Origin of the sequence: Rahnella sp. CFA14(1/10), from assembly GCF_004195095.1 — a bacterium.
Taxonomy (GTDB): Bacteria; Pseudomonadota; Gammaproteobacteria; order Enterobacterales; family Enterobacteriaceae; genus Rahnella; species Rahnella perminowiae.
Map to the genome: position 1 here is coordinate 1 of NZ_SEWS01000014.1, position 57671 is coordinate 57671.

Annotated in this window: 52 protein-coding genes and 1 riboswitch (1 of these 53 running past the window's edge); of the genes, 27 read left to right on the forward strand and 25 right to left on the reverse strand. The window is 51.6% G+C overall.

All coding sequences use genetic code 11. The features are described 5' to 3' along the window. Positions 1-358: 358 nt before the first annotated feature. Positions 359-1240: a glutamate racemase gene (gene murI, locus EVX52_RS22655; RefSeq protein WP_129955347.1), complete on the reverse strand. Its 882-nt coding sequence runs from the start codon at positions 1238-1240 to the stop codon at positions 359-361. Beyond that, positions 1185-3062 (reverse strand): TonB-dependent vitamin B12 receptor BtuB, encoded by a 1878-nt coding sequence (btuB, locus tag EVX52_RS22660; RefSeq protein ID WP_129992178.1) that lies wholly within the window; start codon positions 3060-3062, stop codon positions 1185-1187. The genes murI and btuB overlap by 56 nt, the downstream gene beginning before the upstream one ends. 70 nt (positions 3063-3132) lie before the next feature. Then, positions 3133-3406, reverse strand: a riboswitch (cobalamin riboswitch). Between the two features lie 141 nt (positions 3407-3547). Here btuB and trmA point away from each other — a divergent pair. Continuing rightward, a complete protein-coding gene (gene trmA, locus EVX52_RS22665) occupies positions 3548-4648 on the forward strand; it encodes a tRNA (uridine(54)-C5)-methyltransferase TrmA (protein ID WP_129992179.1) in 1101 nt (366 codons plus the stop codon). Between the two features lie 65 nt (positions 4649-4713). On the opposite strand, the gene EVX52_RS22670 is transcribed toward trmA, so the two are convergent. From EVX52_RS22670 to fabR, 4 genes are all read right to left on the reverse strand, one after another. Continuing rightward, the gene (locus tag EVX52_RS22670) at positions 4714-5853 is read right to left on the reverse strand and encodes a glycoside hydrolase family 105 protein (protein WP_129955342.1); all 1140 of its coding nucleotides are present in this window, start codon (positions 5851-5853) and stop codon (positions 4714-4716) included. Between the two features lie 24 nt (positions 5854-5877). Beyond that, positions 5878-7464 (reverse strand): MFS transporter, encoded by a 1587-nt coding sequence (locus EVX52_RS22675; RefSeq protein WP_129955340.1) that lies wholly within the window; start codon positions 7462-7464, stop codon positions 5878-5880. 274 nt (positions 7465-7738) lie between these two features. Then, positions 7739-8098 (reverse strand): YijD family membrane protein, encoded by a 360-nt coding sequence (locus EVX52_RS22680; RefSeq protein ID WP_129955338.1) that lies wholly within the window; start codon positions 8096-8098, stop codon positions 7739-7741. Between the two features lie 20 nt (positions 8099-8118). Continuing rightward, positions 8119-8754 carry an HTH-type transcriptional repressor FabR gene (fabR, locus tag EVX52_RS22685; protein ID WP_165383770.1) on the reverse strand — a complete coding sequence of 212 codons (636 nt, stop codon included), beginning with the start codon at positions 8752-8754 and terminating at the stop codon, positions 8119-8121. 212 nt (positions 8755-8966) lie between these two features. On the opposite strand from fabR, the gene sthA reads away from it, so the two are divergent. Continuing rightward, positions 8967-10367 carry a Si-specific NAD(P)(+) transhydrogenase gene (gene sthA / locus EVX52_RS22690; protein WP_015699169.1) on the forward strand — a complete coding sequence of 467 codons (1401 nt, stop codon included), beginning with the start codon at positions 8967-8969 and terminating at the stop codon, positions 10365-10367. Here the strand turns inward: sthA and oxyR are convergent. Next, complete coding sequence (gene oxyR / locus EVX52_RS22695) at positions 10350-11273, reverse strand: DNA-binding transcriptional regulator OxyR (RefSeq protein WP_129955334.1); 924 nt, start codon at positions 11271-11273, stop codon at positions 10350-10352. The two genes, sthA and oxyR, sit on opposite strands and share 18 nt — an antisense overlap. A 160-nt stretch (positions 11274-11433) precedes the next feature. Here oxyR and EVX52_RS22700 point away from each other — a divergent pair, with 160 nt between their 5' ends. Next, a complete protein-coding gene (locus EVX52_RS22700) occupies positions 11434-12195 on the forward strand; it encodes a glutathione peroxidase (protein ID WP_129955332.1) in 762 nt (253 codons plus the stop codon). Positions 12196-12308: 113 nt separating this feature from the next. Here EVX52_RS22700 and argH read toward each other — a convergent pair whose 3' ends face one another. The 3 genes from argH to argC all read right to left on the reverse strand — a co-directional run bounded on the left by argH (position 12309) and on the right by argC (position 15696). Next, complete coding sequence (gene argH, locus EVX52_RS22705; protein WP_129955330.1) at positions 12309-13682, reverse strand: argininosuccinate lyase; 1374 nt, start codon at positions 13680-13682, stop codon at positions 12309-12311. A 104-nt stretch (positions 13683-13786) separates the two neighbouring features. Next, positions 13787-14560 carry an acetylglutamate kinase gene (gene argB, locus EVX52_RS22710; RefSeq protein ID WP_129955328.1) on the reverse strand — a complete coding sequence of 258 codons (774 nt, stop codon included), beginning with the start codon at positions 14558-14560 and terminating at the stop codon, positions 13787-13789. Between the two features lie 131 nt (positions 14561-14691). Then, positions 14692-15696, reverse strand: coding sequence for an N-acetyl-gamma-glutamyl-phosphate reductase (argC, locus tag EVX52_RS22715; protein ID WP_129955326.1), 1005 nt, complete (start codon positions 15694-15696; stop codon positions 14692-14694). Positions 15697-15834: 138 nt separating this feature from the next. Between argC and argE the strand changes: the two genes are divergently transcribed. Together argE and ppc are read left to right on the forward strand one after the other, a co-directional pair. Beyond that, positions 15835-16986: an acetylornithine deacetylase gene (gene argE, locus EVX52_RS22720; RefSeq protein WP_129992180.1), complete on the forward strand. Its 1152-nt coding sequence runs from the start codon at positions 15835-15837 to the stop codon at positions 16984-16986. Between the two features lie 305 nt (positions 16987-17291). Then, complete coding sequence (gene ppc / locus EVX52_RS22725; RefSeq protein WP_129955323.1) at positions 17292-19937, forward strand: phosphoenolpyruvate carboxylase; 2646 nt, start codon at positions 17292-17294, stop codon at positions 19935-19937. 71 nt (positions 19938-20008) lie between these two features. Here the strand turns inward: ppc and metF are convergent, their stop codons facing one another. The 3 genes from metF to metB all read right to left on the reverse strand — a co-directional run bounded on the left by metF (position 20009) and on the right by metB (position 24795). Beyond that, complete coding sequence (metF, locus tag EVX52_RS22730; RefSeq protein ID WP_129955321.1) at positions 20009-20917, reverse strand: methylenetetrahydrofolate reductase; 909 nt, start codon at positions 20915-20917, stop codon at positions 20009-20011. A 279-nt stretch (positions 20918-21196) separates the two neighbouring features. Continuing rightward, positions 21197-23632: a bifunctional aspartate kinase/homoserine dehydrogenase II gene (locus tag EVX52_RS22735; RefSeq protein ID WP_129992181.1), complete on the reverse strand. Its 2436-nt coding sequence runs from the start codon at positions 23630-23632 to the stop codon at positions 21197-21199. 2 nt (positions 23633-23634) lie between these two features. Next, positions 23635-24795 (reverse strand): cystathionine gamma-synthase, encoded by a 1161-nt coding sequence (gene metB, locus EVX52_RS22740; RefSeq protein WP_129955318.1) that lies wholly within the window; start codon positions 24793-24795, stop codon positions 23635-23637. Positions 24796-25124: 329 nt separating this feature from the next. Here metB and metJ point away from each other — a divergent pair, with 329 nt between their 5' ends. Next, positions 25125-25442: a met regulon transcriptional regulator MetJ gene (gene metJ, locus EVX52_RS22745; RefSeq protein ID WP_004392248.1), complete on the forward strand. Its 318-nt coding sequence runs from the start codon at positions 25125-25127 to the stop codon at positions 25440-25442. Between the two features lie 152 nt (positions 25443-25594). Here the strand turns inward: metJ and rpmE are convergent, their stop codons facing one another. Continuing rightward, the gene (gene rpmE / locus EVX52_RS22750; RefSeq protein WP_129955316.1) at positions 25595-25807 is read right to left on the reverse strand and encodes a 50S ribosomal protein L31; all 213 of its coding nucleotides are present in this window, start codon (positions 25805-25807) and stop codon (positions 25595-25597) included. Between the two features lie 201 nt (positions 25808-26008). Here rpmE and priA point away from each other — a divergent pair, with 201 nt between their 5' ends. From priA to rraA, 7 genes are all read left to right on the forward strand, one after another. Further along, positions 26009-28204 (forward strand): primosomal protein N', encoded by a 2196-nt coding sequence (gene priA / locus EVX52_RS22755; RefSeq protein ID WP_129955314.1) that lies wholly within the window; start codon positions 26009-26011, stop codon positions 28202-28204. Between the two features lie 203 nt (positions 28205-28407). Beyond that, the gene (cytR, locus tag EVX52_RS22760; protein ID WP_129955312.1) at positions 28408-29436 is read left to right on the forward strand and encodes a DNA-binding transcriptional regulator CytR; all 1029 of its coding nucleotides are present in this window, start codon (positions 28408-28410) and stop codon (positions 29434-29436) included. A gap of 99 nt (positions 29437-29535) precedes the next feature. Further along, complete coding sequence (gene ftsN, locus EVX52_RS22765; protein ID WP_129955310.1) at positions 29536-30471, forward strand: cell division protein FtsN; 936 nt, start codon at positions 29536-29538, stop codon at positions 30469-30471. Positions 30472-30586: 115 nt separating this feature from the next. Next, on the forward strand, positions 30587-31117 hold the full coding sequence (gene hslV / locus EVX52_RS22770) for an ATP-dependent protease subunit HslV (RefSeq protein ID WP_015699184.1): 531 nt from the start codon (positions 30587-30589) through the stop codon (positions 31115-31117). A gap of 11 nt (positions 31118-31128) precedes the next feature. Then, positions 31129-32463, forward strand: a complete 1335-nt coding sequence (gene hslU / locus EVX52_RS22775; protein WP_129992182.1) for an HslU--HslV peptidase ATPase subunit — start codon at positions 31129-31131, stop codon at positions 32461-32463. A 97-nt stretch (positions 32464-32560) separates the two neighbouring features. After that, the gene (locus EVX52_RS22780; RefSeq protein ID WP_129992183.1) at positions 32561-33487 is read left to right on the forward strand and encodes a 1,4-dihydroxy-2-naphthoate polyprenyltransferase; all 927 of its coding nucleotides are present in this window, start codon (positions 32561-32563) and stop codon (positions 33485-33487) included. A gap of 120 nt (positions 33488-33607) precedes the next feature. Further along, the gene (gene rraA, locus EVX52_RS22785; RefSeq protein WP_129955306.1) at positions 33608-34093 is read left to right on the forward strand and encodes a ribonuclease E activity regulator RraA; all 486 of its coding nucleotides are present in this window, start codon (positions 33608-33610) and stop codon (positions 34091-34093) included. A 64-nt stretch (positions 34094-34157) separates the two neighbouring features. On the opposite strand, the gene zapB is transcribed toward rraA, so the two are convergent. After that, complete coding sequence (zapB, locus tag EVX52_RS22790) at positions 34158-34397, reverse strand: septal ring assembly protein ZapB (protein ID WP_129955305.1); 240 nt, start codon at positions 34395-34397, stop codon at positions 34158-34160. A gap of 577 nt (positions 34398-34974) precedes the next feature. Here zapB and EVX52_RS22795 point away from each other — a divergent pair. The 3 genes from EVX52_RS22795 (at position 34975) to glpX (ending at position 38548) form a co-directional block, all read left to right on the forward strand. After that, positions 34975-35823 carry an MIP/aquaporin family protein gene (locus EVX52_RS22795; protein WP_129955304.1) on the forward strand — a complete coding sequence of 283 codons (849 nt, stop codon included), beginning with the start codon at positions 34975-34977 and terminating at the stop codon, positions 35821-35823. Positions 35824-35868: 45 nt separating this feature from the next. Then, positions 35869-37392, forward strand: coding sequence for a glycerol kinase GlpK (gene glpK, locus EVX52_RS22800; protein ID WP_129955303.1), 1524 nt, complete (start codon positions 35869-35871; stop codon positions 37390-37392). Positions 37393-37537: 145 nt separating this feature from the next. After that, positions 37538-38548: a class II fructose-bisphosphatase gene (gene glpX / locus EVX52_RS22805; RefSeq protein WP_129955302.1), complete on the forward strand. Its 1011-nt coding sequence runs from the start codon at positions 37538-37540 to the stop codon at positions 38546-38548. Positions 38549-38602: 54 nt separating this feature from the next. Here the strand turns inward: glpX and emrD are convergent, their stop codons facing one another. Continuing rightward, positions 38603-39796, reverse strand: a complete 1194-nt coding sequence (gene emrD / locus EVX52_RS22810; protein WP_129955301.1) for a multidrug efflux MFS transporter EmrD — start codon at positions 39794-39796, stop codon at positions 38603-38605. A gap of 309 nt (positions 39797-40105) precedes the next feature. Here emrD and fpr point away from each other — a divergent pair, with 309 nt between their 5' ends. Beyond that, positions 40106-40852 carry a ferredoxin--NADP(+) reductase gene (fpr, locus tag EVX52_RS22815; protein WP_129955300.1) on the forward strand — a complete coding sequence of 249 codons (747 nt, stop codon included), beginning with the start codon at positions 40106-40108 and terminating at the stop codon, positions 40850-40852. Positions 40853-40866: 14 nt separating this feature from the next. Here fpr and EVX52_RS22820 read toward each other — a convergent pair whose 3' ends face one another. Next, a complete protein-coding gene (locus EVX52_RS22820) occupies positions 40867-41289 on the reverse strand; it encodes a DUF805 domain-containing protein (protein ID WP_129955299.1) in 423 nt (140 codons plus the stop codon). A 158-nt stretch (positions 41290-41447) separates the two neighbouring features. Here EVX52_RS22820 and EVX52_RS22825 point away from each other — a divergent pair, with 158 nt between their 5' ends. Together EVX52_RS22825 and tpiA are read left to right on the forward strand one after the other, a co-directional pair. Continuing rightward, positions 41448-42056, forward strand: a complete 609-nt coding sequence (locus EVX52_RS22825; RefSeq protein ID WP_129955298.1) for a DUF1454 family protein — start codon at positions 41448-41450, stop codon at positions 42054-42056. Between the two features lie 127 nt (positions 42057-42183). Then, the gene (tpiA, locus tag EVX52_RS22830) at positions 42184-42951 is read left to right on the forward strand and encodes a triose-phosphate isomerase (RefSeq protein WP_129955297.1); all 768 of its coding nucleotides are present in this window, start codon (positions 42184-42186) and stop codon (positions 42949-42951) included. 66 nt (positions 42952-43017) lie between these two features. Here tpiA and EVX52_RS22835 read toward each other — a convergent pair whose 3' ends face one another. The 3 genes from EVX52_RS22835 to cpxP form a co-directional block, all read right to left on the reverse strand. Continuing rightward, on the reverse strand, positions 43018-44007 hold the full coding sequence (locus EVX52_RS22835; RefSeq protein WP_129955296.1) for a sulfate ABC transporter substrate-binding protein: 990 nt from the start codon (positions 44005-44007) through the stop codon (positions 43018-43020). A gap of 183 nt (positions 44008-44190) precedes the next feature. Beyond that, positions 44191-45177 carry a 6-phosphofructokinase gene (pfkA, locus tag EVX52_RS22840; protein WP_015699196.1) on the reverse strand — a complete coding sequence of 329 codons (987 nt, stop codon included), beginning with the start codon at positions 45175-45177 and terminating at the stop codon, positions 44191-44193. Between the two features lie 346 nt (positions 45178-45523). Next, entirely contained in the window at positions 45524-46033 is a 510-nt protein-coding gene (cpxP, locus tag EVX52_RS22845) for a cell-envelope stress modulator CpxP (protein ID WP_129955295.1), read from the reverse strand. A 152-nt stretch (positions 46034-46185) separates the two neighbouring features. On the opposite strand from cpxP, the gene cpxR reads away from it, so the two are divergent. The 3 genes from cpxR to trmL are packed head-to-tail and all read left to right on the forward strand — an operon-like array spanning position 46186 to position 48765. After that, complete coding sequence (gene cpxR, locus EVX52_RS22850; RefSeq protein WP_129955294.1) at positions 46186-46887, forward strand: envelope stress response regulator transcription factor CpxR; 702 nt, start codon at positions 46186-46188, stop codon at positions 46885-46887. Continuing rightward, positions 46884-48254: an envelope stress sensor histidine kinase CpxA gene (gene cpxA, locus EVX52_RS22855; protein WP_129955293.1), complete on the forward strand. Its 1371-nt coding sequence runs from the start codon at positions 46884-46886 to the stop codon at positions 48252-48254. Before cpxR ends, cpxA begins: the two co-directional genes overlap by 4 nt. 37 nt (positions 48255-48291) lie before the next feature. Beyond that, complete coding sequence (gene trmL, locus EVX52_RS22860) at positions 48292-48765, forward strand: tRNA (uridine(34)/cytosine(34)/5-carboxymethylaminomethyluridine(34)-2'-O)-methyltransferase TrmL (protein ID WP_129955292.1); 474 nt, start codon at positions 48292-48294, stop codon at positions 48763-48765. 52 nt (positions 48766-48817) lie between these two features. Here the strand turns inward: trmL and cysE are convergent, their stop codons facing one another. The 5 genes from cysE to EVX52_RS22885 all read right to left on the reverse strand — a co-directional run bounded on the left by cysE (position 48818) and on the right by EVX52_RS22885 (position 52017). Then, a complete protein-coding gene (gene cysE, locus EVX52_RS22865; RefSeq protein ID WP_120133124.1) occupies positions 48818-49639 on the reverse strand; it encodes a serine O-acetyltransferase in 822 nt (273 codons plus the stop codon). Between the two features lie 87 nt (positions 49640-49726). Next, positions 49727-50746 carry an NAD(P)H-dependent glycerol-3-phosphate dehydrogenase gene (gene gpsA / locus EVX52_RS22870; RefSeq protein WP_129955291.1) on the reverse strand — a complete coding sequence of 340 codons (1020 nt, stop codon included), beginning with the start codon at positions 50744-50746 and terminating at the stop codon, positions 49727-49729. Then, positions 50746-51216: a protein-export chaperone SecB gene (gene secB / locus EVX52_RS22875; protein WP_129955290.1), complete on the reverse strand. Its 471-nt coding sequence runs from the start codon at positions 51214-51216 to the stop codon at positions 50746-50748. The genes gpsA and secB overlap by 1 nt, the downstream gene beginning before the upstream one ends. 64 nt (positions 51217-51280) lie before the next feature. Next, on the reverse strand, positions 51281-51532 hold the full coding sequence (gene grxC / locus EVX52_RS22880; RefSeq protein ID WP_129992184.1) for a glutaredoxin 3: 252 nt from the start codon (positions 51530-51532) through the stop codon (positions 51281-51283). A 53-nt stretch (positions 51533-51585) separates the two neighbouring features. Further along, the gene (locus EVX52_RS22885) at positions 51586-52017 is read right to left on the reverse strand and encodes a rhodanese-like domain-containing protein (RefSeq protein ID WP_013577604.1); all 432 of its coding nucleotides are present in this window, start codon (positions 52015-52017) and stop codon (positions 51586-51588) included. Between the two features lie 303 nt (positions 52018-52320). Between EVX52_RS22885 and gpmM the strand changes: the two genes are divergently transcribed. From gpmM to EVX52_RS22910, 5 genes are all read left to right on the forward strand, one after another. After that, entirely contained in the window at positions 52321-53865 is a 1545-nt protein-coding gene (gpmM, locus tag EVX52_RS22890) for a 2,3-bisphosphoglycerate-independent phosphoglycerate mutase (RefSeq protein WP_129992185.1), read from the forward strand. A 172-nt stretch (positions 53866-54037) separates the two neighbouring features. Beyond that, positions 54038-55303, forward strand: coding sequence for a murein hydrolase activator EnvC (gene envC / locus EVX52_RS22895; RefSeq protein WP_370278366.1), 1266 nt, complete (start codon positions 54038-54040; stop codon positions 55301-55303). 2 nt (positions 55304-55305) lie between these two features. After that, positions 55306-56235 (forward strand): divergent polysaccharide deacetylase family protein, encoded by a 930-nt coding sequence (locus tag EVX52_RS22900; protein WP_129992186.1) that lies wholly within the window; start codon positions 55306-55308, stop codon positions 56233-56235. A gap of 181 nt (positions 56236-56416) precedes the next feature. Continuing rightward, positions 56417-57640 carry a glycosyltransferase gene (locus tag EVX52_RS22905; protein WP_129955286.1) on the forward strand — a complete coding sequence of 408 codons (1224 nt, stop codon included), beginning with the start codon at positions 56417-56419 and terminating at the stop codon, positions 57638-57640. Positions 57641-57642: 2 nt separating this feature from the next. Then, positions 57643-57671, forward strand: partial view of a hypothetical protein gene (locus EVX52_RS22910; RefSeq protein WP_129992187.1) — the 5' portion only. The gene runs 901 nt beyond the window's last position; 29 of the gene's 930 nt are visible here — the first part of the coding sequence; it begins with the start codon at positions 57643-57645; its stop codon lies off the right edge, out of view.

Genomic DNA, 57671 nt, shown 5'->3' on the forward strand with positions numbered 1-57671 from the left:
TTCGTAATAATTCAACTAAATGAATTACTGCTTGGTCACTCTAAGACTTGATATTTTTTGCCACCGAAGTGGCTGATATCGTCTTGTGAGTGCCCACACAGATTGTCTGATAAATTGTTAAAGAGCATGCCGCGGTTCGCAAGGAATCTTATGCGGCGCGGGAGGCGTATATTACGTTTTCCCGCTGAAGAGTCAAGAGATTATTCATTCGAACATTCTTCTTTTTCTCTTCCTAGCCAGGCGACTTGTCAGTCGTTGTTCCCGGTCAGTGGAGGCGCATTATAGGGAGTTCTCAGAAGCCCGCAACCCCTAAAATACAAATAATTTACTGACCGCTGAATCTTTCATCAAATGCCGTTTAAAGCGGCAATTCCTGGATACTTCTGAAGCCATATGCTTGTAAAACAGGCAGCAAACTTTGCGCTTCTGCAGTCATCGCCATGCAATAAGCGACACACTCTATTTCCACATCGGCTTTTTTTACCGGGACCGGCACATGAGAAGTCTCAATTAGCCAATGCGCGCGCCTCGCAATCGCAGAACCCGAGTCGATCATACGCGTGCCATCGGGCAAAACCTGTGACAGCTCCTGCGAAAGCAACGGGAAATGGGTGCAACCTAACACCACCGTGTCGGGCGGTTCACGTAAACGCAGCCACGGATGCAGGATTTTCTTTATTGCGACTAACGAAACCTCTTCGCCATGCAGCTTCGCTTCTGCCAGTTCCACCAGTTCCGCAGAACCCAGCATCAGAATCTGACAATCCGTCGCAAAGCGAGCAACCAGGTCATGAGTATAAGGACGCTGAACTGTCGCACGAGTCGCCAGCAATCCGACCACGCCATTACGGGTTAATTTAGCCGCAGGTTTGATGGCGGGGACAACCCCGACAACAGGGCAACTGAATTTAGCGCGTAATGCAGGAAGGGAAACGGTACTCGCGGTATTACAGGCGATGACAATAACAGAGAGGGGATGACGTTTTGCGACAGCGCTGACAATTTCAACCACACGCTCAACGATAAACGCTTCGGATTTCTCCCCGTAGGGGAACGCCACATTATCGAAGGCATATATATAGTGCAGGTCCGGCAACATTTGCCGGACCTCATCATAAACCGATAACCCGCCGACGCCGGAATCGAAAACCAGCACTGTCGGGCGATCAGGCACTTGGGTTGTATCAGAAGGTATAGCTTCCAGTAAGGTTGTACTCACGTCCTGGTGTTTCGTAGCCATAAACCGTCTCGTAATCTTTATCAAAGAGGTTGGCAATTCTACCACGAACCGTGAGATGTGACGTTACCGGATATGACACCGCAAGATCCCAAAGACTCACGCCTCCCAGACGTACATTTTCACTGGTGTTGTAATTCTTATCGTATCGTTCACCCAAATACTGATAATTGAGCGACCAGTCAAAATCAGCGACTGTCCAGTCGAGCTGATATTTCGCCTGCTGTTTAGCGCGGCGTAATAAAATCTCGTTGGTTTCAGCATTGCGGGGATCTAAATATTCCAGTGTGACCTGATGCCTCAACGGGCCAGTATCGAAAGATCCGGTCCATTCAACCCCCTTGATTGTTGCCTTATCGACATTGTAATAACCGGATTGCTGATTGTCGTAACTGATCATCTGATCGATGTCATTACGATAAGCGGACAAACGCCAGTTTAATGGCCCGGTCAGGCCTTCCAGCCCACCTTCCCATTCTTTACTTTCTTCAGGCTTAAGATCGGCATTACCGCCAAAACTGCCATATAGCTGCCCCAGATTGGGCGCTTTAAAGGCTGTCCCGTAAGACGCAATCAAACGATAGCCGTCAATAAACTCCCAGGCAGCACTACTTTGCCAGGTACCATGTGAACCAAACTGTGAGTTATCGTCATTACGCACTGCGCCTTCAAAAGTGAAATCGCTCACTTTTTGCTGAGCTGTCGCGTATACACCCGTGTTTCGTTGGGTGTAGCCATCGGTAATATAATTGGTGCCTGGCTGAGTGCTGAGTTTCTGCCAGTCAGCGCCAGCGCTGAGGGTCCCCTGCCCTACCTGGAAAGTATTCCCCCATTGCAGGTTGTATTGATCCGAATCGTCCAGCGTTGCAGAAGCGGAATACGGACCGTATTTCGGGTCATAATTATAGTCTTTAGTATTGCTGTAGCTTCCGCTGATTTGCGTCGAATAGATCCCTTGCTGGAAGCGCAACCCGGTATCGTAAGTCCGGCTGTATAACTGGCGCGTGTCAGGCAACGCATCACTGTGTGCCGGGTCTGCGTAACTGTATGTTCCGTCATAGGCCGTGCGGTTATCAAAACCGTATGCGCGGGCAAAACCGCTGAACTGATCATTGAACTGATGCTCAAGACCTGCCCAGAGTGTCTTACTCATGAAGCCATCACGATCGGGCTGACGCGGATCACCGTAAGTATCCGGCAGATTCGCCACCACATCGGTCCCTTTTGTATAGGTATAGTTCCCCGCCAGCGTCAGAACCGTATTCTCACCGAGTTTCTGCTGCGTTGAGCCATCATAAGTCTGATAGCCATTTGAGCCGATACCGGCTGTCAAAGTCGTGCCTAATTTATCGCGCGTGGTAATGATGTTAACCACGCCACCAATGGCATCGGAACCATAAACTGCGGAGCGTGGGCCACGAATAAACTCAATCCGCTGAACAAGAGAAATAGGGATCTGACTGATATCCACCGCGCCGGAAATACCCGCCTGGTTAAGACGCACGCCATCCATCAGCACTAATGTGTGACTGGCATTCGTTCCGCGAACGAATAATGAAGTCTGCTGGCCCATTCCGCCGTTCTGAGCAATATCCACGCCTGGTAAACGACGCAATACATCAGCTACGGATTTGGACTGCCATCTGTCAATATCTTCACGCGTGACGATATCCGTCGGCGCTAATACAGAAGAAACAGGTTGTGGAAAACGGTTGGCAGTAACGACCATGTCATCGCTGCTGTTTGTGGAAGTGTTGTCCTGCGCCCACCCTGAAAAAGCCGTGACGGATAATGCCGTCAGCAGCACATGCTTTTTAATTGTCATAAATCGAGCATCCAAACTTAATTGGCGGATGCCGCAGAGGATCACCGACGGTATTTCGCGACGACGATGATTAATGCGACGTAACATCGGCAGGTCTTCGGACTTAGGATTTGCAGGCTAATTAATTACATCGTAATCAATTAAAATATCCGCACCGGGCGATGACTTCCCATTTCCTCTTCCCTCTTGCCTTTATATAAAAAGGGAAAGAGAAAAAAGAAACAGTGTCTGCATAATAAAGAATGCTATCGCCGTGATTTCCCCATACCGCTGCGCGCCAGTTCCGGATTCACACCGGATTCCCTTTTAACTCAGTCAATGAGGCCGAAACGCAATCCTACGATCAACCCATTTGGAAATCCAGACATCCGTAATGTCGGATGAACTTTCCTGATATAAATACAACAAAGGTAGACATAGGGGAGACTTTCCCTACAATCCCCCGCAAAGTTTGCCCATTTACTTCCTGTTAGACGAGATAACCGATGACGCCTGAAAACCTGCCCATTGAACAATACGACGACCAGCTGGCGGAAAAGACCGCACGTCTCACGGCGATGATGTCGCCTTTTAATGCGCCGCAGCCTGACGTTTTCCGTTCTCCTGTCAGCCATTACCGTATGCGCGCCGAGTTCCGCGTCTGGCATGATGAAGGCGATTTGTACCACATCATGTTCAATCAGCAGACCAAAGCCCGCGTGCGTGTGGATCAGTTCCCGATCGCCAGCAAATTGATTAACCGTCTGATGCCAGTGCTTATCGCGGCCATCAGGCAGGATCCGGCATTGCGCCGCAAGATTTTTCAGATCGACTATTTATCGACCCGCAGCGGCAAAATCATCGCCTCGCTGCTTTACCACCGTAAGCTTGATGACGAATGGCAGCAGGCTGCAAGTACTCTGCGCGACCACCTGCGCGCCGAGGGATTTGATATCCATCTGATTGGCCGTGCCGCCAAAACCAAAATCATGCTCGACCAGGATTATGTCGACGAGGTCCTTCCGGTGGCTGGCCGCGATATGATTTATCGTCAGGTGGAAAACAGTTTCACCCAGCCAAACGCTGAGATGAATATTCAGATGCTGGAATGGGCGCTGAAGGCCACGGAAAACTCGACCGGCGATTTGCTTGAGCTTTACTGCGGTAATGGCAACTTCTCGCTGGCTCTGGCGCGTAACTTCCGCCGCGTGCTGGCAACAGAAATCGCCAAGCCTTCCGTGGCTGCGGCACAATTCAACATTGCAGCTAACCAGATTGATAATGTGCAAATTATCCGCATGGCGGCTGAAGATTTTACCCAGGCGCTCAATGGGGTGCGCGAATTCCGTCGTCTGCAGGAGGTGGATTTAAGCGGATATGAATGCAACACGATTTTTGTCGATCCGCCACGCAGCGGACTGGATGACGAAACCGTGAAAATGGTCGCGGGCTACGAACGTATTCTTTATATCTCCTGCAATCCGGAAACACTGTGTGCAAATCTGGAAACGCTGAGCAAAACGCACCGCGTCACGCGTCTGGCGTTGTTTGATCAGTTCCCGTACACCCACCATATGGAATCGGGTGTTCTGCTGGAAAAATTCTGACGGCGAATACAAAAAACGGGCACCTTCTGAGTGCCCGTTTTTATATCATTCCGTTATCCACAATATTATAAATAAACACGCATATATTCTGACAGACACAGGATAGCCATCGCCTGCCCGTAAGGCATTGAGGTCAGCGCGATTTCACGATAAAAATCGAGATCGTTACCCATCGCCGTACCGAATGACGTTTGCGTCAGTTCCCCTGCGGGATTGATGTGCTTAATTACGCCCTGAATGGCTTTTTCCGCTACCGGCGCATATGACGCGTCAATGTAGCGTTTACGCACGGCTTTCAGAATGCCGTAGGCGAAACCGGCAGTCGCTGAGCTTTCAAGATAAGACTGCGGGTCATCAAGCAGCGTATGCCACAAACCGCTATCGTCCTGACATTTTGCCAGCGCACTGACCTGACTTTCCAGCACCTGCAATAAATAGCGGCGGGTGGCGTTGTTTTCCGGCAAATCCACCAGTTCAAGAAATTCCGGGATAGCAATCGTCAGCCAGCTGTTACCCCGCGCCCAGCGGGCCTGAGCAAAGTTATGATGGCCGTCAAATGTCCAGCCGTGGAACCACAGACCAGTCTCGCGATCCATGAGATATTGCACGTGCATCAGGAACTGATACGTCGCTTCTTCGACAAACTCCGGGCGACCCAGCAATGTACCGATTTTCGCCAGCGGCAGCACGCTCATCATCAGCGTGTCGTCCCACATTTGCTGATGATTTTCGTTATTATAAACAATGTGCTGCATCGCACCTTTGTCTGTGCGCGGCATTTCGTACATTACCCATTCAGCCCAGCGCTCCAGATAAGGACGCCATGCCGCATTACCGGTTTCCTCGTAGCGATACGCCAGCGTCAGGAACGGGCTCATGGTATTAACGTTCTTGGTCGGTGTACCTTCCGCCAGACGCGCAGTAAACCAGTCATCTATCACCGCACGCATTTTTTCGTCGCCGGTCTGTTGATAATACTGATAAATTCCATAAAGCCCGATGCCGTGCGTCCATTCCCAGCCCGCCCAGCCTTTGGTATCAATCACGCGGCCATCGTCCAACCGCAGCAGGAACTCACCGGTTTTATCTTCGATATTCACCAGATTGTTGGTCACGTTGTGGATCAGCGATTTCAATTCCCCGCGAGAAATGAAATGTTCCGGCTGCCGCAGCAAAGCACTGTGTTTAACTTCAAAAACTTTCATGGGGTTCTCCTGTGAACTCAAAATTTATAAACGTCCCTGGACCGGCATTTCGGCAGTATTTTCACGGGTAAGCTTTTCAGGGGGCGGGTTATTGCGATGCAGATAACCGATGTTGTTATTACCCCACAGCGATTCATATTTCATCCCCGTCAGCATTTCGACCGTAGCGCGGTCTTCCGGCGTAATTTGCTCCGGCACGATACGGTTAGCATCACGCATTTTCTGCGTTTCGCGGGTCAGCACGCCGTGTGTTTTCTGGTTAAGACGGAAGAACAGAGAGATGGTGAAACCGATACTGAGCATCAGCAGGGAACCCACCACCAACACGCCAAGGATAGTATGACCGACTGCCGGAACCTGCTGGCTTTGTCCGGAAACAAACCCGGCCAGTTGTAAGATAATACCCACCAGCATCACCGCACCGGCCTGTGACGCCTTACGGGTCAGTGTCATCACGCCGGCGAAAATCCCTTCGCGGCGCTGGCCGGTGATAGTTTCATCAACGTCAGCGATATAGGTGTAAATGTTCCACGGCACGTAGTTGATCCCCCCACGGCCCAGACCGGCCAGCGCGGAAATTAACAACAATAATGACATCGAGTCATTCATGCCTGCGTAATAGAGTAAGCCGTAAGAGATAGCGGCCAGCCCGAACAGAGAAACAGCCAGACGATAAGAAGGCGCAGGGCCAAAGCGGATACACAGTGGGATCATGCCGATCACCGCCACAAATTGCAGGATGGCCATCATGCCCATAAGGTTGGAGGCCGTGGCAGCACTTTGCATCAGCACGAACACCACGTAATAGGTGAACACGGCGTTAAACACGTCCTGCGCGATATACCCGCCCAGATATAACCCCAGATGCTGACGGAAAATTTTGATGCGAAGCGTCGAGGATAATTCGACTTTCAGGCGTTTCAGGCTTTGCGCCAGGGTCAGTTGCTGACGTTCGCGCTCAATTTTCTTCGTGGCTTCAGATTTGAGCTCTTCCGGTCTTTCCCAGGTAAAGAAATACACCAGCGTCAGAACGAATGCGCAGATTACGGCAAAGACCAGGCTCGAATAGAAGAAGGAGATGGCGTTATCTTTACCAAAATGCTGCAACAGAATACCCGGCAGGAAGGCCGCCAGAATCGCTGACAACTGTGCCAAAGCAATACGGGCGCCGGAGAATTTAGTTTTCTGTTTGAAATCATCGGTCATTTCCGGCACCAATGTTTCATACGGCACCAGAATCATCGTGTAAACAATATCAAACAGCAGATAGGTCAGCAGATAATAGGCATATCCCATATCGCCCACCCACATGAAGCTGTAGCTGAACACGCAGGGAATGCCTAACAGGATGAAGAATTTGCGGCGACCAAATCGCTTACCGAGCCAGGTATTGCCGAAGTTATCGGTGAGATACCCCATCAGCGGACTCAGCACAGCATCAGCGACGCGTGCGGTGGCAAAAATAAATGTCGCTTCGATGGGCGAGAGCCCGCAGAACGTGGTGTAAAAATAGAGCAGCCACGCTGCGGTCAGGGCTGTCGTCCCCGCCCCCAGAAAATCGCCTGACCCGTAGGCGATGTAATTAAAGAATCCGATTTTACGTGTTTTCATTGCCGTGTTGCCTCTGTTAAATCACCTATAGGCGTAGGCGGAATGCGAACGAAAATATTTCGTCCGGCCATGATTCAAATTAACGGGGAGCAGGAATGAAAACCTTTTGGTTTTTGCCACTCAAGCGAACTTTATGGCAAAAAAATGAAGAAGTGGGCGATCAATCTCTAAATATTGAACATCGGTTTGATATTAATGAAATGACAGTTCATTAACTGGCGGGAAATAATAAAAGGCAATCCGCAGATTGCCTCGTTGGGTTATCAGAAAGGGACTACTGCGAGGAAGACTTACGTTTTTTAAGCTTCAGACCTATCCAGAAGATCAGCGCCACACAAATCACCGACGGCACGAAGTTCGAGCCCAGTTCAGGGTATTCCGCGCGCACAATGGTGCTGTACAGCAACAGCCCCAGCAGAAAGCAAGCCGCGGCTAAAACCGGTAACCCTTTCGGCATTTCACTGCGGTGGTAACGAACGTGCAGGCAATACACCGCTAACACCAGAGAAATGATCGGGAAGATCGAAAACGTTACGACAGAACTGAATAACGCATCGAAAGTGCCATTAATCGACAGCCCGGCAATCAAAGCCAAAACCAGAGTGCCATTATCCTGGTTCGGTTGTTCGGTCATTTTCTTTACCTCTGGTCATATTATTGAGGGGGAGTCACGGCCGTCCGTTCCTGCTGACGGCGATACCAGTAATATGCGCCTTTGGAAATCATCCGCAGCTGCAATACCAGCCGCTCTTCCAGCTGGCGGCGCTGTGCAATATCCACATCCAGCGCTTCCGCACCGGCGTTAAAAACGATGATAACCATCGCCTCAGCCTGCGCTTCGGTAAAACTGCGCGGCATATGATTTTCGAGTTGCAGATAATCGGCAAGTTCCGCAATAAAATGCTGAATTTCGCGGGCGACGGCGGCACGAAACGCCGATGACGTACCGGAGCGTTCACGCAACAACAGACGAAATGCGTTGGGATTGTTACCGATGAATTCCATAAATGTGGAGACTGAGGTGCGGATCACGCTGCCACCTTTCGCAATGCGCTGGCGTGCCTGGCGCATCAGCTGACGCAGCATCAGCCCGCTTTCATCAACCATTGTCAGGCCCAGTTCATCCACATCGCGAAAATGCCGGTAAAAGGAGGTTGGCGCGATGCCTGCCTCGCGGGAAACCTCACGCAGACTCAGACTCGCAAAGCTGCGCTCGGCACTGAGCTGGCTGAAAGCCGCCTCAATCAGTGAACGACGCGTGCGCTCTTTTTGTTGTGCTCTTACGCCCATAACCTTCATCCGGATAGTATTCTTCTTTTTGATTATTCGCCTGATATCGCTTCACTATATCAAAATTTTTAGTGGTCGGAGCCAAAGATACAACAGCATAAAGTGGGTCAGAATGTTGCTGCATTACCATTAAATGACAACTGCATGTGGGGTAAATAGGTGTAATATGTTACTTTCTCGTTGTGATTTTGTATAAAAATAGGTTTCGAACTATGCCACAGCACTCACATTTTGATGCCATCATCATTGGCTCAGGTCCTGGCGGAGAAGGCGCTGCCATGGGACTGGTTAAACAAGGCGCCCGGGTTGCTGTCATCGAACGCTATAACAATGTCGGTGGCGGATGTACTCACTGGGGAACCATCCCTTCCAAAGCATTGCGCCACGCCGTCAGCAGAATCATCGAATTTAACCAAAACCCGCTCTACAGCGATAACTCCCGCACAATGAGCTCCACTTTCCCGGACATCCTGCGTCACGCCGATTCAGTGATTAATCAGCAAACACGTATGCGCCAGGGTTTCTATGAGAGAAACCAATGCCAGCTGTTCTCGGGTGATGCCAGTTTTGTGGATGCCAATACCATCAGTATCCGCTACGCCGATAACACACACGAAGTGATTACCGCAGATAACATTGTGATTGCCTGCGGCTCGCGCCCGTACCGGCCTGCCAATGTCGATTTTGGTCATCCGCGCATTTACGACAGCGATTTGATCCTCGAACTGAGCCATGAACCACGCCACGTGATTATTTACGGCGCGGGGGTGATCGGCTGCGAATATGCGTCAATCTTCCGCGGTCTGAACGTCAAAGTAGACTTAATCAATACCCGTGACCGCCTGCTGTCTTTCCTCGATCAGGAAATGTCAGATGCGCTGTCCTATCACTTCTGGAATAACGGTGTGGTCATCCGCCACAACGAAGAGTTCGAGATGATCGAAGGCGTGGAAGACGGTGTGATCATGCACCTCAAATCCGGTAAAAAAGTGAAGGCTGATGCGCTGCTGTATGCCAACGGACGCACGGGTAACACCGATAAACTGGGTCTGGAGAATATTGGTCTGGAAGCTGACAGCCGCGGGCTGCTGAAAGTGAACAGCATGTATCAGACTGCGCTGTCACATATTTATGCGGTAGGTGACGTCATTGGCTATCCAAGTCTGGCATCAGCGGCTTATGATCAGGGCCGGATTGCCGCGCAGGCCATGATTCAGGGCGAAGCGAAAGTCCACCTTATCGAAAACATTCCGACCGGTATTTATACCATCCCTGAAATCAGTTCCGTGGGTAAAACCGAGCAGGAACTGACGGCGATGAAAGTGCCATACGAAGTGGGCCGCGCACAGTTTAAACATCTGGCACGCGCACAAATTGCGGGTATGAACGTGGGCAGCCTGAAGCTCCTGTTCCACCGGGATACCAAAGAAATTCTGGGGATTCACTGCTTTGGTGAACGTGCGGCCGAGATTATTCACATCGGCCAGGCGATTATGGAACAGAAAGGTGAAGGTAATACTATCGAGTATTTCGTTAATACCACCTTCAACTATCCGACCATGGCAGAAGCCTATCGCGTTGCGGCACTGAACGGATTAAACCGCCTTTTTTAACACCGCAGTTCGGTCCATGTAAGGCTGCATGTGCTCTTTGATGGCTTCCGCAAGTTGCTCGTAACGCCCGCGCAGTGGCGAACCGGGACGATATACCAGCGCGATTGTGCGTCGCGGTTCCGGTTTGTCACACGTCAGATACGTCACTCCGTCACGGCTGCGCTCATTGGGCACAGCCAGGGATGGCAGCAAGGTAATCCCGCTGCCCGCCGCCACCATATTACGCAGCGTTTCCAGACTGGTTGCCCGGAAATGGGTATCTTCATCCGCCCCCGCCTGGAAGCAGAAACCGAGTGCCTGATCACGCAGGCAATGCCCGTCTTCCAGCATCAGTAATTTTTCACCCGCCAGATCGGCCATCGCCACACGATCGCGCGATGCCCACGGATGATCATCGTAGATCGCCAGCCTCATCGGCTCATCAAACAACGGCACTTCAATAAACGCTTCGCTCTCTTTTACCAGCGCCAGAATCGCACAGTCGAGTTTTCCACTGTCAAGCTGAGACAGTAACTGATGGGTTTGCGCCTCATGCAGATACATTTCCAGTTTCGGGAAGGTTTTATGCAGCGAGGGGATAATCTGAGGCAGCAGATAAGGCCCGACTGTCGGGATCAGGCCGATATGCATCGGGCCGGACATCGCTTCGCCTTGTTGGCTCGCCATCTCTTTCAGAACTTTCACTTCACGCAACACCGTGCGCGCCTGATCCACCAGCAACAAACCGGCTTGCGTAAACAGCACTTTGCGGCTGGTTCTTTCAAGCAACATAACGCCAAGTTCATCTTCCAGTTTACGTATCTGACCACTTAATGTCGGCTGGCTGACATGGCATGAATCTGCTGCGCGTCGAAAATGACGAAACTCAGCCAGTGCCACCAGATACTCTAGATCACGAATGTTCATTTTTCCTCCAGTCCCTAAAAGGCAATGCGATAGTCGTTAACGATAGATAAGATAGCAATCAACGATTATATCTATCAACTACTATCGTGAATAATGCTTTCCAACAAGGCAGAAATGCCGAAAAAACTTTCTATTTTATTGATTAATTAAGAGGTTATTCATGTTTGCAAGCCAGGAAGGTAGACACGTACCGCACGTTACTTTTCACACCCGACAGGGCGATCAATGGGTAGATCTCTCCAGCGACAATCTGTTTAAAAATAAAACAGTGATCGTATTTTCATTGCCGGGTGCATTCACCCCGACCTGTTCTTCGAGTCACCTGCCACGTTACAACGAACTGGCTCCGGTGTTTAAAAACCACGGCGTCGACAGCATCCTGTGCGTTTCCGTGAATGACACCTTCGTGATGAACGCCTGGAAAGCCGAACAGAACGCCTCCAACATCACTTTCATCCCGGACGGTAACGGTGAATTCACCAAAGGGATGGACATGCTGGTAGAGAAAGCGGATTTAGGCTTCGGCCCGCGTTCATGGCGTTATTCCATGCTGGTACGCAACGGTGTCGTCGAGAAAATGTTCGTTGAGCCAAATAAGCCAGGCGACCCGTTTGAAGTGTCTGATGCTGACACCATGCTCAAGTATCTGGCACCAGAATTTAAAGTGCAGGAATCCGTGTCCGTATTCACCAAACCGGGCTGTCCGTTCTGTGCGAAAGCCAAACAAATGTTGCAGGAACGCGGCATTCAGTATGAAGAAATTGTATTAGGTAAAGACGCGACCACCGTCAGCCTGCGCGCCGTGACGGGCCGGGCAACAGTGCCGCAAGTCTTTATCGGTGGACGCCACATCGGGGGAAGTGACGATCTGGAGGTTTACCTCCATTCAGAAACACAAGACGTGTGCGAAGTGGCACAGTAAGCGTCAATAAGGATCTGCTGTAAGAAGTAAGGCAAGAAATCCCTGCATTACCGACAAAAAAGCAAAGTAAGACTACGTGAATTTTCGGCGGATCTATGATCCGCCTTTTTTATTTACGCTAAACGCGCCTTCGCATCAGCAATCGCCTGTGCAACCTGCTGCGGAGAAACACCGCCTTTAGCGGCTCGTTTGTCGAGACAAGATTGCAGTTCGAGAATGGCGTAAACATCGTCGCCAATCACGCTGCTGAATTTCTGCAAATCTGCCAGCGGTAATTCTTCCAGCGCTTTGCCCTGATTAATCGCTTCCACTACCGCTTCACCCACAATATGGTGCGCCTCACGGAACGGAACACCCTTGGCAACCAGATAATCTGCCAGTTCGGTGGAGTTAGCATAGCCCTGTTGCGCGGCTTCTTTTGCCCTTGGGCGTTTTACCTGAATACCATCCAGCACCAGCGATGCCATGTTCAGACAATCCATCCAGGTATCGAGTGCGTCGAACAGCCCTTCTTTATCTTCCTGCATGTCTTTGTTGTACGCCAGCGGAAGACCCTTCATCGTCATCATCATACCGGTAAGCGCGCCCTGCACACGACCACACTTACCACGGATCAGCTCCAGTGCATCCGGATTCTTCTTCTGTGGCATCAGGGAAGAGCCGGAGGTGACACGATCGGACAAATCGATAAACGCCGCTTCACCGGTATTGAAGAAAATCAGGTCTTCTGCAAAACGTGAAAGGTGAACCATGCTGATGGCCGCGTTGGAAAGCAGCTCCAGAACATGGTCACGATCAGAAACACTGTCGAGGCTGTTACGTGTCGCAGAAGCGAAACCTAACCAGCCAGCCAGTTGTTCGCGATCCATCGGATAGGCAGTACCGGCCAGTGCGCCACAGCCCAGCGGACTGACGTCCAGACGAGCCAGCGTGTCTTTCAGGCGGCTTTCGTCACGCGCCAGCATTTCAACATACGCCATGCACCAGTGCGCAAACGTCACCGGCTGGGCGCGTTGCAGATGGGTGTAACCCGGCATCACGGCGTCCTGATTAGCTTCGGCCGTGGCGACCAGCGCCTGCTGCAAATGATGCAGCGCCTCACGCAGTTCAACCACCTGTGTTTTACACCACAGTTTGATGTCAGTCGCGACCTGATCGTTACGGCTGCGGCCGGTGTGCAATTTCTTACCGAGATTGCCAACTTTGTCGATCAGTTTGCCTTCAACCCAGCTATGAATATCTTCGGCATCACTGGCTAAAATAGCGCGGGGATTGGCACGGACTTCTTCCAGCAACACAGTCAATGCGTCTTCCAGCTGAAGCTGTTCGTCAGCGGTTAATACATTCACAGTCACCAGCGCTTTGGACCAGGCTACCGAGCCCACAATATCCTGCTCCGCCAGCCGGTAATCGAAACGCAGTGAGTCATTCAGTTCTTTAAACCGCTGATCTGCTGCCTGAGTAAAACGTCCGCCCCAAAGTGCCATTTTCCTGCTCCTGAAATTTTTTATGCAAAAGGGCGCAATATGGCTGCGCCCTGACAAAAGTGTGTACCGAATGCGCGTCAGATTTAAACCTGCCGGGAGGTGAATTACCCCAGAATGCGTGTTCCGATCGCAACGCCATTAAACAGTGCGGGTAATTGCTCAGCGTGACGCCAGCTGGCGATATCCACAGGACGTCCGAGAGAACGTGCAGCGTCCAGCGCAGCGTTAACTTTGACGATCATGCCATCGGTGATAATACCCTGCCCGATAAGCTGTTCGGCTTTCTCTGCACTCATTTCCGGAATACGCTGGCCTTTGCCATCAAGAATTCCGCTGACATCAGACAGCAGGATCAGATCCGCGCCCAGCGTGGCCGCCAGTGCAGTTGCTGCCTGATCGGCGTTAACATTCATCAGCTCACCGGTTGCGGTGATGCCAATAGAACTGACAATCGGCAGGTAGCCTGCGCCATGCAATGTGTTAATCAGCGCCGGATCACCCGCTTCGGCTTTACCGACGAAGCCCAGTGATGCATCCAGTTGCGTAACGCTGACGGTGCCGCCGTCAGCCAGAGACAGGCCAACCGCGTTGATGTGATTTTTGACCGCCCACGCCAACAGAGTTTTGTTCGCGCTGCCGGCGAGTGCACCCGTGATAATGTCAATCTGATCAGCCGGTGTCACGCGCAGACCGGCTTTTTTCACGACAGGCAGATTCAGCTTTTTCATCAGCTCGTCAACCAGGCAGCCACCACCATGAACAATAACCAGCGGGCGGTGATATTCCTGGCGATAAGCCACTATTGCCATGAACAGCCGCTCAAGTGCTTCTTCATTGTCCAGCAACACACCACCTAACTTGATGACTAACGGATTCATAGCTGTTCGCGCCCCGACCGGTTGAGAATGTTAATTAATAACAATACGTTTAATTTAATCTAACACCCCTGCGCGTCTGAATAAACGCTCAGGGGCGGTTGTTTTCTGTTTACAGTCAATCTGACGGCTGGTTAAAGCAATGATTGTGTTTCCGGGAAGCCGAAACGGATATTCATGCACTGAACTGCCTGAGCAGACGCGCCTTTGAGCACGTTATCTTCCGTCGCTACCACAATCAGATGTTCACCTTTCACCGCAAAACCGATATCGCAGAATGGCAGACCGACCACATCTTTCAGCGCCGGGACGCCTTTGGTGTACAAACGCACCAGCGGTTTATCGTGATACGCATTATGGAAGGCTTCCGCCACGTCCTGCTCCGTCACACCCGCGTTCAGACGGCAGGTGATAGTCGCCAGAATACCGCGCGGAAAATTGCCCAAATGCGGCGTGAAAATCACCGGCACGCCAAGATGTTCGGCAATTTCTGGCTGATGACGGTGGCTGAAGAGTTTGTAAGGCTGAAGACTGACTTCGCAGAAACTGTTGCCGAGTGTCGCTTTACGGCCAGCGCCGCTGACACCGCTGGTGGCATTGATGACCGGCCACTGGCTGTCATTAAGCAAACCATTGTCGATAAGGGGTTTGAGCGCCAGCTGTGACGCGGTCGGGTAACAGCCCGGAACAGCAATCAGCTGTGCGTCTTTTAATTTGTCAGCCTGCCATTCGGCCAGACCGTATACAGCCTGATCGAGCAGTTCGAGATGCTGATGCTCAAAGCCGTAGAATTCAGTGTAAAACTCAGGTTTGCTGACGCGGAAAGCACCGGACAGGTCAAACACCACGCAGCCAGCCGCCAGAAACTGTGGCGCTAAATCGTGGCTGACTTCATGCGCTGTCGCCAGAAAAACAACATCGACACCTTTCGCTGCTTCAGCCACATCAGTCAGAGGCAAAACAGGCAAATCGACGATGCCTTTTAATTGAGGATGCAAATCAGAAAGTAATTTTCCTGCATCTGCACTTTGCGCTGAAACCGTTAAACCGGTTATGTTCATCTGTGGGTGGCGATTCAGGTAAGCAGCGAGTTCAGCTCCGGCATAACCTGTGGCACCAACAATCAGCGTATTCAACATAGGGCTTGTTCACCTTCTCAATTTTGGGGTAGGGGCCGGATGAATTTTTTTCCGGTTTCCTTACGCGCTGGCTTATTGTATTTTTATTCACAATTATTGCATGAATATGAATACTACCCTAACTAAAGGCTGTCAACAGTGAAGATGAAATTACCTCCTTTTATTGAGCTCTACCGGGCGTTAATCGCCACCCCTTCCATCAGCGCGACAGATGCTGCACTGGACCAGAGCAATGAAACGTTAATCAATTTACTGGCAGGCTGGTTCGGTGATTTAGGCTTCAAAGTCGAAGTGCAACCCGTTCCAGGAACACGGCATAAATTCAATATGTTAGCCAGTACTGGCGAAGGCGCGGGTGGTTTACTGCTGGCAGGCCATACCGATACCGTTCCGTTCGATGATGGCCGCTGGACACGTGATCCTTTCACCCTGACCGAGCATGAAAATAAGCTCTATGGTTTAGGGACTGCCGACATGAAAGGTTTCTTCGCCTTTATCCTCGATTCACTGCGCGATGTTGATCTGACTAAACTGACTAAACCGCTGTATATTTTGGCGACTGCGGATGAAGAAACCACGATGGCCGGTGCCAGCTATTTTTCCAAAAACGCAAAGATCCGCCCTGACTGCGCCATCATCGGTGAACCTACTTCGCTCAAGCCGGTTCGTGCACACAAGGGACATCTGTCAAATGCTATTCGTATCACCGGTCAGTCCGGCCACTCCAGTGATCCGTCCCGCGGCGTGAACGCTATTGAACTGATGCACGAATCGATTACCCATTTAATGACGCTGCGCAATACGCTGAAAAGCCGTTACAACCACAGTGGTTTCGTGATCCCGTACCCGACCATGAACTTTGGTTATATCAACGGCGGCGATGCGCCAAACCGCATTTGCGCGTGCTGCGAAATGCATATGGATATCCGCCCGCTGCCGGGTCTGACGCTGACTGAGATTGACGGTCTGCTGAACGAAGCGCTGGCCCCGGTCAGTGAACGCTGGCCGGGACGTATTGAGATTGAAGAACTGCACCCGCCCATCCCGGGTTATGAATGTCCGCCGGATCACCCGCTGGTACAGGTAGTCGAAAAACTGCTGGGTGTGGAAACAGAAATTGTTAACTACTGCACCGAGGCACCGTTTATTCAGGAACTGTGTCCGACACTGGTACTCGGACCGGGTTCTATCGATCAGGCGCATCAGCCAGATGAATATATTGATATGGCGTTCATTAAACCGACTCGCGAGCTGATTTCTCAGGTCGTTCATCATTTCTGCTATCACTGATACTGAATGACGCACTGATGAAGAAACAAACAGGGCGCTTACGGGCGCCCTTTGATACTGTACAACGTTGCTATTGAACAAAAGCAGGATTAGCCAAACTGATATCGTCGCGGTTGTAATTAAATTTCAGCGACATGGCCAAAAAGACCATTTTTCACGTGAGTGATGAGGGGTTTTTGGGTTAAAACAAGTGCTGCATTTAAAAGTATGGCCAGGTTGGCAGGGTGAACGGGGCAAGAATGCCTGACGGGTGAAAGTTATTTACAGAATATAAAAATTAAACGAGAGAACGGGTCAGAGGTAATATGAACGAACAATATTCCGCAATGCGAAGTAATGTCAGTACCTTAGGTAAATTGCTAGGCGACACGATCAAAGATACGTTGGGAGAGCATATCCTGGATCGTGTTGAGAAAATCCGTAAGCTGTCGAAATCCTCCCGTGCCGGAAACGACGCGGATCGACAAGAATTACTGTCAACGTTGCAAAATCTCTCCAATGATGAGCTGCTGCCTGTTGCCCGTGCTTTTAGCCAGTTTCTGAATTTAGCCAACGTGGCTGAACAATATCACAGCATTTCGCCACATGGCGAAGCGGCCAGTAATCCTGAAGCCCTGGCACAATTGTTCGATCGCCTGAAATCCAAAAATCTCTCAGAACAACAGCTGCGTGATGCTGTCGACCAGCTTTCTATTGAACTGGTACTGACCGCGCACCCGACAGAAATTGCCCGCCGCACACTGATCCACAAACTGGTCGAAGTGAATAACTGCCTCAAGCAGCTCGACCATAACGATCTGGCCGATTACGAACGCAAACAAATCATGCGTCGTTTGCGTCAGTTGATCGCGCAGTCATGGCACACCGATGAAATCCGCAAAAACCGGCCTTCTCCTGTGGATGAAGCTAAATGGGGCTTTGCGGTCGTTGAAAACAGCCTGTGGGAAGGCGTACCTGCTTTCCTGCGTGAACTGAACGAACAACTGGAAACGTCACTGGATTATAAAATGCCCGTGGAAGCCGTGCCGGTTCGCTTCACTTCATGGATGGGCGGCGACCGCGACGGTAACCCGAACGTGACGGCCGATATTACCCGCCACGTACTGTTGCTGAGCCGCTGGAAAGCGACTGACCTGTTCCTGCGTGATATCGCGGTGCTGGTATCAGAATTGTCGATGACCGAATGTACGCCGGAACTGCGTGAGCTGGCGGGAGGGGCGGATATCATCGAACCTTACCGTGAAATCATGAAACAGCTGCGTGCTCAGCTGACCAATACGCAGGTTTATCTGGAAGCTCGTCTGAAAGGCGAACGCGTTGCGCGCCCTCATGATTTATTGGTGAAAAATGACCAGCTGTGGGCACCGCTATACGCCTGTTACCAGTCGCTGCAAGCCTGCAATATGGGCATTATTGCCAACGGCCAGTTGCTGGATACCCTGCGCCGCGTGCGCTGCTTCGGCGTGCCTCTGGTGCGTATCGACGTGCGTCAGGAAAGTACCCGCCACACCGATGCTATCGCTGAAATCACCCGCTATCTCGGTCTGGGCGATTATGAAAGCTGGTCAGAATCCGATAAACAGGCTTTCCTGATCCGTGAACTGAATTCAAAACGTCCGCTGGTGCCACGTCACTGGGAACCGAGTGCCGACACCAAAGAAGTGCTCGATACCTGTCAGGTGATTGCCGAGGCACCGGAAGGCTCGATTGCAGCGTATGTCATTTCGATGGCGCGTACACCGTCTGACGTGCTGGCCGTACACCTGCTGCTCAAAGAAGCCGGTTGTCCGTTCCCGATGCCTGTCGCGCCGCTGTTCGAAACGCTCGACGACCTGAACAATGCCGACGATGTCATGAAACAGTTGCTGAGCATTGACTGGTATCGCGGTTTCATTCAGGGCAAACAAATGGTGATGATTGGCTATTCCGACTCCGCAAAAGACGCGGGCGTGATGGCCGCATCATGGGCACAATACCGTGCTCAGGATGCTCTGATCAAAACCTGCGAGAAAGCCGGGATTGCCCTGACACTGTTCCACGGACGCGGCGGTTCTATCGGCCGTGGCGGTGCACCGGCACAGGCAGCGTTGTTATCTCAGCCTCCGGGCAGCCTGAAAGGCGGCCTGCGCGTGACCGAACAGGGCGAAATGATCCGCTTCAAATTCGGATTGCCGGAAGTCACTATCAGCAGCCTGGCGCTGTACACGTCTGCGATTCTGGAAGCCAACCTGTTGCCACCGCCTGAGCCGAAGCAAGCCTGGGTAGATATTATGGAACAGCTGTCTGACGTGTCCTGCAAAATGTACCGGGGTTATATCCGCGAGAATAAAGACTTCGTGCCTTACTTCCGTGCAGCAACTCCGGAACAGGAACTGGCGAAATTGCCGCTGGGTTCACGACCGGCGAAACGTAAAGCCAGTGGTGGCGTCGAAAGCCTTCGCGCCATCCCGTGGATTTTCGCCTGGACGCAAAACCGTCTGATGCTACCAGCCTGGCTGGGCGCCGGTGCCGGTTTACAGGCCGTGGTCGATGGCGGGAAACGTGACGAGCTGGAAACCATGTGCCGCGACTGGCCGTTCTTCTCCACCCGCATCGGCATGCTGGAAATGGTATTTGCGAAAGCGGACCTGTGGCTGGCGGAATACTACGATCATCGTCTGGTAGAGAAAGAGCTGTGGCCGCTCGGTCAGCAACTGCGCGATCAGCTGGCAAGCGACATTAAAGTGATCCTGGCGATTTCTAACGACGATCACCTGATGGAAGATTTACCGTGGATTGCGGAATCTATCGCCCTGCGTAACGTCTACACTGACCCGCTGAACGTATTGCAGGCTGAATTGCTGCACCGTTCCCGCGAGCTGGAAAAAGACGGTAAGCAGGATGCGAATGTAGAGCAGGCGTTGATGGTGACGATTGCCGGCGTGGCAGCGGGTATGCGTAATACCGGCTAATGTCTGCTGAAGCTATCTAACGAAAAACCCGCGAATTCGCGGGTTTTTTGTATTCAGCGTAGGGCAAAATATTAGGCGCGAACCGGCACGTCAATTTCCGGACGCACACCCAGTGTGTGGCAAATTGCGTAACTCATTTCTGCACGGTTCAGGGTATAGAAATGGAAGTCCTTTACACCTTCACGGCTGAGGATTTTCACCATGTCCATCGCGATGTTGGCGCCAACCATTTTGCGGGTTTCGGCGTCGTTATCCAGCCCTTCGAACAGGCTGTTCATCCAGTGCGGTACACGCACATTGGTCATCGTCGCAAAGCGGGTCAGCTGTTTGAAGTTGGACACCGGCAGAATACCCGGCACAATTTCCACATCAATCCCCTGACCGGCACAGCGGTCACGGAAACGCAGATAGCTTTCCACATCGAAGAAAAACTGCGTGATAGCGCGGTTCGCACCGGCATCAATTTTGCGTTTCAGGTTAATCAGATCTGACTGTGCGCTTTTAGCTTCAGGATGCACTTCCGGATAGGCCGCAACGGAAATATCAAAGTCACCCACTTCTTTCAGCAACTTTACCAGATCGGTGGCATACATTTCCGGCTTGCCGCCGCCTGCCGGTAAATCGCCACGCAGAGCTACAATGTGGCGGATGCCACTTTCCCAGTAATCCTGTGCGATTTGACGTAGTTCATCACGGCTGGCATCAATACAGGTCAGATGCGGTGCAGCTTCCAGACCGGTACGTTCTTTAATGCCTTTGATGATGCTGTGTGTACGGTCGCGTTCACCGGAGTTTGCCCCGTAGGTGACAGAAACAAACTTAGGCTTAAGGCTGCTGAGGCGGTCAATAGAACTCCACAACGTATCTTCCATCTCGCTGGTGCGTGGCGGGAAAAATTCGAAAGAAACGTTAATCTGACCCTGTAACTCTGCCAGATTCTGGTTCAGCGCTTCGCGCTGGTTTGCGTGGAAAAAGCTCATAAACACTACCTCATGGATCACTGCGTTTTGATTATGGTTCGTTATAATGGACGTTTGGACGTCTAAACGTATAGATAGAAAATGACGGAAAGCGGGCAAAGTGTCAACGTTAAAATGAGGCCAGGGGATGATTAATATTCACGCTTTCTGAAAGAATTTCATTTTGAGGACGTTTTGCTGGGGGGAATTAAGCTCGTCCCCCTGCGAAGGGGGAGGCTGGGAGGGGGTTTAGCAGACCACTTCGCCCCCCATTCCCATGAGAAGGACAGGCGCAGGGAATTACAGAAGTTGCGTCAAGCGGTTAAGATCAGACTGCAACGCACCTGCGGTGACGTCACGCCCTGCGCCCGGCCCGCGGATCACCAGCGGATTATCACGATACCAGCGGCTTTCGATAGCAAACACGTTATCGCAAGGCAGCAACGCAGCCAGAGGATGGTCGTCGCGCACGGCTTCAACACCCACACGCGCTTTGCCATTAGCATCGAAACGCGCCACATAGCGCAGCACAAGACCCATTTCGCGGGCCGCTTCCAGACGTTGCAGCATTTGCTGGTTCAGCGCCTCACCGTCTTCGAAGAACTGATCAACCGATCCGGTCACACAGCTTTCCGGCACCAGCGATTCCACACGAACCTGCGTCGGTTCAATATCATACCCGGCCTCACGCGCCAGAATAACCAGCTTGCGCATGACGTCCTGACCGGATAAATCATCGCGCGGATCAGGCTCCGTTAACCCCTGCTGCCAGGCTAAATCCACCAGTTCGGTGAACGGCAGCGTACCATCGAATTGCAGGAACAGCCATGACAAGGTACCGGAGAAAATTCCGCTGATGGCCAGAATGCTGTCACCGCTTTCACGTAAATCGCGCACCGTATGGTTGACCGGCAAACCGGCACCTACCGTGGCGTTATACAACCAGTGGCTGCCAGTTTTGGAAAACGCGTCGCGGATCTGACGATATTTATTCGTATCCGATGCCCCCGCCAGTTTATTGGCGCTGATAACATGGAAACCGTAACTGGCAAAATCCAGATACTGATCTGCCAGTTCAGCGCTGGCGGTGACATCGAGAACCACTAAATCGTCATAAGGATGCGCACGCATCCACAGGAACAGCGATTCTTCATCGTGTGCCTGCGCTTCATCATCAAAGAAAGCCAAAGCACGGCTGGCGTCCAGCCCGTCGTAATTGAGCAGGCTACGCTTGCTGTCAACCACACCCGCCAGTACAAACTCAAAACCGCTGCGGGCAGAAATATTCTTTTGTTCACGGGCGAACAGTTCCAGCCAGCGTGAACCGATATTGCCTTTACCAAACAGCATCAGACCGATTTGCTTTTCAGCACGGAACAGCGTTTTGTGCAGCCCCTGAATCAGGTGCGCGGTCGGGCCGATACGCAGCACGGCAACCAGACTGATACCGTCTTCGGCCTGCCAGATAAACTCCACCGGCTGATCTTTCATCTCCTGATAGAAACGGTGACTGTGCAGCGGGTTCTTGCACACGCCCGCACCGACCAGCGCCACCAGCGCCAGCCCTTCACGCAGCGTCAGACGCGCCGGAAGGGCCGCCTCTTCGAGAACCTGCAACGCACTGCCCGCCACTTCAGAGGTGTAGCACAGTTGCAGTAAATTACGATCAGGATGAATGCCGGTACACAGCGGTTTGATCTGCGCCCGTTTGAGCAGCAGTTCGACATCTTTTTGCGCCAGACCGAAATCATGACCTGACGGAATGACCATTTCGATCAGACAAATATCATCGTGACTGGTGACAATTTTCGCACCGGTGCCGGAAGCCAGTACACGTTCGATACGCGTTGATCCTTGCTCCGGCTGATAACTGCAACGCAGCTGTAAATCGATATCGCTACCGGAAACCGGTTGAAGAGTACGGGTGTGAAGAACCGGTGCGGCCAGGCGTGCCAGTTCACTGGCTTCATCGAGACGCAACAAGGGCAGCAGACAGGCATCTTTTACTTTACGCGGGTCAGCGCTGTAGACGCCGGCCACGTCACTCCAGATGGTCACGCGGCTGGCATTCGCCAGTGCACCAATCTGGGTGGCGGAATAGTCACTGCCGTTACGGCCAAGCAGCACGGTTTCACCCGCGTCGCTGCGGGCAATAAAACCGGTCACCACCAGATATTGCTGAGGGTGCTGCGCGAGAAGTTGTTGCAGCAGCGGGTAAGAACGGCCTTCATCAACCTGAGGTTGTGCAGCACGTTCCGCCCGCAGAAATTCACGGGCATCCAGCCAGGCGGCCGGTAATTCCAGTTTGCATAACACCGCAGACATCAGGCGTGCGGACCAGACTTCGCCGTGCCCTACCACTTCAGCATAAATTGCATCGGTCATTTTGCCGTCAAGCAAAACAGCCAGACGTTCGAGATCATGAATAAAAGAAGCAATAAGCGGTTCGGCCATTTCCGGCGGCAACAGGCCGGTTATCAAATCACTCTGATAACGGCGCAAAGCTTGCTGAACCTGATGCGCGGAAAGTCTGTCTGTCTGGCTGAGCTTCAGCCAGCTGATCAGCTGGTTAGTTGTACTGCCAGCCGCCGACACCACCATCATGTCACCCGGCTTCGCATACTCGGCCATAATACCGGCGACGCGCAGATAACATTTCACGTCGGCCAGACTGCTACCACCAAACTTGTGCAACTGACGGCTTCCCGCCGGCGCTGCAACCGCTATTGCATTCATACTTACCTCGTTGCCACTGACTGGAATGCATTTTCCAGATCAGCAATCAAATCTTCGCTGTCTTCAAGACCTACAGAAATACGGAGCAAGCTGTCAGAAATCCCGGCGGCTTTGCGCGCTTCCGGCGCCATGCCAGCGTGTGTCATGGTCGCGGTATGAGAAATCAGGCTTTCGACGCCCCCCAGTGATTCTGCGAGGGTAAATAACTTCAATTCTTTCAGGAAATGGCGCAACTGAGCTTCATCTCCGTTAAATTCAAAACTGATCATGGCACCGAAGCCACGTTGCTGACGGCGGGCAATTTCATGTCCCTGGTTTTCCGGCAGCGACGGATGATACAGCTTTTTAACCTGCGATTGTTTCTGTAAATAAGCCACAATCGCCAGGGCATTTTCCTGTTGCTGTTTCACACGAACCGTTAATGTGCGCAAACCCCGCAATAACAGGTAGCTGTCAAAAGCTGCGGCGGTCACGCCAATGTTGTTCGCCCACCATGCCAGCTCTGTCGCGTGTTCTGCAGTCTTAGATATTACCGTACCGGCGACCACATCAGAATGCCCGTTCAGATATTTAGTACAGGAATGGACGACTAAATCCGCACCAAGCTGCAACGGGTTCTGCAACGCCGGGCTGAGGAAGGTATTGTCCACTACCGTCAGAGCACCGGCGGCACGTGAGGCATCGCAAATCGCCTGTATATCCACCACACGCAGCAAAGGGTTGCTCGGGGTTTCAATCAGCACCAGCTTCGGTTTTTCTTTCAGCGCATCCGCCAGCGCCTGCGGATCACCCTGATCCACAAACAGTACGCGATACGCGCCACGTTTGCTCAGACTGTCGAACAGACGATAGCTACCGCCGTAGCAGTCATGCGGCGCAATCAGTAAATCGCCAGGTTTCAGGAATACCGTACACACCAGGTGAATGGCAGACATCCCACTGCTGGTCAGAACCGCACCGGCACCGCCTTCCAGATCAGCCAGCGCCCGCTGGACAACATCGCGTGACGGGTTGCCGCGACGGGAATAGTCATGCGCTCTTGGCTGGTTGAAATCTTCAAAGTTATAGGTGCTGGAAAGGTAGATTGGCGGAACTACACAACCATATTGCTGATCATTGTTCAGGCCACTGCCCACGGCAATGGTGGCTTGCTTGTGCGTCATAATCGTTTATTCCTGACGAATTGCGAAGGATGAGGATAGAAAGAGTAACCGCCGGAGATATAGACGTCAATACATCTGGACATCTAAACTTCTTTGCGTATAGATTGAGCAACAGCGCAATACCCGCTAAAATTATGCCATTAATGAAGATGTCAGGCAGATGTGTCGCGCCGGAAGATTTAAGCGCAAGGTAGCAAAATGAACAGTGCCGCAGGGAAAACGTGAGATATCCCTGTTAAATTCCGACATTTACTTAGTGAGAACAGGGAAAATCGGGCATAATCACGCGGTTTTCAGAATTTTATTTTTTGATAAATTTAAGGTGTCCCATGGCTGAGTGGAACGGCGAATATGTCAGCCCTTACGCTGAACACGGTAAGAAAAGCGAACAAGTTAAGAAAATCACGGTATCCATTCCGCTGAAAGTCCTCAAAATTCTCACCGATGAACGCACCCGTCGGCAGGTGAACAACCTGCGTCATGCGACCAACAGTGAATTATTATGTGAGGCTTTTCTGCATGCCTTCACCGGCCAGCCTTTGCCGAATGACGAAGACCTGCGTAAAGAACGCAGTGACGAAATACCGGAAGCGGCGAAGATCCTGATGCGTGAATTGGGTGTGGATCCTGATACCTGGGAATACTGATCGCTGCAACGCAGAGATATGCTGAAAAGACCGTGCGACCCCGTCGCGCGTTATTTCAGTATCTTTGTGAGAAAAAAATTGTTTGTCAGGAAGTGAAACGGCAGGCAACAAAAAAGGCGCCAAAGGCGCCTTTTTTTGCTCTCAAGCGAAGCTTATTTGCTGCTTGGAACGCTGAAACGCTTGTTGAAGCGGTCAACGCGGCCACCGGTAGCCACTTCACGTTGCTTACCAGTGTAGAACGGGTGACATTCGCCACAAACGTCCAGGTTCAGATCGTGACCCACAGTTGAGTGAGTTTTGATAACATTACCGCATGAGCAAGTTGCAGTAATTTCTACATATTTAGGGTGAATACCTTGTTTCATGGAAAACCTCTTCTTAAGGCCGCGTCGCTATCCAACCCTGTTCTGTCAGACACCACGCGTAGTGGATGATAGGCTTTGAGTACGAAATGCACCAAAGGCGGCGAATCATACAGAATCTCTGAGTACCGCGCAATGATGTTCATGCATTTCGAAGGACACAGTGTACACTATCTCGTCATTTTTTTATAGTCTGGACCCCCAATGCCTGTTGCCCACGTTGCTTTACCTGTCCCGCTCGCCCGTACTTTTGACTATCTGTTGCCGCCTGATATGCAGGTTTCACCGGGTTGCCGGGTCAGTGTGCCTTTCGGTAAACGTGACGCCATCGGCATCGTGACCAAAGTCAGTGACTTCAGCGAATTTGGCCTGGAAAAACTGAAACCGGTACGGGAAGTCCTCGACAGTGCCAGCCTGTTTACCCCCGATTTGTGGCGCATCCTGTTCTGGGCTGCCGACTATTATCATTATCCGATCGGCGAAGTGCTGTTCCATGCGTTGCCGGTGTTATTACGTCAGGGTAAAGCCGCTGAACTTACGCCGCTGTGGCAATGGTTCGCCACCGAGCAGGGGCGGGCCACGCCGCTCGACAGCCTGAAACGGGCACCCAAACAGCAGCAGGCAATGGCCGCACTGATGCAAAAACCGTTGTATCGTCATCAGGTCGCCGACCTGGATCTTACTGATACCGCCTTGCAGGCACTCCGTGCCAAAGGGCTGACGGATTTACGCAGTATCGCGCCCGCCACGCACGACTGGCGGCTGGATTTCTCGGTGATCGGTGAGCGTTTACGGCTCAATACCGAGCAGGCCACCGCCGTCGGTGCGATCCGCAGTGAAGATCAACAATTTTCCGCCTGGTTGCTGGCCGGTGTGACCGGCTCGGGTAAAACCGAAGTGTATCTGAGTGTGCTGGAAAACATTCTGGCGCAAGGTCGGCAGGCGCTGGTGATGGTGCCGGAAATTGGCCTGACGCCGCAAACCATCGCGCGTTTTCGCGAGCGTTTCAGTGCGCCGGTGGATGTACTCCATTCCGGTCTGAACGACAGCGAACGCCTCGCCGTCTGGCTGCGGGCGCGCAATGGCGAAGCAGGCATTGTGATTGGCACCCGCTCGTCGCTGTTTACGCCGTTTGCACGCCTTGGTGTCATTATCATTGATGAAGAACACGACAGTTCTTATAAGCAGCAGGAAGGCTGGCGCTATCACGCCCGTGATCTGGCGGTATACCGCGCTCACGCTGAAAATATTCCGATTATTATGGGCTCGGCAACCCCGGCTCTGGAAACGCTGCACAATGTTGAACGGGGAAAATATCGCCAGCTCAGACTGACCAAACGAGCCGGAAATGCCAAACTCGCCCGGCAAAATCTGCTGGATTTAAAAGGGTTGCAGCTAAAAGTCGGGCTGTCTCAACCGCTGATCCAGAAAATGCAGGAACACCTGAAGGCCGATAATCAGGTGATGTTGTTCCTCAACCGCCGTGGCTATGCGCCTGCCCTGCTATGCCATGAGTGCGGCTGGATAGCCGAATGTCAGCGCTGCGATCACTATTACACCCTGCACCAGAATCAGCGTCAGCTGCGCTGCCACCATTGTGACAGTCAGCGCGCCGTGCCGCATCAGTGTCCGCATTGCGGCTCAACACAACTGGTCTCGGTCGGCGTCGGTACAGAACAGCTGGAAAATGAACTGGCACCGTTGTTCCCGGATACGCCTATCACGCGGATTGACCGCGATACCACCAGCCGTAAAGGTTCACTGGAACAGCATCTGAGTGAAGTCCATCGTGGCGGCGCACGTATTCTTATCGGTACGCAAATGCTGGCAAAAGGGCATCACTTCCCTGACGTCACGCTGGTATCACTGCTGGATGTAGACGGTGCCTTGTTCTCAGCGGATTTCCGTTCTGCCGAGCGCTTTGCCCAGCTTTATACGCAGGTGTCAGGCCGTGCCGGTCGCGCAGGTAAGCAAGGGGAAGTGGTATTGCAAACTCACCATCCCGAACATCCTCTACTGCAGGTATTGTTGCAACAGGGCTACGACGAGTTTGCCAGACAGACGCTGGCGGAACGCAAAAGCGTCTTCCTCCCTCCCTATACCAGCCATATTATGATCCGTTCGGAAGACCACGATAATCAGCAATCGGCGCTGTTTCTTCAGCAGTTACGCAATCTGATCGAATCCAGTCCGCTGAAAGATGATTCGCTGTGGATCCTGGGGCCGGTTCCTGCGTTACAAGCCAAACGCAGCGGACGCTTCCGCTGGCAGCTTTTATTGCAGCACCCTTCACGTCGCGTTTTGCAGCATCTGATCAAAAGCTCCCAGCCGCTGATTTTAAGTCTGCCACAAGCCAAAAAAGTGAAATGGACCCTGGATGTCGATCCGATTGATAGCTGATCTCCAAAGCAAATATGCATAAAGAGTCAGGTTTTTTGCGTGATGGATCGAAAAAAGCATCTGCGTCACACTTTTAATGCAAATTAGGTAACAAATCCTACTCACATTCTGTTTAGAATGTGATGAGCTACACATCATGCGTAGCCAGGTGAGGAATGTTGATGTTGTTGTGTCAGTTTGATGCTGTTGCAAGGAGAGAGACGTTGGAGCACAAGAAAGAATTACCCGCCGCAACAATGAAAGATGTGGCTGAACAGGCAGGCGTTTCAACAGCAACCGTATCCCGTGCGTTAATGAATCCGGAGAAAGTCTCCGCCGCGACCCGTCAGAAAGTTGATCAGGCTGTGATGGCCGTAGGGTATTCTCCTCATGCACTGGCCCGCAATCTGAAACGTAATGAATCACGCACTATTCTGGTGATCGTCCCCGACATTTGCGATCCGTTTTTCGCCGACCTGATCCAGGGGATCGAGCGTACAGCCGCCGAAAGCGGTTATCTGGTGTTGATCGGAGATTGTGCTCACCAAAATCAGCAAGAGAAAACCTTTATCAATCTGATTATTACCAAGCAAATTGACGGTATGCTCCTGCTTGGCTCTGATTTACCTTTCGATGCCAGTAAAGAAGAACAACGCAACTTACCGCCGATGGTGATGGCCAATGAATTTGCGCCGGAACTTGAACTGCCGACAGTCCATATTGATAACCTGACAGCCGCGTTCGAAGCCGTGCATTATCTTCTTAAACTGGGGCATCAGCGTATTGCCTGCATCGCCGGCCCGAAACATATGCCGTTGTGCCAGTACCGTTCGCAAGGTTATGTACAGGCACTGCGCCGCAACGGACTGAGTGTCGAGAGTTCGCTGACCATTGATGGCGATTTCAGCTATGAATCGGGGGCGCAAGCCGTCACCGAGCTGATGGCACTGCCCGTCCCGCCGACGGCGATTTTCTGTCACAACGATGTGATGGCGATTGGCGCTATGTTCCAGGCGAAAAAAATGGGTCTGCGCATTCCGCAGGATTTGTCGGTTGTCGGTTTCGATGACATTAAGGCCAGCCAGTATACCGATCCTCCGCTGACCACCGTTGCGCAGCCGAGATTCCAGCTTGGCCGTCAGGCCATGTTATTATTACTTGAGCAGTTACAGGGGAATCCGGTACAAAACGGTTCACTGTTGCTTGATAGCGAGCTGGTGGTGCGGGAAAGCACCGCTGCCCCCAAAGCGTGAGTCCGTTTTTATGTTCTTCGACAGTTTTAGTTTCAGTAAATGTTCAGGGTTGAGTAACATGACGCACTTCTTCATTCATCACGACACAGCGAAACGATAGTGGCACAAAGAGACTATGTAAGCCGTGGGCGCTCAGGAGCGCGGCGGAAAAGTACCAGCCGGAGTAAAAAACGCAGTTCCACAACGATCTCCAAAACCATGGTGGTGTTAGCCGTTGCGGTACTGGTGGTGTTTGTCGGTGGCCTCTATTTTATTGCGCACAATAAACGTGAAGAAGCGACAGTGTTGCCAACGCACGCTGTCCGTCCGGGTAATGGATTGCCGCCTAAACCGGAAGAACGCTGGCGTTACATTAAAGAATTGGAAAACCGCCAGATGGGCGTGACCACGCCGACAGAACCGACAGCGGGCGGGCAGGTCGAATCCAAAACACAACTGACGCCGGAACAGCGCCAGCTTCTCGAACAGATGCAGGCCGATATGCGCCAGACGCCAACACAGTTGTCTGAAGTGCCGTATAACGACCCTAACCAGGTGGCGCAGGCGCCGGCACATACTCAGCGCCAGGTTCAACAACAGCAGCCAACATACGCACAGCAACAACCGGTGCAAACTCAGCCGCGCCAGGTTCAGCCGCAGCCGACGTATACGCCACAAACGCAGCCGGTACGCGCGCCGCAAGCTCAGGTGCAAGCGCAGCCAAAACCGAAGCCACAGGTTAAAGAGCCGGTGAAAGAAGTACCGAAACCGCAACAGCCAGCCGCCATTACTCAGGCTGAGCCGGAAAAACCAAAAGCACAGGAAAAAACCCAACGCTTTATGGTGCAGTGTGGTTCTTTCAAAGGTACGGAACAGGCAGAATCGCAGCGCGCGAAGCTGGCATTTGAAGGCTTTGAAGGCCGGATCACTACCGGCGGTGGCTGGAACCGCGTGGTGATCGGCCCTTACAACAATCGCTCCGGTGCAGACAACACCTTATCCCGCCTGAAGAGCGCAGGCATCTCCGGTTGCATACCCCTCGCAACCGGGGGTTGAAAACCCGTAATCCTTCCCCAATCTATACTTTCAATATGCCTCGTAAGCTTGTGAGACACCCGACGTGTCCCCCAAGCCTGCGGGGATCTTTTCAGTCTGCAACGAGGAACCGCTCGTGACAACAATTGTAAGTGTACGCCGCAACGGCAAGGTCGTTATCGGTGGTGATGGCCAGGCCACATTGGGAAATACCGTCATGAAGGGCAACGTCAAAAAAGTACGTCGCCTGTATAACGACAAAGTGATTGCGGGCTTTGCTGGCGGCACGGCTGATGCCTTCACGCTGTTTGAGCTGTTCGAGCGCAAGCTGGAAATGCATCAGGGTCATCTGGTGAAAGCTGCCGTTGAACTGGCAAAAGACTGGCGAACCGACCGCATGCTGCGACGTCTGGAAGCCCTGCTGGCCGTCGCGGATGAAAACGCGTCGCTTATTATCAGCGGTAACGGCGATGTTATCCAGCCGGAAAACGACCTGATCGCCATCGGTTCCGGTGGCCCGTATGCCCAGGCCGCGGCTCGCGCATTGCTGGAAAATTCCGAGCTTGAAGCGCGCGACATCGTTGAAAAATCGCTGAGCATCGCCGGTGACATCTGCATCTATACCAACCATTTCCACACTATCGAAGAATTATCTTCTAAAGCGTAAGGATCGAAATTATGTCTGAGATGACCCCGCGCGAGATTGTCAGCGAATTAGACAGTTACATTATTGGCCAGGATAAAGCGAAACGCGCCGTGGCCATTGCTTTGCGTAACCGCTGGCGCCGCATGCAGCTCGATGAAGCGCTGCGCCATGAAGTCACCCCGAAAAATATTCTGATGATCGGCCCGACCGGTGTCGGCAAAACCGAAATTGCCCGCCGTCTGGCGAAACTGGCTAACGCGCCGTTCATCAAAGTAGAAGCGACCAAATTCACTGAAGTCGGTTATGTGGGTAAAGAAGTGGATTCTATTATCCGCGACCTGACCGATTCGGCTGTAAAAATGGTGCGTCTGCAATCTATTGAAAAAAACCGTTATCGTGCTGAAGAACTGGCCGAAGAACGTATTCTGGACGTACTGATCCCGCCGGCTAAAAATAACTGGGGGCAGCCTGACGAAGCGCAGGAACCTTCTGCTGCGCGCCAGAACTTCCGCAAAAAACTGCGTGAAGGCCAGCTCGACGACAAAGAAATTGAAATCAGCCTGGCATCCGGCCCGATTGGCGTTGAAATTATGTCTCCGCCGGGCATGGAAGAAATGACTAATCAGTTGCAGTCGATGTTCCAGAGCATGGGTGCTCAGAAACAGAAACCACGTAAACTGAAAATCAAAGAAGCGCTGAAGCTGCTGATTGAAGAAGAAGCGGCGAAACTGGTGAACCCGGAAGATCTGAAAGAACAGGCGATCGAAGCCGTTGAACAACACGGTATCGTGTTTATCGATGAGATCGACAAAATCTGTAAACGTGGCGGTCAGAGTTCAGGCCCTGACGTATCCCGTGAAGGTGTTCAGCGTGACCTGTTGCCACTGGTGGAAGGCTGCACGGTGTCTACCAAGCATGGCATGGTGAAAACCGATCATATCCTGTTCATCGCATCCGGCGCATTCCAGACGGCCAGTCCGTCAGACCTGATCCCAGAATTGCAGGGTCGTCTGCCCATTCGTGTGGAACTGCAGGCGCTGTCGACTGAAGACTTCGAACGTATCCTGACCGAGCCAAGTGCTTCGCTGACACATCAGTACAAAGCATTGATGGCGACCGAAGGCGTAACCATTGATTTCACCGCTGACGGTATCCGGCGCATTGCAGAAGCCGCATGGCAGGTAAACGAAACCACCGAGAATATCGGTGCGCGTCGTCTGCACACCGTTCTGGAGCGTCTGATGGAAGATATCTCTTACGACGCCAGCGAAAGTAACGGAATCTCCATAAACATTGATGCAGATTATGTTAGAAGCCACCTTGACCAGCTGGTAGCTGATGAAGATCTGAGCCGTTTTATCTTATAATTTGCTCATACGTTCCGAAAGTGATCTTCAGGGAGGCGTTTGCCTCCCTGATTTTTTTTAGATTTCGGACTGATTCTTCACCTGAGCGAAATCATCTATGAGCATAATCACTTCCTGCACACCGACGACGCCCGCCCGCGCCTGGCTGGAAAGCTTGCGCCCGAAAACCTTGCCACTGGCGTTTGCCTCTATCGTCATGGGTTCTGCCATTGCCAGCCTGCAAAATACCTTCCATCCGCTTATTGCATTGCTGGCACTGCTGACTGCCGGCTGTCTGCAAATCCTGTCGAATCTGGCGAATGACTATGGGGACGCAGAGAAAGGCAGCGATACCCCGGATCGCGTCGGCCCTCTGCGCGGAATGCAAAAGGGGCTGATTACCGCTGCGCAGATGAAGCACGCCATTATCCTGACCATCGCGCTGACTATAATTTGCGGTATCGCGCTCATCGCCGTGGCCTGCCATAAACCCAGTGATGTGGTCGGGTTTTTGGTTCTCGGCTTGCTGTCGATTGGTGCGGCGATTACCTATACCGTCGGCACACGGCCTTATGGCTACATGGGGCTTGGCGATATTTCCGTTCTTATTTTCTTCGGCTGGATCAGTGTCGCGGGGACGTTTTATTTACAGGCAGGCTATTTCGACTGGATCGTGATGCTTCCGGCGACGGCAACCGGTTTGCTCTCCACCGCCGTGCTCAATATCAATAATTTGCGCGATATCGAAACCGACAGTATCAATGGCAAGAATACACTGGCGGTTCGCCTCGGGCCGGTTAACGCCCGCCGTTATCACACTATCATCCTGACCGCCGCCGTGCTGTGTCTGGTCATTTTCTCCGCCGTATACCTGCATCATTGGACCGGCTGGCTGTTTATTCTGGCGATTCCGATGCTGGCGAAACATGTGGCGCGGGTGATGAAATCCACAACATCCACCGAAGTCCGCCCGTTACTGGAACATATGGTAAAAACGGCGTTGCTGACTAACGTCTTGTTTGCAGTAGGACTGTTACTCAATTGAACAAAGTTGGCCTGATGTGCGTTTATCAGGTCACTTTTCACATTTAACAATTGATGATTTTGCCAACATCCGCCGGAAAGGGATATACTGAGCATTCATGCAGCAACCAGATGAAAACCTATGAAATACGATACTTCCGAACTTTGCGACATCTACCATGAAGAAGTGAATGTCGTCGAACCCTTGTTCTCCAACTTTGGCGGCCGTACTTCATTTGGCGGGCAAATCACCACTGTGAAATGCTTCGAAGATAATGGCTTGCTTTATGACCTGCTGGAAGAAAACGGCCGTGGCCGTGTGTTAGTGATTGATGGCGGCGGTTCTGTGCGTCGCGCACTGCTGGATGCCGGACTGGCACGCCTCGCGTTCCAGAACGAATGGGAAGGCATCGTGATTTATGGTGCAGTCCGTCAGGTTGACGATCTCGAAGAGTTGGACCTGGGTATTCAGGCGATGGCGGCTATCCCGGCTGGCGCAGGCAGTGAAGGAATCGGCGAAAGCGACATTCGTGTCAATTTCGGCGGCGTCACCTTCTTCTCCGGCGACCATCTTTATGCCGATAATACCGGTATCGTGCTGTCAGAAGACCCGCTCGATATAGAATAATTTTCTTCTGTGCACAACAAAAAAGGACGCCTTGGCGTCCTTTTTTATTTGGAATATGAAGTCATTAAACTTCTTCCATTTTTCCCAACAGTGCACGCAGACGATCCTGCCATACGTGTTGTTCTTCTTTCAGCTGCGCATTTTCACGCACCAGAGACTCATGATTGCCGCTGGCTTGCTGAACTTCCTGAGACAGGGCGTTGTTCTGCTCTTTCAGTTCTTCGATTTCCATCTGCAACAGAGTAATGGTATCGATCGCTTGCTGAACTTTAGCTTCTAATTTCTCAAATACTTCAAATGACATTTTTCGGTCCCCTTATGTTCGCAAGGCGCACATCTTATGTTCTGCCGCATCGTCCGGACACGGCTCAAAAATTCCTGCACTCCGTCGATTTTTATAACGAATTCATCAGAGAATTGCATAAAACCGGCAGGTGTCTTAACGGGTGATTGTATGTAGCCAGCTTTGATCTGTCTACCCGCAACCCCTCTATCCACGCAGTCTGTTGCAATTTTACAGTGCCGGGTATCAGGAAATGCCTAAAAAGCAGCGTCACACGCCAGAAATAGCCTTTAATGCCGAATAACCGTAGCCACCGTAAAACACGTAATAGTGATGCTCGTTTGTCAGCAACGCGCGCTGAAAATGTTAAATCCAGGCCTTTTGGCGCGGCATCATGGCCCGACAATACGCGAAATCGCTCATTTTTATGACGCAACACACAAAATTTGATTTCGCTATTTCTCGTTTATGCTCGTTAACGATAAATTCACATTACGTTCTCATTTAATGATGAACGCCAAAATCCGATTACGTTCACAAACGATATAACAGAAAAACTATAACTAACCATTAACATCATCCTTAGCAGGATCAAACTATGAGCCAAACCATGAGTTCCACATTAAAAGGTCAGTGCATCGCTGAGTTTCTGGGTACCGGGCTTATCATTTTCTTTGGTGCGGGCTGTGTCGCAGCAATGAAACTTGCCGGGGCAACCTTTGGCCAGTGGGAAATCAGTATCATCTGGGGTCTGGGTGTGGCAATGGCCATCTACCTGACAGCCGCCATCTCCGGTGCACACCTGAATCCGGCGGTGACCGTTGCACTTTGTTTGTTTGCAAACTTTGAAGGACGCAAAGTTCTGCCTTACATCGTGGCACAGGTCGCCGGTGCTTTTTGCGCCGCTGCACTGGTTTATGGCCTTTACTACAATCTGTTCTTCGATTTTGAGCAAAGCCACAATATGGTCCGCGGCAGCGTCGAAAGTCTGGATCTGGCCGGTATTTTCTCTACCTATCCGAACCCGCACATCAGCGTATTGCAGGCGTTTCTGGTAGAAACGGTGATTACAGCCATTCTGATGGCGTTAATCCTCGGCCTGACTGATGATGGCAACGGTATTCCACGTGGCCCGCTGGCACCGCTGCTTATCGGTATCCTGATCGCGGTTATCGGTGCATCCATGGGGCCACTGACCGGATTCGCCCTGAACCCGGCCCGTGACTTCGGTCCGAAAGTGTTCGCCTTCTTCGCTGGCTGGGGCAAGGTTGCCTTCACCGGTGCGCGCGATATTCCTTATTTCCTGGTGCCAATTTTTGGCCCGTTGCTCGGGGCTTCTCTGGGTGCCATCGCCTACAAGGCGCTGATTGGTCGCCATTTGCCAAATCAGATTAATGAACCGGCAGAAGAAAAAGCACCTCAGCCATCCAAACAACGTAAGGCCTGATCGGCTAAACTGTTCCACAGCTTACTCATTCGTAGGATGAATATTATGTCAGCAGATACGACTCACGAAAAAAAATACATTGTTGCACTCGACCAGGGTACAACCAGTTCACGCGCCGTAGTTCTGGATCACGATGCCAATATCGTCAGCGTGGCACAACGCGAGTTCACCCAGATCTACCCGAAATCGGGCTGGGTTGAGCATGACCCGATGGAAATCTGGGCATCGCAAAGCTCGGTGCTGGTGGAAGTGTTGGCAAAAGCCGACATTAATTCCGATCAGATTGCCGGTATCGGTATCACCAACCAGCGCGAAACCACCATTGTGTGGGAAAAAGAAACTGGCAAGCCAATCTATAATGCGATTGTCTGGCAATGCCGCCGCACTGCTGACATCTGCGAAACGCTGAAAAAAGACGGTCTGGAAGAATACATTCGCCACAACACCGGCCTGGTTATCGACCCGTACTTCTCCGGTACCAAACTGAAATGGATCCTCGACCACGTTGAAGGTTCACGTGAACGCGCTAAACGCGGCGAACTGCTGTTCGGCACCGTCGACACCTGGTTGGTCTGGAAAATGACGCAGGGTCGTGTTCACGTGACGGATTACACTAACGCCTCACGTACCATGTTGTTCAACATCCATGACCTTCAATGGGATGAGCGTATGCTTGAAGCGCTGGATATTCCGCGTGAAATGCTGCCGGAAGTTCGCCCTTCTTCTGAGATTTACGGCCAGACCAACATCGGGGGTAAAGGCGGTACACGTATCCCTATCGCCGGTATCGCCGGTGACCAGCAGGCGGCCCTGTATGGCCAGCTGTGTGTCCAACCGGGAATGGCGAAAAATACCTACGGCACCGGTTGCTTCCTGCTGATGAATACCGGTACTGAAGCGGTAGCGTCTAAAAATGGTTTGCTGACTACCATCGCCTGCGGTCCGCGCGGCGAAGTGAACTATGCGCTGGAAGGTGCTGTGTTTGTCGGCGGTGCGTCCATTCAGTGGCTGCGAGATGAACTGAAGCTTTTCAGCGATGCAACCGACTCCGAATATTTCTCCATGAAAGTGAAAGACACCAATGGTGTTTACGTGGTGCCCGCCTTCACCGGCCTCGGCGCGCCTTATTGGGACCCGTATGCCCGCGGCGCTATCTTCGGTCTGAGCCGTGGTGCGAACAGTAACCACATTATCCGCGCGACGTTGGAATCTATCGCCTACCAGACCCGCGACGTGCTGGATGCGATGCAGGCCGACTCAGGCGCTCGTCTGCAGGCGCTGCGAGTGGATGGCGGTGCGGTTGCCAATAATTTCCTGATGCAATTCCAGTCAGACATTCTCGGCACCCGTGTAGAGCGCCCGGAAGTGCTGGAAGTGACCGCGCTGGGTTCTGCCTACCTCGCCGGTCTGGCCGTCGGTTTCTGGAGCGATCTGGAAGAGGTGCGCAGCAAAGCAACTATCGAACGTGAATTCCGCCCAAGCATTGAAACGACGGAACGTAATGTCCGCTATAAAGGCTGGCAAAAAGCGGTGGCACGTGTTCGTTCCTGGGAAGATCACGACGAGTAATCGCCGGGTATTTTATCGCCAACACCTCTTTCTGAAACTCCCCGCCTGGGGAGTTTTTTTATGTGCCTTTTCCCATTGTGCTAAAATCTGCGGCACAGATGAGCCTCGTCTCACCGACCTCTTTTTTCTTTCTACAGGCTTTCCAATGAAACGTGAATTAGCAATCGAGTTCTCCCGCGTGACCGAAGCTGCTGCGCTGGCTGGTTACAAATGGCTGGGGCGTGGTGATAAAAACCTTGCCGATAATGCTGCCGTTCAGTCCATGCGTATCATGCTCAATAAAGTTGATATTGATGGCACCATCGTGATTGGTGAGGGGGAAATTGATGAAGCGCCGATGTTATACATCGGCGAAAAAGTCGGTACCGGCAATGGCGATGCGGTAGATATTGCTGTCGACCCGATTGAAGGCACACGTATGACGGCCATGGGGCAATCCAACGCGCTGGCCGTGCTGGCCGTGGGCGACAAAGGTTCCTTCCTCAATGCGCCGGACATGTACATGGAAAAAATTGCCGTCGGGCCGGGCGCGAAAGGAGCGATTGATCTGCAACTGACACTGGCTGAAAACCTCGCAAATATTGCGAAGGCGCTGAATAAGCCGCTCACCGAACTGACTGTCGCGGTTTTAGCGAAACCACGCCACGACGATGCGATCCGCGAAATGCTGGCGTCAGGCGTGCGAGTGTTCGCGTTTCCGGACGGTGATGTGGCGGCGACGATCCTGACCTGTATGCCGGAAAGCGAAGTGGATGTGCTGTATGGCATCGGCGGCGCACCGGAAGGGGTAATTTCTGCCGCCGTAATCCGCGCACTGGATGGCGATATGCAGGGCCGGCTACTGGCACGGCATGACGTGAAAGGCGATACACCGGAAAACCGTCGTATCGGCGAAGAAGAGCTGACGCGCTGTAAAGTGATGGGAATTGAAGCCGGTAAGGTGCTGCTGCTTGATGATATGGCGCGTAACGATAACGTGATTTTCTCCGCGACCGGTATTACTAAAGGCGACCTGCTGGAAGGCATCAGCCGTCAGGGGAACATGGCGACCACCGAAACACTGTTGATACGGGGTAAATCACGCACTATCCGCCGTATCCGCTCCACCCATTACCTCGACCGTAAAGACGCGGCGTTGCACGCATTTATTATCTGATCATTCCTTCCGGTCATCAAAAAGCAGGGCCATCAGCGCCCTGCTTTTGCACTATCAGGCCGTATGCCCTTCATGCTGACTGCGGTTCGACATCGGCCACCAGCACAGCAAAATCAGCACTGCCATGGCAAACATCAGTAACCCGAGACTGAACTGACCGGTTTGCGGCAGCATTGCTGACATCCAGGCTACCAGCCCTGAACCCATATTCTGTAAACCACCGACCAGAGCACCCGCAGCGCCTGCCAGATACGGGAAAGGCTCCATTGCGCCGGTGGTCGCCAGCGGGAATAACATACCCGCGCCGAAGAAGAACAGCGAAGCTGGCACCACCAGCGTCCAGATATTCATGATACCCAGCCAGCCGGGGATCCACATCGCCAGACCAGCCAGCAGACAACTGATGACCGAATGCCACATCAGTTGCTGGAAACTTTTCTCTGTACGCCCGGCATACCAGGCACCAAAGAAAGCTGCCGGGATCGGCAGGATAAACAGGACGCTGACCATCACACCGCTCAGCCCGAGAACGCCGCCCATCAGCACTCCGCAACTGGCTTCAAACACCGCCACGCCGGCCAGCGCACCGACCAGCATCACCAGATAACGGCTGAAATTGGCATCGGCCAGCAATAAACGCAGACTGCCCAGCATTTTGCGCGGCGGATGATCGGCAGTGAATTCAGGACGGGTTTCCGGCAACCAGCGGTACATCGAAAAAGCCACTCCTGCGCACAGGATAAGCAGAAACCCAAAACTTGCACGCCAGCCCAGCCACGCCGACAAAGCGCCGCCGATCACCGGTGCCAGCAGAGGACTGACCAGAATGCCCATGTTCAGCAGACTGTTGGCATGGCGTAACGCGCCGCCGCTGTATAAATCACGTGGCATGGTTCGCGCCATCACACCTGCTACGCCGGTGCCCAGCCCCTGAATGGCTGCAAAAGCGATCAGCATATTCAGGCTCGTTGACATCATCGCGCCCGCCGCGCCAAGCAGGAAAATTATCAGGCCGGTCAGGATCACCGGTTTACGGCCAACGTTATCGGAAAGCGGACCATAAACCAGTTGCGAGCCGCCGTATGTCAGCAGATATGCCGCCATTACCCGCTGCACGGCACCGGGTTTTACGGCAAGACTGGCGGCCATGTCCGCAATATTCGGCACATAAATGGTCTGTGCCATTTGCCCGACAGCCACCAGCAAAATGAGCATAATAAGCAGGTGAATATTTTCCAGTTTTTTCATTTTTCAGTTCATTATCGGATAAGTATGGAAAAGAGCAGAATAAATAACCCATCATTTCAGCCAGACACCGGCGGCGCATAAGTTAACAAATTAAGATGAATAAGCGAGTACTGCGGGGAAGACTTCTGTCAGTTCGCTGGCAGCGGCGGGAACCACTTCTGTAACGCTGGGTGTACAGAAATCGATACTGACTAACCGGTAATAAACAGGCTGATAACATTTAACCGATACGGGATCGGGAAAATTTGAAATAAAATCAGGGCATAATTTCGCACCACGTGAACAAACCAGAAACCACGGGAGTTTTTTATGGCTGATTGGGTGACAGGAAAAGTCAAAAAAGTTGAACACTGGACTGACAGTTTGTTCAGCATCACGGTCAATGCGCCCGTTGACCCTTTTACCGCAGGCCAGTTCGCCAAACTTTCACTGGATATTGACGGTGAGCGGGTTCAGCGCGCTTATTCCTATGTGAATCCGCCATCAAGCGGTGAGCTGGAATTCTATCTGGTCAACGTGCCGGAAGGAAAACTCAGCCCGCATCTGCATGTGATGCAGCCCGGAGATGAAATCAACATCACCAGGGAAGCCGCCGGATTTTTCGTCATTGAAGAAGTGCCCGAATGCGAAACCTTATGGATGCTGGCAACGGGCACCGCCATCGGGCCGTATCTGTCGATTTTACAGGAAGGTACGGGGCTGGAACGGTTCAAAAATATTGTTCTGGTTCATGCGGCACGCTTTGCTGCCGATCTGAGTTATCTGCCGTTGATGCAGCAACTGCAACGCCGTTATGAAGGCAAACTGCATATACAGACCGTGGTCAGTCGCGAGGAAATTTCAGGCTCGCTGACCGGGCGAGTTCCTGCGCTGATTGAAAGCGGTGCGCTGGAAGCAGCTGTCGGCCTGAAAATGCTGGCAGAGGACAGCCACGTGATGTTGTGCGGCAATCCGCAGATGGTTCGCGATACACAGCAGTTACTCAAAGACACGCGGGGTATGCGCAAACACCTCAAACGTAAACCGGGTCATATGACCAGCGAGCATTACTGGTAAGCAGTGACTGAAAACTAGCGAAATTTAACGTCGTCCGGTTCCGGGCCAAAACGATTTGTGCCCGGCGTGCCGGTAAACGCACCGCAGTCGATCAGCAACATAATGAAAATCACTGAAGGCGCCAGCCGTCCCAGAACCCAGCTCCATATCTGAGGCATCGCCGCTGCCCAGTTCCCCGCCACCAGCATCCACGCCAGCACAAACAACAGCGCCCACCAGGCAGATTTATTACGGTCATGTAATCTTTTCACCAGCACAGCCGCCGTCGGCCACAGTAAAACCACCAGCGCGAATCCGGCGGACTGATAGGTAATCCATTCCTGTGCGGCAAAAAAGAAGTCAGCCACCATCAGGATCAGCCAGCTGACCATCCACATCCAGAAATCACGTCGGCCCAAGCGGCCGTTAAAAGAAAATAGTGCATGCTGTAACGTCATTGACAGTCCGTTCCGTAAAGTACAATGGGAGTAAATTGTTAAACCAGCCGGAGTGTACCCCACGGACAACAACGACGAGAATCTTTACGCACTCCTTTTGACATTACCCCCCGTTCCCCGCTTTAATCGGTTTGTTGAAATAAAATAAGAAACGCCCTATGACTGTTGCTCAATCCTTATTACGACTGGCACTTCCCGCGCTGCTTATGCTCACCGGCCAGAATATTGCACTGGCCGATCCGCCGGCAGAGCACGCCGGCGCGGAAGAAATGCCAAAAGCCCCTTACCTGCTTGCCGGTGCGCCAACCTTTGAAACGACGCTGATCAATTTTCGCGCCAGATATAATGAAGCTAATCCGACCCAGCAGATTGGCGAGTTCCGTTCTATCAGCGATAAGTCTCCCAACAGTTTCCTGACCCGCGCTGCCAGCAAAATTAACGAAAATCTGTATGCGTCGACCGCGCTGGAAAAAGGCACCGGCAAAATAAAAACGCTGCAAATTACTTACCTGCCGATTCAGGGGGCTGAAGAAAAAGCCGCTCGCACCCTGGCGATAAGCTATATGGCCAACCTGATGCGTCAGTTCGACGCCACACTATCCACTGAGCAAAGCGTGGCGAGAGTGGCTTCTCTGATCGAGAAAGGCAAAGGTCAGCAGTTTTATAAGCAGGAAGTAGGCGCAGTACGTTTTGTCATTTCAGACAATGGCGAAAAAGGTCTGACATTCGCCGTTGAACCGGTCAAGCTGGCGCTTGCTGAGCCATGAGATGACGGTTTTTAATGACAAAAAGCAAAGCCTTTATGACCAATGATCTCTATACTGTTGCACAGGTAATCTGCTTATTTGGCAGAAATTTTAATCGACACTCGCGTCCCCTTTTGGAGGAAAAAACATGCGACATCCATTAGTGATGGGTAACTGGAAGCTTAACGGCAGCACCCACATGGTTAACGAACTGATTGCTGCTCTGCGTACTGAACTGAGCACAGTTGTAGGTTGTGGCGTTGCAATTGCTCCACCAGAAGTTTACCTGTCACAGGCTAAACACGCTCTGGCTGGCAGCCGTATTGCGCTGGGTGCTCAGAACGTTGATGCGAACCTGTCCGGCGCATTCACTGGTGAAATCTCTGCCGACATGCTGAAAGACATCGGTGCGAAATACATCATCATCGGTCACTCAGAACGCCGCACTTACCACAAAGAAAGCGACGAGTTCATCGCGAAAAAATTCGGTGTGCTGAAAGACGCTGGCCTGACTCCTGTTCTGTGCATCGGTGAAACCGAAGCAGAAAACGAAGCAGGCAAGACTGAAGCCGTTTGCGCGAAACAACTGGATGCGGTGCTGAACACTCTGGGTGCAAAAGCATTCGAAGGCGCTGTTATCGCTTACGAACCTGTCTGGGCGATCGGTACCGGCAAGTCTGCCACCCCGGCTCAGGCTCAGGCGGTTCACAAATTCATCCGTGACCATATCGCAAAACAAGATGCTGCGGTTGCAGAGCAAGTGATCATCCAGTACGGCGGTTCTGTTAACGCGGCCAATGCTGCTGAACTGTTCACCCAGCCAGACATCGATGGCGCGCTGGTTGGCGGTGCGTCACTGAAAGCAGATGCTTTCGCTGTGATCGTCAAAGCCGCTGCTGAAGCTAAACAAGCGTAAGCTGTTTCTTCCGCACAATAAAAAACCCCGGCATGCCGGGGTTTTTTATTGTCTGTAAAAGCGCGATTAACGTTTGGTGATTTGGTCGAAAATTCCGTCGGTCGCGAAATGGTCTTTCTGCGCCTGAGCCCAGGTACCTGCAACCTGATCAATGGTGAACAGTTTCAGTTTCGGGAATTCAGCCGCGAATTTCTTCTCGACTTGCGGATCACGCGGACGGTAATAGTTTTCTGCTGCGATGGTCTGGCCTTCCGGTGAATACAGGTACTTCAGGTAGGCATCCGCCACTGTACGGGTGCCACGCTTATCCACCACTTTATCGACTACGGAAACCGTTGGCTCCGCCAATATTGATTCGCTTGGCGTGACGATTTCAAACTTGTCTTTGCCGACTTCTTTGGTCGCCAGCAGCGCTTCGTTTTCCCATGCGATCAGCACATCACCGATACCGCGCTCAACGAAGGTGTTGGTTGCGCCACGAGCACCGGAATCCAACACTTCCACGTTTTTATACAATGCTTTCACGAAATCCTGAGCCTTCGCTTTGTCATTGTTGTTGTGATGCAACGCATAACCCCAGGCAGCGAGATAGTTCCAGCGTGCGCCGCCAGACGTTTTAGGATTCGGCGTAATCACCGACACACCCGGTTTGATCAAATCATTCCAGTCATGAATTTGTTTCGGATTACCTTTACGCACCAGGAACACAATGGTAGACGTATACGGCGCAGAATTGTCCGGCAGGCGGGTGATCCAGTTTTTATCAATACGACCGCGCTCGGCAATGGCATCAACGTCATAAGCCAGCGCCAGTGTCACTACATCCGCTTCAATGCCATTAATAACTGACGTAGCCTGTTTGCCTGAGCCGCCATGCGACTGGCGCACAGTAACCGTATCACCGGTTTTGCCCTGCCAGTATTTGCTGAACGCCTTATTATATTGTTCATAGAACTCACGGGTTGGATCGTATGACACGTTCAGAATCTGAATATCTTTGGCAATCGCTCCCGTTGCTACCAACAGTAATCCCAAACCTGCAGCCCATTTACGCATCGTACTCTCCCGAAATAGTTTCTATGGATTTCATTTATTTGTTCGTTAAAGAGAGCGTGCCAGATAAAAATGAAACACATAAAGAATAAAAGGTTTTTTTCTATTACTTTATGGAATAAACAAAAGGCGGGCGAAAAAAAACCTCCCGCCAGGGAGGTTCTTCTAAACACGCAATAAACTGAATCAGAAAAGTTTTTTCGCCGTGTCGTACCAGTCTTCTTTGAACTTGCTTTTCTTGTTCTCTGGCGCGATACAAATCGAGATTAATTCGTGAACCATTTTCTCGTTTTCTACACCCACACAGAAACCGCCCTGAGAATAGTCGCGGTCTTCTTCCAGCAGCAGGTCAACAGCATAAGCACCCATGCGGGAAGCCAGGATACGGTCATAAGCGACCGGTGCTCCGCCACGCTGAATATGGCCTAAGACAGTGCCACGCGTTTCACGACAGGTTTCTTTCTCGATGTATTTAGCCAGTTCTTCGATGTTATCTAACTTCTCGGTGATGGCGACAATCGCGTGTTTTTTACCTTTCGCGATACCGGCTTTGATTTCAGCAACCAGATCATCACGTTTAAATTCAACTTCAGGGATAGCGATAAATTCGCACCCCCCGGCAATCGCTGCCGCTAAAGTCAAATCACCGCAATAGCGGCCCATCACTTCAACAATAGAGATACGCTGGTGTGAGGATGAGGTATCACGTAAACGGTCAATCGCCTCAACCACAGTGCCTAATGCGGTGAAAAAACCGATAGTGTAGTCAGTCCCGGCAACATCGTTATCGATGGTACCTGGCAGGCCGATACAACGGATGCCACCTTCTTTCGTCAGCAGGTCTGCACCCGCATATGAACCGTCACCGCCGATAACCACCAGGCCATCAATACCGCGGTCTTTCATATTCTGTAGGGCAACTTTACGCATTTCTGGATCACGGAATTCCGGAAAACGTGCTGAACCCAGGAAAGTACCACCACGGTTGATCATATCGGAGACGCTGTAACGATCCAGTTTGCGCATGCGGTTTTCATACATGCCGAGGTAGCCATCTTCAATACCGTAGACTTCCAAATCTGCAGATAAAGCGGCGCGGACAACGCCACGGATCGCAGCATTCATGCCTGGGGCATCGCCACCACTTGTCAGTACACCAATTTTTTTGATCATGACTACCTCTGAACTTGTAGATGCAATTTCTTAAGAATCTTGAGCCAGCCTGTTGGGCGAATTTTTCTTATGCAGCCAAAAGGGCTTATTAGCGTTTGAGCCTATAGTATAACAAAACACCGGTGCTGAATTGATTCAAGTCAGCAAGAATACGCATACACCGCTCGGTACATCGCAATTTACTGATTCATACGGCTTTTACAAGATATTTCCCGTTCGTTACGCGCAGATTTCCACCTTGTTAATTTCCTATTTGCAGATCCCACCCAAATTGAGGGCAAAAAAAACCCCACCTTTCGGTGGGGGAAGACAGGGATGGTGTCTATGGCAAGGAAAAACAGGGATCTTACTCGGTCGTGCTGGTACTACTCGTCTTCTGGGCAGAAGAGGGCTGTAATCCAGATAACTGCATTTGCATCTGTTTCATGCGCTGCTCGTGTTTCTGGTTCAATACATTTTTTTGCTCAGGGGTCAGCAGATTAAACATCTGGTTGCGGATGCGGGCCATTTCGACCTGACGATCCACCTGCTCCTGAGCCATCAATTCAGCTTGCGCACGGACGGCGGCCTGATCGAACTTTTCGGCGGTAACCAATCGGTGCATCGTTTCTATCTGTTCTACATTTACATTAGGCAAATCTTTTCGAGCCTGGTGCATCAGGTCACGCATTTGCTGGCGCTGCTGTTCAGTGAGATTAACACCATCAAACATAGTGTTGCGTTCCAGAGGCTTCTCCAACATCGTGCTATCATGTTCTGCTGGCATCGCCGACACTGGTTTTGCGCCATCTGCTAAAACGACACCTGAACTGAGTGTCAGAAGCGTGGCCAAACCAAATGAAGCTGCCTTAAACATCACATACTCCTAAAGTCTTTATCGCTTCATCGCGAATCATTGAAAAGCAGTCTAAACCTGCTGCTGCAAACAAGCGTCAGTGCTTGTAAAAGTACGTAAAGTCATGGAATAGCGGCAATTGATGACGTATTTTGCGTCTAGAGGTAAATACAATGAATAAAATTTTGTTAGTTGATGACGACCGTGAACTGACTTCACTTTTGAAAGAATTGCTCGAAATGGAAGGCTTTAATGTTGTAGTGGCTTACGATGGTGAGCAGGCATTAGAGAAAATCGATAATACCATCGATCTTCTGTTACTTGACGTGATGATGCCGAAGAAAAACGGCATTGAAACCCTTAAAGAATTACGCCAGCGCCATCAGACGCCAGTGATTATGTTAACCGCTCGTGGCAGTGAATTAGATCGTGTTCTTGGCCTTGAGCTGGGTGCCGATGACTATCTGCCAAAACCGTTTAATGACCGCGAGCTCGTGGCTCGTATCCGGGCCATGTTGCGTCGCTCTAACTGGAGCGAACAGCAGCAAAGCAATGAAAACAGCGGCTCACCGACGCTCGAAGTGGACGGGCTGCAACTGAACCCAGGCCGTCAGGAAGCCAGCTTTAACGGAGAAGCGCTGGATTTAACCGGCACTGAATTCACCCTTTTGTACTTACTGGCAAAACATCTTGGACAAGTTGTTTCCCGCGAACACCTTAGTCAGGAAGTGCTGGGGAAACGTCTGACGCCGTTTGACCGTGCTATTGATATGCATATCTCGAATCTGCGCCGTAAATTACCCGATCGCCAGGATGGTCATCCGTGGTTTAAAACCCTGCGTGGACGTGGTTATCTGATGGTTTCTGCTTCATGATCAACAGCCTTACGGCACGTATTTTTGCCATTTTCTGGTTCACATTAGCCTTAGTGCTGATGCTGGTATTAATGGTGCCGAAACTCGATTCACGCCAGATTACACCGCTGCTCGATAACGAGCAGCGGCAAGGCCTGATGATTGAACAACACGTTGAGGCTGAACTGGCGACCGATCCTGCAAATGACCTGATGTGGTGGCGCCGCTTGTTCCGTGCCATCGACAAATGGGCTCCGCCAGGTCAGCGCCTGTTGCTGGTGACCAGCGAAGGGCGGGTGATTGGCGCTCAGCGCAATGAAATGCAGATCGTGCGTAACTTTATCGGCCAGTCTGATAACTCAGATCGCCCGAAGAAGAAAAAATATGGCCGCGTCGAAATGGTGGGGCCTTTCTCCGTTCGTGACGGCGAAGACAATTACCAGCTTTATCTGATGCGCCCCGCCAGCAGTTCCCAGTCTGACTTTATCAACCTGATGTTCGACCGCCCGCTGTTGCTGTTAATCGTCACCATGCTGATCAGCGCCCCGCTGTTGCTCTGGCTGGCCTGGAGCCTGGCGAAACCGGCGCGCAAGTTGAAAAACGCCGCTGATGACGTTGCACGCGGCAATCTTAAGCAGCATCCGGAACTCGAAGCAGGGCCACAGGAGTTCCTCGCGACCGGTGCCAGCTTCAACCAGATGGTTAGCGCACTCGAACGGATGGTCACGGCGCAACAACGGCTGATTTCCGATATCTCACATGAACTCCGTACCCCGCTAACGCGTTTGCAACTGGCAACCGCGTTGATGAGACGTCGTCATGGTGAAGGGAAAGAGCTGCAACGCATCGAAAATGAGGCTCAGCGCCTTGATGGCATGATCAATGATCTGCTGGTGTTGTCACGCAGCCAGCATAAAAATGAATTATCGCGCGAAACCCTAAAGGCACACGAATTGTGGGCTGGAGTAATTGACGACGCACAGTTTGAAGCCGAACAAATGGGCAAAACACTTGAAGTCACATCACCACCTGGCCCGTGGAAACTGATCGGTAATGCGGCGGCGCTCGACAGCGCGCTGGAGAACATCGTGCGTAACGCCCTGCGTTATTCGAATCATCATATTGTGCTGAACTTCGCCCACGACAACGAAGGGATCACCATCACCGTAGATGATGACGGCCCCGGCGTAAGTGAGGAAGATCGTGAGCAGATTTTCCGTCCGTTCTACCGTACTGATGAAGCGCGTGACCGGGAATCCGGCGGTACCGGCCTTGGGCTGGCTATCGTCGATACCGCTGTTCAACAGCACAGAGGCAAGGTAAAAGCCGAAGACAGCCCGCTGGGCGGCCTTCGTTTGATTATCTGGCTGCCGCTGCACCAGCGTTAAGTTTCTGCTATTCTGCGTCCCTCTATCAGGGGGACGCATGCTTAACATTGTTTTATTTGAACCAGAAATCCCGCCCAACACCGGCAACATTATCCGCCTGTGTGCCAACACCGGATGCCAGCTTCACCTCATCGAACCTTTGGGTTTCGGCTGGGACGATAAACGTCTGCGCCGCGCCGGGCTCGATTACCATGAATTCGCCAATATCAAGCATCACGCTAATTATGATGCCTTTCTCAGTAGTGAAAACCCACAGCGCCTGTTTGCACTGACAACCAAAGGCACGCCAGCACATAGCGCCGTCAGCTATCAGGAGGATGATTTCCTGCTCTTCGGCCCAGAAACTCGCGGCTTGCCGGCATCCATACTGGATAACCTGCCAGCACAACAGAAAATCCGCATTCCCATGCGCGCAGAAAGCCGCAGCATGAACTTGTCGAATGCTGTGTCCGTTGTGGTTTATGAAGCCTGGCGTCAGTTGGGATATCCGGGCGCATTGCTGAAAGAATAGCGTATTGGAAGTGAAGAGGATGGCATGCAGATTCATGCCATCTGAAAGCCTGTCAGATGCCGTCGCCGAATTCAAAACCCTGCACAATACCGTTGAAATGCTGATCCATATCCATGGAAGGCCGCTCGCTTTCCGGCCGCCCGACAATACGCGCCGGAACGCCTGCAGCCGTGGTATGTGGAGGAACTGATTGTAATACGACTGAACCCGCACCGATTTTTGCGCCAGCACCCACTTCGATGTTGCCGAGGATTTTCGCACCGGCACCAATCATGACGCCTTCACGAATTTTAGGGTGTCGGTCACCGCAGGTTTTCCCTGTACCACCCAGTGTCACAGATTGCAGAATCGACACGTCATTTTCCACCACGGCCGTTTCACCGATGACAATGCCGGTGGCGTGGTCAAACATGATGCCACAGCCAATGCGTGCCGCCGGGTGAATATCTACGCCAAATGACACTGAAATCTGATTCTGGAAATAAATTGCCAGCGCTTTGCGATCCTGCTTCCATAGCCAGTTACCGATGCGGTAAGCCTGCAGCGCGTGGAACCCTTTAAGATAAAGCAGCGGTGTGGAATATTTGTCGACCGCGGCATCACGCTGATGCACAGCCAAAATGTCGCGGGCAGCGGACAGGATCATTTGTTCGTCGTTGCGATAGGCTTCTTCGACAACTTCACGGATCGCCATCGCAGGCATAATCGGATTGCCCAGTTTGTTGGCCAGAATGTAGCTCAACGCGCCGCCCAGCGTTTCATGTTTTAGCAACGTCGCATGGAAAAAACTGGCCAGCATCGGTTCACACTCAGCCAGCGCTCTCGCCTCTGATTTAATGTTATTCCAGACCAGTTCTAATTCTTCTAACGACATCACTTTTCCTTACGACTTTGCAAGTTCGGGTAATAAAAAGCCGCCCTGTGGGGAATACCAACAAGGTGGCTATTCTGCAAATGCCTTTCAGTGGCTGTGTTTTTCGTCCTTGCTCGCACGGGCAAGCAGACTGATTGCTGCTTCACGCGCATCTTTACCGCAATACAGCACCTGGTAAATCTGTTCCGTGATCGGCATTTCAACATTATTTCGCTGCGCCAGAGCCCGCACTTCTTTTGTATTGCGATAGCCTTCAACAACCTGGCCGATGGTGTCCTGAGCAGTCTGAACATCTTTGCCTTGCCCCAGCATAATGCCGAAGCGACGGTTGCGGGACTGGTTGTCTGTGCAGGTTAACACTAAATCACCCAAGCCTGCCATGCCCATAAATGTGGCTGGGTCAGCGCCTAAAGCGGAACCCAGGCGGGTCATTTCTGCCAGACCACGGGTAATCAGCGCGGTTCTTGCATTAGCCCCAAAGCCGATACCATCAGACATCCCGGCACCAATCGCGATAACATTTTTAATCGCACCGCCCAGTTGAACACCGATAAAATCGGGGTTGCTGTAAACACGGAAGCTTTTGCCACAGTGCAGCAATTGCTGCAAATCTTCGGCAAAACGGGTATCCGTTGCGGCCAGTGAGATTGCCGTTGGCATGCCGGCCGCCAGTTCTTTAGCAAATGTCGGCCCGGAAACGACGGCTAATGGAATTGCATCGCCGAGTTCTTCGCGCGCGACATCTTGCAACAAACGTCCGGTTTCGGCTTCCAGACCTTTCGTCGCCCACACCACGCGCGCATCAGGGCGCAGATGCGGTTTCAGCTGGCGTAATACGTCACCAAATACATGGCTTGGCACTACAACCAGTACATTACGACTGGCAGCTAACGCGATAGAAAGATTGGTTTCGAGCAACAGATTATCGGGGAAATGAACATCAGGAAGGAATTCCTGATTACAACGGGCGCGCTGTAACGCATTGATGTGGTCGGGATTATGTCCCCACAGCACAACGGGATGACCATTTCTGGCAAGAGTAATCGCTAAAGCGGTGCCGTACGAGCCGGCACCGATCACTGTCATTGACGCATTGACGGTTTTCATCAGGCATCCTGATGCGGTTCAGCACCTTCGCCTTCAGCTTGCTGTTGCAGATAGTTCATGAACAGAGCGTCAAAGTTAACAGGTGCCAGATTCAGTTGCGGGAAGGTACCGCGGGAAACCAGGCTGGTGATGCACTCACGGGCATACGGGAACAGAATGTTCGGGCAATATGCCCCCAGGCAATGTGCCATCTGGTTGCCATCAATACCGGAGATAGTGAAGATACCACCTTGCTGAACTTCGCACAGGAACGCAGTTTCGTCGCCCAGGGAAGACGTTACGGTCACACGCAAGACGACTTCATATACGCCGTCAGCCAGCTGGCTGGAAGCAGTATCAAGATCCAGTTTAACTTCTGGCTGCCAGTCTTGCTGGAAAACCTGAGGCGCATTTGGCGCTTCAAAAGAGATGTCTTTGGTGTAGATACGTTGGATCTGGAAAGCCATCTCGGTGTTATTTTGTTCTGACATGTGAGTAGTACCCTCGGGTTAATAGTCCTTTTAAACACTTAATGGAAAACAGGCGCCGCCTTTATTAACCCAGCATTGGGTCAAGGCCACCGCGTGCATCAAGTGCATGTAAATCATCACAACCGCCTACGTGCTGCCCATCGATAAAAATCTGAGGAACGGTTGAACGACCGCTACGGGCGATCATTTTTTCACGTTGATCCGCGTCGCCGTCGATAGCGATTTCATCGAATGAAGCCCCTTTGCTATTAAGGAGAGCCTTTGCACGATGGCAGTAAGGGCAGGTTGCCTTGGTGTAGATTTCAATTTTGGCCATGGGTTCCACCTCAGAGTCGTAAAATTTATTGCCGTAGCAGTTTGCTTAATGTCTTATTTACCGCGCACTAATGGCAGATTTTCACTGCTCCAGCCGCTGATACCTTCTTTGAGTGTAAAGACGCGTTCAAAACCCGCAGCAATAAGGCCTTCAGCCGCAGTGCGGGAAGTCTGGCCTGTGGCACAAACCACGATAACAGGCTGTGCTTTATGTTTGGTCAGTTCACCCAGGTTGTTGTTCTTGATGTCGGCAGACAACACATTTTGTGATTCAGCGATGTGGCCTTTGCGGAATTCTTCACGCGCGCGGACATCGACAACAATGGCGTCTTCTTTGTTAATCAGGCGGGTTGCTTCGCCACGGGTGATCTCTTTTACTTTAGAAAAACGTGTTTTAAAAGTGGTTACAATTACTGCAATCAGTAACGCAACCCACGCCAGGCTGAGAACCGGATGCGCACTGATGAATGGCATAATATCTTGCATGGGGTGTAGCAACTCCCGTCAGTTGGGGGAAAATTCAAGGCTTCAGAGTATACCTGCGCGTCGGAGCAAATACAGCCAGTAAGCGCGGCGATTGCCACAATCTGCGGCACGTCTCGGAAAATTAACACGCCTTTATAGCGAAAGTTAACCCTCACCTCACCTCATCTTTGATCTCCTCCGGCTATTCACTTACCGCGCTGAGGTAAAATCAGCCGCCTTAAATGCCCTTAGCCGCGCCTGTTCAGACTGTTTCAGCTGGCGAGCCTAATGAGCATTTCATCTTTCAAACTGAGGTCAATTGACATGTCGAGCAAAAAAAAACCGATGGTTCTGGTGATTCTTGATGGCTACGGGCATCGCGAAGAACAACAAGATAATGCAATTCTGAACGCCAAAACCCCCGTCATGGATAATTTGTGGGCCACCCATCCGCACACCCTCATCGCCGCATCCGGGCTGGACGTCGGTTTACCCGACGGGCAGATGGGTAACTCCGAAGTCGGCCATGTCAATTTAGGTGCCGGTCGCATCGTGTATCAGGATCTCACCCGTCTGGACAAAGAAATTAAAGAAGGTGATTTCTTTAATAATAGCGTACTGACTGGCGCTGTTGATCATGCAATCGCCGCCGGCAAATCGGTTCATATTATGGGTCTGCTGTCTGCGGGTGGCGTTCACAGTCACGAAGATCACATTATGGCGATGATTGAGCTGGCGCAACGCCGTGGTGCGAAAGCCATTTATCTGCATGCCTTCCTGGATGGCCGCGATACCCCACCGCGCAGTGCTGAAGCAGCCCTGAAACGCTTCTCAGAAAAATTTGCACAGATAGGTACAGGCCGTGTCGCGTCAATCGTGGGGCGTTATTACGCCATGGATCGCGACAACCGCTGGGATCGTGTGCAACAGGCCTATGACTTAATGTCACAGGCAAAAGGCGCATTCACTGCCGATAACGCCCTTGCAGGTCTGCAAGCCGCTTATGCCCGCGACGAAAATGATGAGTTCGTCAAACCGACTGTGTTGCAAGCCGCTGGCGAAGAAACTGCCGCAATCAATGATGGCGATGCGCTGGTCTTTATGAACTTCCGTGCAGACCGTGCACGTGAAATCACCCGTGCTTTCATTAGCCCGGATTTTGAGGGCTTTACCCGCGAAAAAGTGATTAATTTCGGCGATTTTATCATGTTGACCGAATATGCTGCAGACATCAATGCAGCCTGTGCCTATCCACCGGCATCCCTGAAAAATACGCTGGGCGAATGGTTGATGGCGCACGGGAAAACGCAGTTGCGTATCTCTGAAACCGAAAAATATGCCCATGTCACCTTCTTCTTTAACGGTGGCATGGAAGACTCATTTGAAGGCGAAGATCGTATCCTGGTGAAATCACCTAATGTGGCGACTTATGACCTGCAACCGGAAATGAGCTCTGCTGAACTGACGGAAAAATTGCTCGGCGCAATCAGCAGCGGTAAATATGACGCCATCATTTGTAACTATCCAAATGGCGACATGGTCGGCCATACCGGTGTTTACGATGCGGCTGTCAGTGCCGTTGAAGCGCTCGATAAATGTGTTGCTCAGGTCGTGGACGCAGTGAAAGCCGCCGGTGGTCAGTTGTTGATTACAGCCGACCACGGCAATGCGGAACAGATGCGTGATCCTGCCACCGGCCAGGCGCATACCGCACATACCAGCCTGCCGGTACCGCTCATCTATATCGGTGGAAATGCACAGGCTGTTGAAGGCGGTAAATTATCTGATATCGCGCCAACCATGCTTTCACTGATGGGCATGGAAATTCCGACGGAAATGACCGGCAAACCGCTGTTTATCGCCCGCTAATTGCTGTTAAAGCGTGTTAAAAAAGGTGTACTGACCTCCGTTGGTACGCCTTTTTTGTTTGTGCATCAGCCGGTTGATTAGTGTTACGATACGATAAGGGACAGCCATATTGTCTATCATCCACGGTCGACAAGCGGAAAAAAGTTTGAGCAAATTCATTCATTTCAGCCTGATGAGAACCCGCCTTTCCGCTCAGGACAAGGCCGTATCTGCCTTCCCATCTCCAGCCTTATTACTGTGCGTATCTCTGCTGTCTCTCTCTGTGAGCGTGCATGCTGACGACAATAAAGATCAGCTCAAAACCATTCAGCAAAACATTGCGGAAAAAGAGAAAAGCGTAAAACAGCAGAAACAGCAACGCGGCACTTTACTGCAGCAACTGCAGGCGCAGGAAAAAACCATCGCTTCAGCCAGCAGTCAGTTGCGCAGTACACAGTCAACCCTCGCCACTTTGGGAAAAGACATTTCCGGGCTGAATGCGTCCATCGATAAATTGCAAAAACAACAAAAGACGCAGGAAACTATTCTGGCAAAGCAGCTCGATGCCGCCTTCCGCATCGGGCAGCATAAGGGCCTGCAATTACTGCTGAGCAGCGAAGAGAGCGAACGCAGCGAGAGGATCCTGGCTTATTTTGGTTATCTGAATGAAGCACGACAGAAAACCATCGAAGATCTGAAACAGACCCGCACTACGCTGGCGGCACAGCGTGTGTCTTTGCAATCTAAACAAGCCCGGCAAAAAAGCCTGTTGGATGAACAGCAAACCCAGCAGCAGAAACTCGAACAGGCACGCGCCGCACGCAAACAAACACTGACCGCGCTCGAATCCTCATTGCAAAAAGATGAGCAGAGCCTGACTGAACTGCGCGCCAACGAATCCAGCCTGCAAAACAAAATTGCAGCCGCTGAACGTGCCGCCAAAGCACGCGCAGAAAAAGAAGCGCGTGAAGCTGCGGCAGTCAGAGCGAAAGAGCAACAGGCGAAGAAATCCGGCTCCACCTACAAACCAACCCAAAGCGAGCAATCCCTGATGGCCCGTACCGGCGGTCTGGGCAGACCATCAGGTCAAAATATCTGGCCTGTTAATGGTTCGTTGATACATCGCTTCGGCGAACAGCTACAGGGTGAACTACGCTGGAAAGGGATGGTGATCTCAGCAAGGGAAGGCAGTGATGTCCGTGCGATTGCTGACGGACGGGTCATTCTGGCGGACTGGTTACAGGGATACGGGCTGGTTGTGGTTATCGATCACGGTAAAGGCGATATGAGCCTGTACGGCTACAATCAGGATGCGCTGGTCAGCGTAGGCGACCAGGTCAGAACCGGTCAGGCCATTGCTAAAGTTGGGAACAGCGGCGGACAGGGCCAGCCATCGCTGTATTTTGAAATTCGTCGTCAGGGCCAGGCAGTTAATCCACAGCCGTGGTTGGGAAGATAGCATTGCGATATAACAAGTCCGTTTTAGCTGCCGTTTGCGGTACTGCGTTCTTTGCCTGTCAGGTTCAGGCAGCGAAATTATCCATCCTGATCGATGACTTCGGTTATCGCCAGCATGAGGAAAACCAGGTACTTCAGATGCCAAAAGCGGTATCCGTCGCGATTTTCCCCAATGCACCCGATTCGCAGATGATGATGAACAAAGCGCACCAGCAGGGACGTGAGATTCTGATCCACCTGCCGATGGCACCGCTCAGCAAGCAACCTCTGGAAAAAGATACGCTCACGCCTTCCATGAGTGCCGCAGAAGTGAAACGCATTGTCGATCAGGCGATCAGCAATATTCCCTACGCAATTGGTATCAATAACCATATGGGTAGCGCTATGACCTCCAGCCTGACCGGCATGGAAAATGTCATGCAGGCAATGAATGCTCACAACCTGTTTTTCCTCGATAGTATGACCATCGGCAACACCCAGTCAGTCAAAGCGGCTCAGGGTACCCGGGTGAAAGTGATTAAACGCAATGTCTTTTTAGATGATGTGCAGAATGAAGCGGAAATCCGCCGTCAATTTGAACGTGCAATTCAACTCGCACGCAAGAATGGCTATGCCATCGCGATCGGGCACCCACATCCCACTACGGTGAAAGTGCTGCAGCAAATGTTGCCAAACTTACCTGCCGATATCGTTCTGGTCAGGCCAAGCGATCTGCTGAACGAACCCCAGCGCAGCGCAGCAACCCGCAAAGCCACGATCGGGCCAGTAAAATCATCGCGTAAAGGCATCAGTGTCTGTCGCCTCAGGCAACCTATCCCGCAGATTTATGCGGACAGCATGTTTAAAGTTCTGGGAGAAAGCCTGAAATCTTTACCTGCCTTGGAGTTTGTGGAACGGCAGTATTCTGTGATGACAACTTTTACGCAAAACTAGAAATCGCACACATTGACGATTTCCTGATTATATTGATGGTAAGCATATCTCCGTTACCATTAACTAACTTATTGATATAGATGAGTTTACGAGCCAAACTAAAAAGTAGAGCTTCTGGGTTTTGCCTCATATAATAGGCGCTGTATATTTTTTTGACCGGACTGAGCAAGGGCGCTAACCGATGGGACAAGATCGATCTAAAATTCTGCTACTGGATAGTGGCAAGGAATGGGGAGGCGGTACTAACAGTATGTTAGAACTGCTGAAAAGAATCGATCGTGAAAAATTTGAAATCAGCTGTTGCTTTTATAACGATTATGCCCGGGACAACGGCGAAACTATCGGCCAGATTTTAAACTCACTGAATGTTCCGGTATTCTTTATTCCGCAGGTTAAACAACCTGCCTGGGCAAAAATCGTCAAAGAAGTATTAAGAACGCTGTTTTTCTTTAACAGTAACTTGCGTCAGAAAGCCATTTATTCCATCGACAAAATCTGGCGTATTAACCCCAACATCCGCAAAATTCACTCCCTGCTTGAACTCGGTCAGTTTGACATTCTGTATATGAATAATCAGCCCAGCTCGAATGTTGAAGGCTATTATTCTACTGCCGGTTTACCCACAGAAATCGTACAACATTGTCGTATTGAGCCGGTGCTCAGCCGGGAAATTGTGCGTATCGTTAACCAGTTCTGCCACAGCATTATCTCTGTTTCTCAGGGGGTGCAGGAACAACTGCTCAAACGCGGTGTACGCAAGGAGTTATGTTTTACCGTTTTTAATGGCATTGATATTCATCAGCCATTGCCTGACGGCAATAAAATCCGGGAAGAATTAGCGGCCGACAACGATACGTTCATCTTTGGCAGTATCGGTTCTCTGATTAACCGCAAAGCCCATCACTTCACGTTACTGGCGCTGGACAAATTTAACCGCGCATTTCCGGAAGCTAAATGGAAAATGGTGTTTGTGGGTGAAGGCCCGAACTTACGCCGCCTCATTCAGCAAGCTTCGGCTCTGAATATGATGGATAAAGTCATATTCACAGGCTTTCAGAGCAATGCGCTGGAATATCTGTCCGCGTTTGATACCTTTATTTTGGGTTCAAAAAGTGAGGGCCTGCCACGGGTCGTGTTGGAATCGATGCTGCTAAAAACACCTGTGATTGGATCGAATGTCACCGGAACGGCCGAACTGATTAAAAATGCAGAAACCGGCATGTTATTTGAGTATGGCGATATTGAAATGCTCTTTAACCATATGAAAACACTGTATCTCAATGCCCATCTGAGAAATGAAATCGCAGAGCAGGCAAACCTGATTGTTCGCGAAAAATTTGCAATTGAAAAATATGTCTCAGGCGTTGAAACCGTTTTAAGCAGTGTGAAAAAGAAACAAGGCTGAATATGTTCAAATTTCTAAATCCAAAATATCG

What these genes read in the sequence shown, in the direction of transcription:
- murI (WP_129955347.1), bottom strand. Translation starts at nt 1,240, where the DNA reads ATGGCTACGAAACACCAGGACGTGAGTACAACCTTACTGGAAGCTATA.
- btuB (WP_129992178.1), bottom strand. Translation starts at nt 3,062, where the DNA reads ATGACAATTAAAAAGCATGTGCTGCTGACGGCATTATCCGTCACGGCT.
- trmA (WP_129992179.1), top strand. Translation starts at nt 3,548, where the DNA reads ATGACGCCTGAAAACCTGCCCATTGAACAATACGACGACCAGCTGGCG.
- EVX52_RS22670 (WP_129955342.1), bottom strand. Translation starts at nt 5,853, where the DNA reads ATGAAAGTTTTTGAAGTTAAACACAGTGCTTTGCTGCGGCAGCCGGAA.
- EVX52_RS22675 (WP_129955340.1), bottom strand. Translation starts at nt 7,464, where the DNA reads ATGAAAACACGTAAAATCGGATTCTTTAATTACATCGCCTACGGGTCA.
- EVX52_RS22680 (WP_129955338.1), bottom strand. Translation starts at nt 8,098, where the DNA reads ATGACCGAACAACCGAACCAGGATAATGGCACTCTGGTTTTGGCTTTG.
- fabR (WP_165383770.1), bottom strand. Translation starts at nt 8,754, where the DNA reads ATGGGCGTAAGAGCACAACAAAAAGAGCGCACGCGTCGTTCACTGATT.
- sthA (WP_015699169.1), top strand. Translation starts at nt 8,967, where the DNA reads ATGCCACAGCACTCACATTTTGATGCCATCATCATTGGCTCAGGTCCT.
- oxyR (WP_129955334.1), bottom strand. Translation starts at nt 11,273, where the DNA reads ATGAACATTCGTGATCTAGAGTATCTGGTGGCACTGGCTGAGTTTCGT.
- EVX52_RS22700 (WP_129955332.1), top strand. Translation starts at nt 11,434, where the DNA reads ATGTTTGCAAGCCAGGAAGGTAGACACGTACCGCACGTTACTTTTCAC.
- argH (WP_129955330.1), bottom strand. Translation starts at nt 13,682, where the DNA reads ATGGCACTTTGGGGCGGACGTTTTACTCAGGCAGCAGATCAGCGGTTT.
- argB (WP_129955328.1), bottom strand. Translation starts at nt 14,560, where the DNA reads ATGAATCCGTTAGTCATCAAGTTAGGTGGTGTGTTGCTGGACAATGAA.
- argC (WP_129955326.1), bottom strand. Translation starts at nt 15,696, where the DNA reads ATGTTGAATACGCTGATTGTTGGTGCCACAGGTTATGCCGGAGCTGAA.
- ppc (WP_129955323.1), top strand. Translation starts at nt 17,292, where the DNA reads ATGAACGAACAATATTCCGCAATGCGAAGTAATGTCAGTACCTTAGGT.
- metF (WP_129955321.1), bottom strand. Translation starts at nt 20,917, where the DNA reads ATGAGCTTTTTCCACGCAAACCAGCGCGAAGCGCTGAACCAGAATCTG.
- EVX52_RS22735 (WP_129992181.1), bottom strand. Translation starts at nt 23,632, where the DNA reads ATGAATGCAATAGCGGTTGCAGCGCCGGCGGGAAGCCGTCAGTTGCAC.
- metB (WP_129955318.1), bottom strand. Translation starts at nt 24,795, where the DNA reads ATGACGCACAAGCAAGCCACCATTGCCGTGGGCAGTGGCCTGAACAAT.
- metJ (WP_004392248.1), top strand. Translation starts at nt 25,125, where the DNA reads ATGGCTGAGTGGAACGGCGAATATGTCAGCCCTTACGCTGAACACGGT.
- rpmE (WP_129955316.1), bottom strand. Translation starts at nt 25,807, where the DNA reads ATGAAACAAGGTATTCACCCTAAATATGTAGAAATTACTGCAACTTGC.
- priA (WP_129955314.1), top strand. Translation starts at nt 26,009, where the DNA reads ATGCCTGTTGCCCACGTTGCTTTACCTGTCCCGCTCGCCCGTACTTTT.
- hslU (WP_129992182.1), top strand. Translation starts at nt 31,129, where the DNA reads ATGTCTGAGATGACCCCGCGCGAGATTGTCAGCGAATTAGACAGTTAC.
- EVX52_RS22780 (WP_129992183.1), top strand. Translation starts at nt 32,561, where the DNA reads ATGAGCATAATCACTTCCTGCACACCGACGACGCCCGCCCGCGCCTGG.
- rraA (WP_129955306.1), top strand. Translation starts at nt 33,608, where the DNA reads ATGAAATACGATACTTCCGAACTTTGCGACATCTACCATGAAGAAGTG.
- zapB (WP_129955305.1), bottom strand. Translation starts at nt 34,397, where the DNA reads ATGTCATTTGAAGTATTTGAGAAATTAGAAGCTAAAGTTCAGCAAGCG.
- EVX52_RS22795 (WP_129955304.1), top strand. Translation starts at nt 34,975, where the DNA reads ATGAGCCAAACCATGAGTTCCACATTAAAAGGTCAGTGCATCGCTGAG.
- glpK (WP_129955303.1), top strand. Translation starts at nt 35,869, where the DNA reads ATGTCAGCAGATACGACTCACGAAAAAAAATACATTGTTGCACTCGAC.
- glpX (WP_129955302.1), top strand. Translation starts at nt 37,538, where the DNA reads ATGAAACGTGAATTAGCAATCGAGTTCTCCCGCGTGACCGAAGCTGCT.
- emrD (WP_129955301.1), bottom strand. Translation starts at nt 39,796, where the DNA reads ATGAAAAAACTGGAAAATATTCACCTGCTTATTATGCTCATTTTGCTG.
- fpr (WP_129955300.1), top strand. Translation starts at nt 40,106, where the DNA reads ATGGCTGATTGGGTGACAGGAAAAGTCAAAAAAGTTGAACACTGGACT.
- EVX52_RS22820 (WP_129955299.1), bottom strand. Translation starts at nt 41,289, where the DNA reads ATGACGTTACAGCATGCACTATTTTCTTTTAACGGCCGCTTGGGCCGA.
- EVX52_RS22825 (WP_129955298.1), top strand. Translation starts at nt 41,448, where the DNA reads ATGACTGTTGCTCAATCCTTATTACGACTGGCACTTCCCGCGCTGCTT.
- tpiA (WP_129955297.1), top strand. Translation starts at nt 42,184, where the DNA reads ATGCGACATCCATTAGTGATGGGTAACTGGAAGCTTAACGGCAGCACC.
- EVX52_RS22835 (WP_129955296.1), bottom strand. Translation starts at nt 44,007, where the DNA reads ATGCGTAAATGGGCTGCAGGTTTGGGATTACTGTTGGTAGCAACGGGA.
- pfkA (WP_015699196.1), bottom strand. Translation starts at nt 45,177, where the DNA reads ATGATCAAAAAAATTGGTGTACTGACAAGTGGTGGCGATGCCCCAGGC.
- cpxP (WP_129955295.1), bottom strand. Translation starts at nt 46,033, where the DNA reads ATGTTTAAGGCAGCTTCATTTGGTTTGGCCACGCTTCTGACACTCAGT.
- cpxR (WP_129955294.1), top strand. Translation starts at nt 46,186, where the DNA reads ATGAATAAAATTTTGTTAGTTGATGACGACCGTGAACTGACTTCACTT.
- cpxA (WP_129955293.1), top strand. Translation starts at nt 46,884, where the DNA reads ATGATCAACAGCCTTACGGCACGTATTTTTGCCATTTTCTGGTTCACA.
- trmL (WP_129955292.1), top strand. Translation starts at nt 48,292, where the DNA reads ATGCTTAACATTGTTTTATTTGAACCAGAAATCCCGCCCAACACCGGC.
- cysE (WP_120133124.1), bottom strand. Translation starts at nt 49,639, where the DNA reads ATGTCGTTAGAAGAATTAGAACTGGTCTGGAATAACATTAAATCAGAG.
- gpsA (WP_129955291.1), bottom strand. Translation starts at nt 50,746, where the DNA reads ATGAAAACCGTCAATGCGTCAATGACAGTGATCGGTGCCGGCTCGTAC.
- secB (WP_129955290.1), bottom strand. Translation starts at nt 51,216, where the DNA reads ATGTCAGAACAAAATAACACCGAGATGGCTTTCCAGATCCAACGTATC.
- grxC (WP_129992184.1), bottom strand. Translation starts at nt 51,532, where the DNA reads ATGGCCAAAATTGAAATCTACACCAAGGCAACCTGCCCTTACTGCCAT.
- EVX52_RS22885 (WP_013577604.1), bottom strand. Translation starts at nt 52,017, where the DNA reads ATGCAAGATATTATGCCATTCATCAGTGCGCATCCGGTTCTCAGCCTG.
- gpmM (WP_129992185.1), top strand. Translation starts at nt 52,321, where the DNA reads ATGTCGAGCAAAAAAAAACCGATGGTTCTGGTGATTCTTGATGGCTAC.
- envC (WP_370278366.1), top strand. Translation starts at nt 54,038, where the DNA reads ATGAGAACCCGCCTTTCCGCTCAGGACAAGGCCGTATCTGCCTTCCCA.
- EVX52_RS22905 (WP_129955286.1), top strand. Translation starts at nt 56,417, where the DNA reads ATGGGACAAGATCGATCTAAAATTCTGCTACTGGATAGTGGCAAGGAA.